The following is a 57,472-nucleotide window of genomic DNA, read 5'->3' on the forward strand; positions in this document are numbered from 1 at the left end:
CGGGCGATGGTGCCGCCGAAGCTCCACATAAGCGCCGAAAGGAAGACCAGGAGCATGCCGATCCGCTCCTCGCGCGGCGAGACGGCCGGCAAAGCGGCAGGCGACGAGGCGACAGGGGATGGGGCGGTATCGGTCATGGACATGGCTGTCAGCGAGTTGCGTTCGACACGATGCACCGAGGACCACACGGATTCTGTGTCTCAAACGACGGGACTGTGTCTCAATCGCGTAGCGCAAAGTAGAAAGCCATGCGTGATCCAGCATTCGCTCAAATGTAGGACAACCTCGCTGCGGTTTACCTTGACACAGTCAGACCCCATGCCGATGCGAGGGCTCGGGCGACGTATCATCCCTGAAAATCGAAGGCGCTGAGGCCCGTCACCATCTCGTCGAGGCCGAGCGGGCGCGTCACCGGCGGCTCGGCGCGCGCGAGGCAGCCGGCTCGCTCGCAAAGCCTGCAGGCAGGGCCTACCGGCGTGGCGAAGCCTTGCCCGGACTTGCCGGCGGCTCCGGCCGGCAGCGCCGCGCCGTAGACGATCTCGTCGCGGAAGCCGATATCGCAGCCGAGCAAGAGCGCGGTGCGACGCGGCCGTTCGGAGAAGGCGCCTTGCGGGCCCTCCAAGGTGCGGGCGATGCAAAGGAACTCGGCGCCATCAGGCATTTCCAGCGCCTCGACCAGGATCTGGCCCGGCTGCGAGAACGCCGCGTGGACGGGAAGCTTGGGGCAGCCGCCGCCGAAGCGGCTCTGAGGGTAGCCCTGGCTGCCGGCCTTACGAAAGCGGTTGCCGGCATTGTCGACTTCCAGCATGAAGAACGGCACGCCCGATGCGCCCTGCCGCTGCAGCATGGTCAATCGGTTGGCCGCCTGTTCGAAAGAGACGCCGAAACGGGAACGCAAGACGTCGATGTCGTAGCGGGCGCGAACGGCGGCGGCATGGAAAGCCTGATAGGGCATCATCAGCGCGTGCGCGGCATAGCGGCCGAGCTCAAAGCGGGCGAGCCGGCGCGCCTCGTCGGTGCCGAGCTTCAGCGCCTGGACCTCGCCCGCGATGGCCACCGACATGCGCATCAGGCTCGCCTCCATGGCGACTTCGCGCAGCTGATCGAAAGGCGACAGCCGCTCGGAGAGGAACAGGCGCTGCGAATGGCGGTCGTAACGGCGGCGCCAGTTGGGCATGGTGGCGACCGGCAGCACCTTGACGACGATGCCGTGCTCGCGCCGCAGCCATGCCTTCAGCGCGCCGGACAGATCGTCGCCAGGCTCGATGACCGATGTGAAAGCCTCCGCCTCCTCTTCCAGCGAAGCAAAGTGGTTCGGACGGCGTTCGAACACTTCGTGGACTTCATCGGCAGGCAGGCGTGTGCCGGACAGCGCGGTTGCCCTGCCCTCCCTGGCCAGAAGCTGGTTGAGGTCGGACAGGCGCTCGGCCTGTTCGCGGTAGGCGCGAAAGAGCTTTACCATCGCCGCCGAGGCATTCGGCGCCGTCTCGGCGAGATCGATCAGTTCTTGATCGCCGGGCAGTTCGCCGGCAAGAAGCGGATCGCTGAACGCCTCGCGTAGTGCCGCGATCGAGCCTTTCGTCTCTCCCTGCAATTCATGCGGATCGACCTTGTAGACGGAGGCGAGCTTGAGAATGAGTTGCACCGTCAGCGGTCGCTGGTTGCGCTCGATCAGGTTGAGGTAGGAAGGCGAGATGCCCAGCCCTTCGGCCATCGCCGTCTGGGTCAGGCTCCTGGCGTTGCGCAGCCGGCGCAGCCGCGGCCCGGCAAAGATCTTCTGGTCGGCCATCCCTGCCTTCCTTGACAAGAATTTACATGGATATCGAGTCCAACGGCCGCTTCGCCGCTTTTACAATCGTGACAAATTTACAGAGATAACCTGTCAATGACAACACAGCTTTTCCTTTATTTTCCGGGCTGAGCGGCGGTTTTTCTGGGCGTTTTTCGCGCTGCAATGTAAATGATGTCACACGCAGACATCGCAAGGCTATGCGCTTGCGAAGCAGCGCTGAAGCAGTTCCAAACGATCCGGAGTGACCAATGACCGATTTTTACAACCTCGTCCCCTCCGCGCCGGAAGGCCGTTTCGACGGCATCGAGCGTCCCTATTCACCGGAGGATGTGAAGCGGTTGCGCGGCTCCGTGCAGATTCGCCAGACGCTGGCCGAGATGGGCGCGAACCGGCTGTGGAAGCTCATCCATGAGGAGGATTTCGTCAACGCGCTGGGCGCCATGTCGGGCAATCAGGCCATGCAGCAGGTCCGGGCCGGGCTGAAGGCGATCTATCTCTCGGGCTGGCAGGTGGCCGCCGACGCCAACACCGCGTCGGCGATGTATCCGGACCAGTCGCTTTACCCGGCCAATGCGGCGCCGGAACTGGTCAAGCGCATCAATCGCACCTTGCAGCGCGCCGACCAGATCGAGACGTCCGAAGGCGACGGGCTGTCGGTCGAGACCTGGTTCGCGCCGATCGTCGCCGACGCAGAAGCCGGCTTCGGCGGCCCGCTCAATGCCTTCGAGATCATGAAGGCCTTCATCGAGGCGGGTGCTGCCGGCGTCCACTATGAGGACCAGCTGGCGTCGGAAAAGAAGTGCGGCCATCTCGGCGGCAAGGTGCTGATCCCGACGGCGGCGCATATCCGCAACCTCAATGCGGCGCGCCTTGCGGCCGACGTCATGGGCACGCCGACGCTGGTCGTGGCGCGCACCGACGCCGAGGCGGCGAAGCTTCTGACCTCCGATATCGACGAGCGCGACCGGACTTTTGTCGACTATGAGGCAGGCCGCACGGTCGAGGGCTTCTACAATGTGCGGAACGGCATCGAGCCCTGCATCGCGCGCGCCGTGGCCTATGCGCCGCACGCCGACCTGATCTGGTGCGAGACCTCGAAGCCGGATCTGGCGCAGGCCAGGAAGTTTGCCGAGGGCGTGCACAAGCATCATCCGGGCAAGCTGCTCGCCTACAACTGCTCGCCGTCCTTCAACTGGAAGAAGAATCTCGACGACGCGACGATCGCGAAGTTCCAGAAGGAGCTCGGCGCGATGGGCTACAAGTTCCAGTTCATCACGCTGGCCGGCTTCCATCAGCTCAACTTCGGCATGTTCGAGCTGGCGCGCGGCTACAAGGATCGCCAGATGGCGGCCTATTCGGAACTGCAGGAGGCCGAGTTCGCGGCGGAGGCCAACGGCTATACCGCGACCAAGCACCAGCGCGAGGTCGGCACCGGCTATTTCGACGCCGTGTCGATGGCGATCACCGGCGGTCAGTCTTCGACAACCGCCATGCATGAATCGACCGAGCACGCCCAGTTCAGGCCGGCGGCCGAGTAACGGATAACAACCAGAGGAAACGCCCGCAGGGCATTTACATCGAGGAGAAGAGCAATGGCATCGATAAGCCGCGTCAAGGAAAGGGCAGAAGAGCAATCGAGTGCGATGAGCGTCGACCAGCAGGCGACGATCCGCATGCTCGCCAACGATCTGCACAGGCTCAACCAGTCGGTCATGAAGGCAGTCGAGGCCGGCGTCTCGGTGGAGTTGGTGCGCTCGGCCAGGCACCATGGCGGCGACGGCAACTGGGGAGACCTTTTGATCCCGGTGATCGTTACCCAGCAGAGTCACACTTGACGTAACGTCAACAGTCTCGGCGATAGTCTCCCGTACGTTATACGTTCGGGAGACTATCGTATTTTTTCGGTTTGCCTTCATCGTCAAGGGGTACGACTTGCGCTGAATCTCGGAATTTCTTGCTATATTTTCGACCTCGACCGTTTCAGCTTGACACCGGCCGCGATCTCACCCAATTGTGCCTCAGGTTTCAACCCTGCATTGAACCAGAGTGCCTGCCCGCCGATGTGTCCCGCCGACCGTGACGACCACTGCGAAAAAGATCCGAAACCGGCGGCCCGGACTGGTGCGATCGCGGCGGACTTTTCCAAGGTGCTCGTCGTCGGAAAGTCGTCGATCAACCGCGTCGTGGTCTCGAAAATCGTCGAGAAATCGGGGCTGAAGCCGATTTCGGAACAGCCCGAGGCCGCCGAGAAGACGCTGGCCGGCCAGTTGCCCGGCGCCGTCATCCTTGACGGCGGCCCGGACAACAAGGATTGCGACCGGCTGATGTCGGCCATCGACGCGCTGCGGCGCGCCTCCGGCAAGCCGTTGCCCGCGGTGATCCTGCTTTCAACCAGGAATGGCACGCCGGAAAGCCTCGGCCTGTCGAGCGTGGTCGATGCGGTGGTTGCCAAGCCCATCACGCCCGAGAGGCTGCAACCGGTGGTCGATCGTCTGGTCGGGCGCGGCTAAGGCCCCCTAAACCTCGTCAGCCCGCTGCGGCGATGCTTTCGATCAGCGCGGGCAGTTCGCCGAGGTCGGCGATCTCGCGGAAACGCGGCGCCGCGACCGGCGCCTCGGCATGCTCGGCCGCCCAAGTCAATTCATGCGGGACATAGATGCCCCAGCCGCCGGCATCGATGGCCGGGACGACGTCCGACTTCAACGAATTGCCGACCATCATGCTCCTATGCGGTCCGTCGCCATGGCGGCTGAATATACGGGCATAGGTGGCGGCGCTCTTGTCGCTGACGATCTCGACGGCGTCGAAGAACTCGCCCAGTCCCGATTGCGCCAGCTTGCGCTCCTGGTCCATCAGGTCGCCCTTGGTGATCAGCACAAGGCGATAATTGCCGGCGAGCTTCTCGACCGTCTCACGCGCATGCGGCAGCGGCTCGATCGGATGGCTGAGCATGTCGCGGCCGGCAGCCAGGATTTCCGCGATGGTCGAGGCCGGAACGCGGCCTTCGGTAACCTCGATCGCCGTCTCGATCATCGACAGCGTGAAGCTCTTTATGCCGAAGCCGTAGAGGCCGAGATTGCGCCTGGCGGCAGCAAGCAAGTTCGCCGAAATCCGGCTTGCGTCGCCATGCTCGGCAAGCATGGCCAGGAAGCGCTGTTCGGTCATGCGGAAGAACTGCTCGTTCTGCCACAGCGTGTCGTCGGCATCGAAACCGATTGTGGTCAACCGGGAACCGGACATCAGCGCGCTCACTCTTTTCTGACAGGCACATCTAGACGTTGCAGCGCCGCCAGCAAGCGGAAACTGGCAGCGGCTGAGCGACTTTCCTCGGGCGCTCGCCTTGGCATGCCTGGCACCTCCCCTTCCCTTCCCCCGTGGCGCCCGGCTATACTTCGAAATCCGCAACACAATCTGGTGAATGATGCCGCCTGAAAAAAAGGAAGTCCGTCCGTCAAGCCGGGGGGGACGCGCCCGCACGCCTGCGTTCCTGAAAAACGAGCGTGGTGTGAAGAACTGGAAGGAAGCCAGCGCCTGGCTCGAATGGCGCGGCATCGAGGACATCGAGTGCATCACGCCCGACCAGGCGGGCGTCGCCCGCGGCAAGATGATGCCGTCGAAGAAATTCACCTCCAACACCTCGCTGGCGCTGCCTTCGGCCGTGTTCATGACGACGATCTCCGGCGGCTATCCCGAGGACGGCAACGGCTTCCACTATCCCGAGGATGACGGCGACCTGAAGCTTCTGCCCGATCTTTCGACGCTGACCGTCGTGCCCTGGGAAGAGGATCCGACGGCGGCGGTCATCTGCGATCTCGTTCACCAGGACGGCCGCTCGGTCGAGTTCACGCCGCGCAACGTGCTGAAGCGCGTGCTTGCCGCCTATGACGAGCGCGGGCTCAAACCGGTCGTGGCGCCCGAGATCGAATTCTATCTGGTGCGCAAGAACCCCGATCCGGACTATCCGCTGACGCCGCCCGTCGGGCGTTCGGGCCGTCCGATCGGCGGCGGCGCCGGCTATTCGATCGCCGGCGTCAACGAATTCGACGAACTGATCGACGACATCTACCATTTCTCGGAACGGCAGGGCCTGGAGATCGACACGCTGATCCATGAGGAAGGCGCCGGCCAGCTCGAGATCAACCTGCGCCACGGCAACCCGATCGAGCTCGCCGACCAGGTCTTCATGTTCAAGCGCACCATCCGCGAGGCGGCGCTGAAGCATGAGATCTATGCCACCTTCATGGCAAAGCCGATCCAGGGCCAGCCGGGCTCGGCCATGCACATCCACCAGTCGGTGCTCGACAAGAAGACCGGCAAGAACATCTTCTCGGCGGAAGACGGCTCGGAGACGGATGCGTTCTTCCACTTCATCGGCGGCATGCAGAAGCATGTGCCGAACGCGCTGGTGATGTTCGCGCCCTACGTCAATTCCTATCGCCGGCTGACGCAGCAGGCCTCGGCTCCGGTCAACAACAAATGGGGCTATGACAACCGCACCACCGCCTTCCGCGTGCCGCGCTCGGATCCGGCGGCGCGACGCGTCGAAAACCGCATCCCGTCCTCCGACGCCAATCCCTACCTGGCGCTGGCGGCATCGCTGGCCTGCGGGCTGGTCGGCATGAATAATAAGATCAAGGCGGAACCGCCGGTCCTGACGACCGCCAATGCGGATGAAATCGACCTGCCGCGCGGCCTGCTGGAGGCCGTCGGCCTGTTTGAGGACGACACGGAGCTCGGCGCCATCCTCGGCAAATCCTTCGCCGCCACCTATACCGCGATCAAGCGCGCCGAGTTCGAGACCTTCATGGAAGTGATCAGCCCGTGGGAGCGGGAGTATCTGCTGCTGAATGTGTGATCGGCGAATTCCTCGCGTGAATGGTAAATGGTGAATAGCGAATGGTGAGTAGTTTTATACTGGATGGATGAGGGCGGACGAAGCGGTCGCGTCTATTCACTATTCACTATTCACTATTCACTATTCACTAGTCACCATTCACTGTTCACCGTTGACTGGCGTTCCAATGCCTTACCAATCACCGATCTCCCCCGGACGCTCGTGGTACGAGGATACTGCCGGCTCACGGCCAGAATATCCGGCGCTAGACGGCGACCGCGGTTGCGACGTGGTCATCGTCGGCGGCGGGTTTACCGGCTTGTCTGCCGCTGCGCACTTGGCCAAGGCCGGCGTCAATGTCGTGCTGATCGAAGCCCATCGCTTCGGCGACGGCGCGTCGGGGCGCAATGGCGGCCAACTCGGCACCGGACAGCGCGCCTGGGCGGAGGAGTTGGAGGCAGAATACGGCCTTTTCCGCGCCAAGGCGCTGTTCGACATGGCGGAAGAAGCCAAGGCGCATCTTCTGGACTTCGCCGCCGCCAACGCGATCGACATCGACTATATGCCGGGCCAGCTTTCGGTGGCGCACAAGCGGCGCTATGTCGACGACTACAAGCGCCACGCCGAGATCATGACGAGCCGCTTCGGCTACCCGCATGTCAGCTTCATGGACGCGGCGGAGACGGCGGAACGGTTGGGCTCGACACGCTACTTCGGCGGGACCCGCGACACCGGCACGGGCCACATCCACCCGCTGAAGCTGGTGATCGGCACGGCGAGAGTGGCGGCGGCGGCCGGCGCGCATCTCTTCGAGCAGACGCCGTCCACCGGCATCGTTTCCAATGGCGGCAAGGTGACGGTCACAACGCCCAACGGCACGATCACGGCCGACAAATGCCTGATCGGGGTCAATGCCTATGGCGGCAATCTGGAGCCTGTGAGCGCGGCGCATATCATGCCGATCGGCTCCTTCATCGGCGCGACCGTGCCGCTCGGCGCCGCCTCCAAGGTGCTGCCCGGTGGCGAGTCGGTCGACGATTCCCGCTTCGTGGTGCGCTATTTCCGCAAGTCGAAGGACGGCCGGCTGTTGTTCGGCGGCCGCGAGGTCTACGCCGTCAACGATCCGAAGGATATCCATATCCACATCCGCAAGCAGATCGCCGAGCTCTACCCGGACCTGAAAGATGTCGAGATCACGCATGGCTGGGGCGGCTATGTCGGCATCACGGTGCCGAGAAAGCCGTTCGTGCGCGAGGTGATGCCGAAGGTGATCTCGATAGGCGGCTATTCCGGTCACGGCGTCATGCTGTCGAACTTCTTCGGCAAGCTCTATGCCGAGACCGTTGCCGGCAACCGCGACCGGCTGAAACTGATCGAGGACCTGAAAATCCCCGCCTTCCCGGGCGGTCGCCGCTTCCGCGCGCCGCTCCTGTTCCTGGCGCTCAACTGGTTCGCGCTGCGCGACAGGATTTGAAGCTGCCGCCAGTCCAAGCCATCGATTCGACGCGGGCGGCTTCCACGCGGCAGGTTGTGGAAGCCTTAACAAACGCGCAGAATTTCGCAAATTGGCTCACTCATGCCATAATCAGCAGTAAAAGATGCGATTATGGGCGAAAATCCGGGGATTTCGCGGGCCTTGTCCGCAAAGATTTCGGGACCGATGCCGATCAGGCCAATCGTTACGGCAATGATCGAAAGAACGTCGGCCCGCTTGTTGGAGGTGGTTTGAGTGAACGAGCCCTTCAGTTTCGGCATGCCGGAACGGCAGCGCTTCACAATGCAGTTCGGCTATAGCGTACGGCCATCCTTCTGGCAGAGGATGCAGTCGAACGCGCATCTGGTCATTGCTGCGGTCGGCACCGCCGCGCTGCTGGGCGTGGCCGCGGTGGCGCTATGGCTGATCGTCCCGGGCGATGATCGGCAAGTGGCCGCGGCAAGCGCCGAGCAGACCGTTCCGACAGTTCCGGTGAAGACCACGAAGATCGCTCCGGCGGCAGCCGCGGTCACCGTGGCAGCAGCGGCACCGCAGGCCGCGCCCAACGCGGATGCGGTTTCGCCGGCAATAGCGGTTCGCAAAGCCAGCATTCCAGCACTGGCGTCGAACAGCCCCCGCTGGACGGCTTCGGACTCCAAAACCTCGCCGGACCAGGCCGAGGATCAACCAGTTCCTTCCAAGCAGGCTGCCGACCCGAGCGCCGCGCAATCAACCGATACGGCCTTCGCCGAGCCCACCGCCGAGAACGACGCTTCGGACGCGCTGTCGCAGGTCGCCGCCCCCGCGGGCGAGACGCCGGCGGCCGCGAAGAAGCCGGGCGACAAGATGGACGGCGCCCAAACCGCCGCCATCCCCGAGGCCAAGCCTGAGGTTCCAGATGCGCAGGCGACAGCGACCGACGGCGTTGCGCAGCCCAAGCCGAACCCTCCAAAAGCCAGCGCGGCCGCAAACGGGCGCATTTTGAGGGCCGTGACCATGCGCTCCGGCCCGAAGAAGGGCGCATCCGCAATCACGACGGTGCCGGCCAAGGCATCGGTGCAAGTGATGAGCTGCAAGCAATGGTGCGAGATCGTCTATAACGGCAAGCACGGCTGGGTCTACAAAAGCTACGTCAAGACCGGCGCCTGAAGCTTAACCCGCCAAGCAGCCGTCCGAAGCGACTCCCCGCAGACCCGCCTTCATCGCGCTATGGCCCAGCCCCTTTCGTTATGCCCATCGCTGTGACATCGAGTCAATCGGAGCCAGGCGTGGCGCGGCTCAGCTTCACCGGGTCGCGAGTCCGCTCTTTGCATCGGGCACTGCACAATTTTATGCATCGAACCAGCCACACTCGATGAGCAGCTCAAATACAGCGGCCGCCATCGACCTCCAGCGCCACGCCGGTGATGAAGGCGGCTTCATCCGAGGCGAGCCACAGCGCCGCGTTGGCGATGTCGAGCGGCGTCGAAAGCCGGCCGAGTGGAATCGAGGCGCGGAATTTCTCGCGGATCTCGGGCGTGTCGGCGCCCATGAACTTCTCCAGCATGCCGGTCTCGCCGGCGACCGGGCAGAGGCAGTTGACGCGGATGTTCTTCGGCGCCAGCTCGACCGCCATCGACTTGGTGGCGGTGATCGCCCAGCCCTTGGAGGCGTTGTACCAGGTCAGGCCTGGCCGCGGCCGAAGCCCGGCCGTCGAGGCTGTGGTCAGGATGACGCCGCCTCCCTGCCGGTCCATGATCGGCACCACGGCAAGCGCAGCGTGATAGATTGCCTTCATGTTGACGGCGGTGATCAGGTCGAAGGTTTCCTCATCGATGCCGAGCATATCGCCGTTGCGATGGGTGAAGCCCGCATTGTTGACCATGATGTCGATGCGGCCGAAGGCGCTCTTGGCGGCATAGATCATCTCGTCGAATTCGGAGCGCAGGGAAACGTCGGTCTGGGTCCAGATCGCGCTCTCGCCGATCTCTTGCGCCACCCGCTCGGCGCCCTTGGCGTTGAGGTCGGCGACGACCACGCGCGCGCCCTCTTCGGCGAAGCGCTTGGCCATGCCTTCGCCGAAGCCCGACGCGGCACCGGTGATGATGGCGACCTTGTTTTCCAGACGCATGGCTTTCCCGCTCATTGGATTTCCGCAACCATCTCCCTTAGCTTTCGTCACATTCGCGTTCTATGGTGCGGCCGCGAACGTTGCCGAAAGCTGGCTTGCCGACAAGCCTGCCGGGCGCGCCGAGTGTCTGGAAACAGGTGGACCGATGCAAGTGCAAGCGATTGGTCCTAATATGTGACACCATGGCACTGGAAAATTTAAATCGATTAGAATATACCAACCAAGCCGCCGCCAACCGGCATCAAATCGGACTGACCATGACCAGCCAGATCATCCCTGTCGATCCCTTCGACTTTATCATCTTCGGCGGCACCGGCGACCTGTCGGAACGCAAGCTCCTGCCGTCGCTCTACTATCGCCAGTGCGGCCACCAGTTCTCCGAGCCGACGCGCATCATCGGCACGTCGCGCGCCAAGATGAGCGATGCCGAATTCCAAGCCTTCGCCAAGAAGGCGATATCGCAGCATGTGAAGCCGGCCGATATCGACGCCAAGGAGCTGGAGAGATTCCTGGCCAGGCTTTCCTATGTTTCGGCGGACGCGACCACCGGCACCGGCTTCGACAAACTCAAGAAGGCAATCGGCGACAGCGACCGCATCCGCGCCTTCTACCTCGCGGTGGCGCCGGCGCTGTTCGGCGACATCTCGCACCAGCTCAAAGAGCACAAGTTGATCACGCCGAATTCGCGCATCGTGCTGGAAAAGCCGATCGGTCGCGACCTCGCCTCGGCGCGTGCGCTCAACGACGCGGTGGGCGACGACTTCCATGAAAGCCAGATCTTCCGCATCGATCACTATCTCGGCAAGGAAACGGTGCAGAACCTGATGGCGCTGCGCTTTGCCAACGCGCTCTATGAGCCATTGTGGAATTCGGCCCAGATCGACCATGTCCAGATCACGGTCGCCGAAACAGTGGGGCTCGAGGATCGCGTGACCTACTACGACAAGGCGGGCGCGCTGCGCGACATGGTGCAGAACCACATGCTGCAGCTGCTCTGCCTGGTCGCCATGGAGACGCCGTCGTCGATGGACGCCGACGCCGTCCGCGACGAGAAGCTGAAGGTGCTGAGGGCGCTGAAGCGTATCAACGGCAATGAGGCGCCCAAGCACACGGTGCGCGGCCAGTATCGCGCCGGCGCCTCGGCGGGCGGTCCGGTCAAGGGCTATGTCGAGGAGCTCGGCAAGGACAGCAACACCGAGACCTTCGTCGCCATCAAGGCCGAGATCGGCAACTGGCGCTGGGCCGGGGTTCCGTTCTACCTGAGGACCGGCAAGCGGCTCGCCACCCGCGTCTCGGAAATCGTCATCGAGTTCAAGCCGATCCCCTATTCGATCTTCGGCGAGAGCGCCGGGCCGATCTTCGCCAACCAACTGGTGATCCGGCTGCAACCGGACGAGGGCGTCAAGCAGTATATCATGATCAAGGACCCGGGACCGGGCGGCATGCGGCTGCGCCAGATCTCGCTCGACATGAGCTTCGCGCAGTCCTTCCAAGGACGCGCGCCGGACGCCTATGAGCGGCTGATCATGGATGTGGTTCGCGGCAACCAGACGCTGTTCATGCGCCGCGACGAGGTCGAAGCGGCCTGGAAGTGGATCGACCCGATCCAGAACGCCTGGGAGAGCGCCCGCCAGGAAGCTCAGGGCTACACGGCCGGAACCTGGGGGCCGTCGGCCTCGATTGCCTTGATCGAACGTGACGGACGGACATGGCACGAGAGCAATTGAGCGAAGTCCGTTACGGCTGGAACGGCTTTGCCGACCGACAGGGCCTGGCGGCAGCACTTGCCGGACAGATTGCCGACCGGCTGAGCGGCGCCATCGCGCAACGCGGCGCCGCGCTGCTCGCGGTGTCCGGCGGCAGCACGCCGGCGAAGTTGTTCGCCGTGCTGTCGACCACGCCTATCGCCTGGGACAAGGTCACCGTGACGCTGGTCGACGAGCGCTTCGTGCCGCCATCCTCGCCACGCTCGAATGCCGGGCTGGTGGCGGCGAACCTGCTCCAGAACAAGGCAGCCGCGGCGCGCTTCGTGCCGCTCTACCATGAGGCGGCAAGCATCGAGGACGCGGCGGCGACGGACAGCGAAGCGCTGCGGGCGCTGCCCTGGCCGCTCGACGTGGTGATCCTCGGCATGGGCGGCGACGGCCACACGGCCTCGTTCTTTCCCGATGCCGGCAACCTCGACGAATTGCTCGACCCCGCCTCGCGGCGGATCGTCCTGCCGGTGCATGCGGCGAGCGGCGGCGAACCGCGGCTGACGCTGTCGATGGCGCGCATCGTCGCCGCCGGCTTCGTCGCGCTCCATATTGAAGGCGAGGACAAGCGCACCGCATTCAACGGCGCGATGGGGCCTGGCGCGAAGAAGCCTGTCCGCAAAGTGCTAGAGGCGGCGCCGAGACCGATAGAGGTGTTCTGGGCACCCTGATTTCAAATGAGGACAGCGCGGTGGCAGAGGGAGGACGCTGCCGGGCTCGAAAGGACGGACCATGACAGCCAGACGCGACATCGAAGCCATCACGGAACGCATCCGCCAACGCTCGAAAGCCGGCCGAGAAACCTATCTCGGCCGTATCGCGGAGGCTTCCAGCCGCACCGCCAACCGCGCGGTGCTGGGCTGCGGCAACCTTGCCCATGGCTTTGCCGTGTGCAGCCCATCCGAAAAGATCGCGCTCGGCGGCGACCGCGTGCCGAACCTCGGCATCATCACCTCCTACAACGACATGCTGTCGGCGCATCAGCCCTTTGAAACGTTCCCGGCGCTGATCAAGGAAGCCGCGCGCGAGGCCGGCGGCATCGCGCAGGTGGCCGGCGGCGTGCCGGCGATGTGCGACGGTGTCACCCAGGGACAGCCCGGCATGGAGCTGTCGCTGTTCTCGCGCGACGTGATCGCCATGGCGGCGGCGATCGGCCTGTCGCACAACATGTTCGACGCCGCGGTTTTCCTCGGCGTCTGCGACAAGATCGTGCCGGGACTGGTGATTGGAGCGCTCACCTTCGGGCATCTGCCTGCCGTCTTCATCCCGGCCGGGCCGATGACGACCGGTCTCGCGAATGACGAGAAAGCCAAGGTCCGCCAGCTTTATGCCGAAGGCAAGGTCGGCCGCGCCGAACTGCTCGAGGCGGAGTCCAAATCCTATCACGGGCCGGGCACCTGCACCTTCTACGGCACCGCCAATTCCAACCAGATGCTGATGGAGATCATGGGCCTGCACTCGCCAGGCGCCTCCTTCGTCAATCCCGGCACGCCGCTGCGCGACGCGCTGACCAGGGAAGCGGCGAAGCGGGCGCTGGCGATCACCGCGCTCGGCAATGCCTACACGCCGGTCGGACGCATGATCGACGAGCGATCGATCGTCAATGGCGTCGTCGGTCTGCACGCCACGGGCGGCTCGACCAACCATACGATCCACCTGATCGCGATGGCCGCCGCCGCCGGCATCGCACTGACCTGGCAGGATATTTCCGACCTGTCCGAGGCCGTGCCACTGCTCGCGCGCGTCTATCCGAACGGGCTTGCCGACGTGAACCATTTCCATGCCGCCGGCGGGCTTGGTTTTCTGATCCGCGAGCTGCTCGACGAAGGCCTGCTGCACGAGGACGTCCAGACGGTGTGGGGTGAAGGTTTGCGGCCCTACGCCGTCGAGGCGCGGCTTGGCGACGACGGCGGCGTGGTGCGCGAAGCAGCGCCGCTTGTGAGCGGCGACGAGAAGGTGCTGGCGCCGTTCAAGAAGGCATTCCAGCCGACGGGCGGCCTGAAAGTGCTCGGCGGCAATCTCGGCCACGCCGTCATCAAGACCTCTGCGGTCAAACCGGAACGCCGCGTCGTAGAGGCGCCGGCAAAGGTGTTCGACAGCCAGCAGGCGCTGAACGACGCCTTCAAGGCCGGTATGCTGGCCGGCGATTTCATCGCCGTCATCCGTTTCCAGGGCCCGAAGGCCAACGGCATGCCGGAACTGCACAAGCTGACCACCGTGCTCGGCATCCTGCAGGATCGCGGCCAGCGCGTGGCGCTGGTGACCGACGGGCGCATGTCGGGCGCCTCCGGCAAGGTGCCGGCGGCGATCCATGTGACGCCGGAAGCGGTCGAGGACGGACCGATCGCGAGGATCCATGACGGCGACATCATCCGGCTCGACGCCGATGCCGGCACGCTGGAAGTGCTGGTGCCGGGAACGGAATTCGCGCTGCGCCGCACGGCCGACGCCGATCTCATCGGCAACGAATTCGGCTTCGGCCGGGAATTGTTCGCGGGCTTCCGGCAACTGGTTGGCCGCGCCGACCACGGCGCCGCCGCCTTCGGCAACGCCTGATCTCGTTTCGAGTGAGAGGCTAGTTGCGCTGACTATACAAAATTTTGTATAATTGTCGGCCTGAAGATGCTTGACGTTGCGGCTACAGCGATCTCATGAGGGAGCTAATTCCTCTACACGGTGATTTGGAAAGATTGCAGGCTTGTCGGGCAAGGCTATCAACGTCCGCTGGGGTATTCAGGGCAAACGCTGGCGATGAGTTGAAGGCTCCGAACCTCGTCATTCTAGGGCGGAGCAAGGAGCGTAGCGACGCGCGCAGACCCTGGAATCCATGCCGTTACCTGGACCGAAGTGTGCAACGGTGCAGAATTTCTGGACCGCCGCGGCGCTTCCAAGTCACGGCATGGATCCTCGGGTCTGCGCGCGTCGCTTCGCTCCTTGCTCCGCACGTGGATGACGACCGCGATAGGCGTCTCGACCAATCGCCAAGGCATGGGATCCGCCAACGCACACTACCCAACCGGTCAAAACTTCTCTGTTAAGGTCTAGGCCAGTGAGCAACGAAACTTTTGCAAGTGTGTGGGACGCCATCGAAGACACTCCCGCCGAAACAGAGAACATGAAGCTCCGCTCCACGCTCATGATGGCGCTGGAGAAGCACATTCGAGCAAAGGGCTGGACGCAGGCGGAAGCCGCGCACCGGCTTGGCGTGACGCAACCGCGCGTATCCGACCTCCTGCGCGGGAAGATCAACTTGTTCGCCCTCGACACCCTCGTCAATATGGTGGTCGCGGCCGGGCTTCATGTCGAAGTGCGTGTCTCGGAAGCTGCCTGATCTGCGAAGCCAAGTGAACTGCGTTGCCGAGATGGCATTCCGCGACCCGTTCGCGGAATGCCCGGGCAGGCCGACCGGAAGGCAGGCAGGCTGCGGTTACTACTGGACGGTGAGCTCGTTGCGCTCGCCGGCCTTGACCGTGAAGGGCATTTCCTTGTCGGCCTTGTCGGCGGTGAAGTTGGTCACGAGCACGTAGTCGCCCGCGGCAAGCGTGGTCTGCATCTTCTCGCCATAGGCGTAGGTCACCTCTTTGCGCTCGCCCTGGATGCTCTTCTTGGCCTCATAGATCTTGAAGCCGTCCGCGCCTGGCGCGTCGACCGCCAGGACACCGGCATTCAGCGTCACGTTGACATCGGTCATCTGCCCGACCGTCACGCTGAAAGGCTGCTCGGTGGACACGGCCTGCACGTCGACGCCCATCACATAGTCGCCGGGCGGCAGGTCGAACTGGCTGTCGGGACCATAGGCGTAGGTCACCTGGTCGCGGGTGCCGTCGAGCTTCTTGGCGGCCTTATATACTTTCCAACCGACATCCGTTCCGGCCTTTTCACCTCCCTGGGTGTAGAAGGCGTTGGCCTTGGCCTTGCCGACGCCGACGATCATATCCTTGTCGACGACCTGGCCGGCGGCAAGCTGCAGCGTCTCGCTCGCCTCGCCGGCTCCCAGCTTCGCGGTGAGCTTGGTCTCGCCGGCCGGGACAACGAACTTGATCTCGCCATAGTTGGCGTCCGACGTGCCGCCGGGATAGGCGATGATGATCTGCGCGTTGCGGTCGACCTCGGCGCCGGGCGCCGGCCGCGCGTGGATGAAGAGCTCGGCGGCGTTCAGGTTCAGCGCCACCTCCGTTGCCTTTTCGGCCGTCAGCGAGACCTTCTGCTCGGCTCTGGCGCCGCCACTGGTGGCGACGACGATGTAGTTGCCGGCCGCAAGGTGGAACTTGACCGTGTTATAGCCATAGTCGACGTTCTTGCCGCCGGCCCCCTGGGCATCGTCCTTGAAGATTTCATAATAGACGTCGGACTTCGGCACCTCCCCGCCCTCCTTCAGGAAGGCCTGCGGGGTGAGATTGTAGTCGACCTCGGCTGCTTTCGGCGCGGGCTCGGGTGCCGGCGCTGGCGCGGGGGCCGGAGCAGGCGCCGGCGCCGCGACGGTTTCCACCAGGGCGTCCTGCAGCGCCTTCTCGTCGGAGGCCTGGATGTATTTGCCGCCGGTGTTTTCGGCGAGGCAGGCGATCTGCTTGCCTTCGTCGGCGGTCAGGCCGAAGCCGACGACATCGGCGGTGAAGTCGACGCCGGAAGCCTTGAGTTCCTTGCCGAGCGCGCAAGGATCGCCGCCGCAAGTTTCGAGGCCATCGGTGATCAGCACCACCGTTGCCTTGTCCTCGGTATATTTCAGCGCCTCGGCCGCCTGCTTGACGGCGGCCGTCAGCGGCGTCTTGCCCAAAAATTTCATGCTGTCGGCGGCGGCTGAGATCGCGCTGGCCGAACCCGCCTGCGGCGGCACGATCAGCTCGATGTCGTCGCAGCTGCCCTTGGTGCGATGGCCGTAGGCCATGAAGCCGATCTCGTCGTCGGCCGGAACCGACTGCAGCACCGTCCGCAGCGATTCACGCGCGATCTCCAGTTTCGGCTTGCCGTCGATCTGGGCCCACATCGAACCCGAAGCGTCCAGAATGATGATGACCTTGTTGGCGGCAAAGCCGAAACTGGTCATCGACAAAAAGATGGCCGCCGCAGCGACGCTCCGCATCAGTCCCGCCATGAATGTCTCCTGATTGATCCCTCGTCCGCGCCGGGAAAGCTATTTGACGCGGCGTCAGGATACAAGCCTGCAGGGCGCCCCTGCTCGGTACTCGCTTGCGGGCCTGAATATCAGTAGGTTGTGCGTCGCTCTTCCGATGGCGGGCGGCCGAACTGCAGCCGATAGCTCTGCGCGAAGTAGGAATGCGAGGTGAAGCCGGTGGCGATCGCCACGTCGAGGATCGGCATGTTGGTCTGGCGCAGCAATTCGCGCGCACGTTCCAGCCTGAGCCGCATATAATAGCGGCCGGGCGTGACGCTGAGGTGGCGCAGGAAGAGGCGCTCGACCTGGCGCACCGACAGGCCCGCCGACTTGGCGAGCTGCACCGCCGACAGCGGCTCGTCGAGATGGTCGGCCATCAATTCGACGATGCGCCTGAGCTTCTCCGACTTGCCGGTGAGGTCGCGCTCCGGTCCGACGCGCTGGCGGTCGCCGGCCGAGCGGATGCGCTCGTGCTGGAACTGGTTGGCGACGCCATTGGCAAGGTTGGAGCCGAAATCGCCGCGCACGATCTCGAGCATCAGGTCGATCGAGGTGGTGCCGCCGGCGCAGGTGTAGCGCTTGCGGTCGATCTCGAAGACGTTGCCGGTGCAGTTGATGTCGGGAAAGCGCTCCATGAAGCCGGCGCGGTTCTCCCAATGGATCGTGCAGCGATAGCCGTCGAGCTGTCCGGCCTCCGCCAAGAGATAGGAACCGACCGACAAGGCGCCCAGCGCGTTGCCGCGCCGGCCCCAGCTGCGCAGCGCCGCCAGCACCTTGCTCTTGCCCGGAAACTCGGTGGTGAGCCCGACCGAGACGAACAGGATGTCGACCGGGGGCATGTCGGCGACCGAATAGTCGATCTTCAGCGGCAGGCCGTTCGAGGCCATGACCGCGTCGCCGTCGGCCGAAATCGTCGTCCAGCCGTAGAAATCGCGGCCGAGCAGGCGGTTCGCCGAGCGGAAGCAGTCGATGGCCGCCGCCAGCGAGAACATCGAGAATTTGTCGACCAAGAGGAAGCCGAACTGACGGCCGCCCTGAACGGGATCGTTCGTGATCGGCCGTTCGACGGGAACAGTCAGGTTCGGCAATGCCAAGGCTTTCTCAAAATCAGAAGGACGGCCGCTTCAACCCGGCCGCGAGGTAGGCGGAAGCTACAGTGTTCGCCATCAGCATGGCAATGGTCATCGGCCCTACGCCGCCGGGGACCGGCGTGATGGCTCCGGCATTCTTGGCCGCTTCGGCATAGGCGACGTCGCCGACCAGGCGGCTCTTGCCTTCGCCCTTTTCGGGCGCGGGGATGCGGTTGATGCCGACGTCGACGACGGTCGCGCCGGGCTTCACCCAATCGCCCTTGACCATTTCCGGGCGGCCGACAGCGGCGACCAGGATATCGGCGGTGCGGGCCAGCGCCGACAGGTCTTTGGTGCGGCTGTGGGCAATGGTGACCGTGCAGTTGGCGGCGAGCAGCAGGTTGGCCATCGGCTTGCCGACGATGTTGGAGCGGCCGACTACGACGGCGTTCAGGCCGGAAAGGTCCTTGCCGCGCACCCGCTCGATCAACAGCATCGAGCCCGCCGGCGTGCAGGGCACGAAGGCCGTCTCGAGCTCGCCGGTGCCGAGCTTGCCGACATTGATGAAGTGGAAGCCGTCGACATCCTTTTCCGGGGCGATCGTCTGAATGACCTTGCCGGCATCGATATGGCCGGGAAGCGGCAGTTGCACCAGGATGCCGTGGATCGACTTATCGGCGTTGAGATCGCCGATGATCTTCAGCAGTTGCTCTTCAGTGGTGTCGGCCGGCAGCGTATGCTGGAGCGAGTGGAAACCGCATTCCTTGGCGGTGCGCGATTTCGAGGCGACATAGACCTGGCTTGCCGGGTCTTCACCGACAATCACCACCGCAAGGCCAGGCTTGGTGGCTCCCTTTGCCGATAGCTCCGCGGTCAGAGCCTTGACCTTCGAAACCACGTCCGCGGCGACACTCTTTCCATCAATCACTTCGGCCATCACCAACCCTCAGCTTCGCTTCGAGGCCCGCATCGATGCATGGCCTCATTCCTCGATCGGCATTGTCGATCCACCAAAGCGGGACGCTTGCGGCCGAAATGCAGCGCGGCATTTTCACGAAAATTCGACAGGGCAATCCCGTCAAAACGTCGTCGGATGCCGTAAACCCGAAACCGGCCGCTTTTATCCAACCGCGAGTGGCTTAGAAATACGGGCGCCTTAGAAATAGCGGCGGCGCGTGCGGCTTTCGGTCAGTTCGCGCACCGCCTCGCGGAATTCGCGCAGGCTGGCGCGGATATCGTCGATCTCACCCTGTTGGTCGGTGGGGGGCTGGTCGGTGGGGGGCTGGCCGGCGGAGAGCTGGCCGGCCTCGCCGGCGGCAGGCGAGCGCGGATGATATTGTGCCGCCGATGCCGAATGATGATCCTCGTAGGGATCGGTCCGGCCATGGTCCGGCCGGTACGAATACGAATAGCCCTGCTCGTATGGCGGCTGGAAGTTCTCCCGCGCCGATGTCTGAGCCCGGGGATAGCGTTCTTCCAGGGTAGGTGCGCGCCAGGCGCTTTCGGGCGGAACAGTGTCCATATCCACCGTCTCGGCCGGCTCGCGCCGCACGAAATAGCGAACCGCCGAGGCAAGCGAGCCGAAAAGCCCGGGACGGCCGGCATCGTTGGCGGGTTCCGGCGGTGGCGCCACGGGTTGGGCCGGAGCCGGCGCGGCCGCCGACACAGGCGGTGGGACCGGAGCAGGCGACGGTGTGAAGGACACAACTGCCGGGGGTGTGTGAGATGCGGCTGGGGGTGGTGTGAATGACTTGGCCGGAGGCGGCGTGAAAGATGGAGCCGGTGGCGGAGCGACAGGCGGGACCGGCGGCGGTGTTACCAGCGGCGGCGGCGCTGGCGGAGCGGCGCGGTTGGAAGTGTTCTCCACCAACGGAACACGCTCATCGACACTGCGGCGCGAGCGGCGATCGGCCGTCTCGCGCAGGCTGGCAAGGATGCCGCGCAGCCCGCCGAGGCCGATGCCGGCAAACAGGCCGGCGAGCAGGCCGACCAGTGCCATCACCGCGCGCGACGGCCCCTTGGCCTGCAGCGGCGCATAGGCATCCGAAATGACGCTGATGTTGGCGGTGTTGATGTCCTTCTGCTCGCCGGTTTCCTTGGCGCGCAGCAGGAACTGCTCGTAGACGGAACGCTTGGCGGCGGCTTCGCGCTCCAGCTCGCGCAGCGAGACCAGGTTGTTGTTGACGTCGCCGCTCTGCACCTTGGCCTGCGCCAGGCGCGAGGACAGGTCCTGCTCGAGCTGGACGGAGCGCTTCAGATCGACTTGCAGGGAGGACGCGATGCGCTGCAGCTCGGCGCTGATGCGCTCGCGCGCCCCGGCGAGCTGGGCGTTGAGCGCCTCGATCTCCGGATGGCGCGGGCCGAGCTTGACCTCGGCGCGATCGGCTTCCTGCTTCAGCGCCGCATATTGCGAGCGCAGCTCGCTCATCATGTTGGAGTTGATTTCCTCGGGCAAGGTGCCGCTGAGGACCGAATTGACGTTCAGCGAGCGCGCCGAAGCGGCGCGGGCGTTGAGTTCGAGCGTGCGGGCGCGGGCGACCGAGAGCTGCTCGTTGAGCTTCAGCATCTGGTCGTCGCTGATCAGGTGGCCCTGCGCGTCGACAAGGTCATGCGTCGCCCGATAGTCCTCGACGTTGCGCTCGGCCGTCTCGACGCCCTTGCGCAATTCGTCGAGCCTGCCGGTGAGCTCGTCGTTGGCGCGGCCCGCCGTGCTGGACTGGATGTCACTGGAGATCTGCTTGAAGGCCTTGACCATGGTGTTGGCGATCAGGGCTGATTTCTCGGCGTTCTGCGTTGTGGCGCTGACCGAGACCACGAAGGTCTTGCCGCCGCGCTCGACGTCGAGGCTGTCCGCCAGGTTGCCGACCGCCAGCGCGCGCTTGCGCGCTTCGTCGGCGGAGCTCGCATCCTGCCGCGACAGGATCGAGCGGAGCGTCGACATCAGGCCGAAGCCGCCCTTGCCCTGGCCGTTGAATTCAGGATCGTTGGTGAGGTTGAGGTCGGTGACGACCTTGTTGAGAACAGTGCCCGAAGTCAGGATGCGGACCTGGTTCTCGACGATGGCGAGCGTCGCATCCGAGGCGACCACGTTCTGCGTCAGGTCGCGATCGGTGAGCTTGAGGTCGCGCGGGTCGACAATGACGTCGGTGGTGGCCTCGTACTTCTTCGGCGTCGACAACGCGATGGCGACGCCAAGCGCGGCGCCCAGGATGGTCGTCGACAGGATCAGCGCCTTGGATCGCGTGATGCCGTAAACGACCTGCATCGGGTCGATCAGCGGTTTCCACTCGTCGGAAACGTCGCGGGCAGGCGGCCGGCTTGCATGGCGCGGTTCGGGAGCGGCCTGTGGCTGACTGGCTTCGGCAGGGGCCTCGTAGCCCTGCCCGAATGAAGCGCGCTGGTTTCCCGCAGCCCAGCGGTCCTCGGTTTCGGCCGGACCCGAATCCGATTGCGGCTGATCGTGGCCAGATGCGTGGGTATCGACGGGGCGCGGATTGAACTTCCCTTCGCGTTCGGAACGCGCGGCGCGATGGCGGGCGGCTGCGTCCTCGCGCCAGGAGGAATTGGCCCGGTCGCCGATCGAAACCGTGTTGTCGTCGCCACGCATGGCCTGGCCGAGCGCCAGCAGAGAACGCTCGCGCCTCCAGTCATCACGGTTATCCCTGTCGACCATTGTCCTGGAACTTGCTCTCTGGCGGCTTGGGCGCGGCGGATCGGCCAATCGTTAAGCCACGCTAAACAGGCATAGGAAACAAACGGTTAATTTTGCGCCTCGGCGGGCACGGTTTTTCGCCTTGTTCATGGCATTTCAGCGCCGCCGGGACGGGCGCCAGAACGCCGCGTTAAACTTTCCAGCCTATGTATCGCCCCCGACATGACCCAGGCCAGCGACATGCCGCAAAGGCGGAGCTTCGCGCGGATCGGCCACTTCGTGGCCAGCCGCCGCAAACTGGTGCTCGACTATTTCTCGGCGATCAGCGGCGCCGGCGGCCGGCTGGTGTTTTCGCTCGCCTATTTCATCGCCTTGGCCAACACGCTTTCGATCGCCGAGTTCGGCATGTTCGCGACCGCTTCGGCCGCCGGCATCATGCTGTCGCGCATCCTGGCCTTCGGATTCATTTCGGCGCTCTACCGCACCGCCACGATCCGCCCTAACCTGATCGGCACGTTCACCGCCGGTTTCCTGCTTCTCGGCGCCTTGTCGCTGCCGTTCCTCGCCGCCGCGTCCTACATCGTCTACCTGATCTTCTTTGCCGGCACCGTGCCGTTGCCGGCCTTCGCCGCGGTCGTCTTCGCCGAAGCGCTTCTGTGGCGGCCGGTCGAAGTGGCGCTGATCGTCAACAACGGGCTCGGCAAGTTCGGGCGGGCGGCCGTGCTGGCCATCCTGGCCACGGCGCTCAGAGCAGTCGGCGCGATCCTGTTCATGCTTGGCGCGCAGCACAGCATCGGCGTCTGGTCGCTGTTCTATATCGGCGCCAATGCCGCCTCGCTCATCGTCGCCTTCGTCTTCTTCTATCCGCGCCAGCGGCTGAGGTTGCGCGCCGAACTCTATTTCCGGCGGCTTCTCGATTCCGTCTATGTCGCCGGCTCCGAGGTGCTGTTCTATCTGCAGATGGAGTTCGACAAGCTTCTGGTGCTGTCGATCGGCGGACCGCATCTTGCCGGCATCTACGCCATCATCATGCGGCTGGTCGACCTCACCGCGATCCCGATCCGCACCTTCTCGATGATGCTGGTGCAGCGCATGATGCGGGCGCCGGAGCTTTTGTCGCGGCTGGCGGTGAAGAGCGGCATCGAAGGCGGGGTGTTCCTGGTCTCGACGCTGGCGCTCGTGTCGCTCGGCATCGTGCTGCACTTCTTCCCGAATGCGCTCGGCAAGAATGTCGCCGAGGCAGCGCCGCTGGTGGCGCTGGCGGTCTGCGTACCCGGCTTGCGCAACCTCGTCGAATACCAGGCCGAGCTGCTCTTCGCGCGCGGCCAGACGGCGGTGCGGGCGATCAATCTCGGCCTGCTCGCGGGATTGAAGGCGGTTCTGCTCACCTATGTGCTGACGACCATCCCCGACACGGCCAATCTGGTCCTGTCGCTCAACATCGTCTTCCTGCTGCTCTATCTCGCCTCGATGCTGCTGACCTACTCGGCCATGCGCCGACCGGCCAAGGCGATCTGAGCCTTACGCGGCAAGCCCGATCAGGCGGCGGATGCGGCCGATATCGGTGCCGATGAAGGACTGCATGCAGATCGCCACCTGTTCCGGCGCCATGGTGTCGACGAAGCGGCGGAACTCGTCATTCGACAGCGGCTTGCCGTTCCAGTGGACGCGGCAGAACTCCTCCGAACCATGGAAATGGCCGGCGCCTTCAAGCACGTCGTCGACATAGCGGCCATAGATCATGCATTCGGAGAACTGGCGCGCCGAGCCGACGACGCCGACCCAGTCGCGGCCATGCACCGTCTCGATGCGTTCACACATCGCGTTGACCGTCTCGCGGCGCCAGGCGATCAGCGTCGAGATGTAGTCGTGGCCCGATCGATCGGCGGGATCGATGCCAAGTGCCGTGCCGGCGTTGCGTGACCAGATGCGGTGCTCGTCATGACCTTCATTGGCAAGCACGCCGTCGCGCCGGAACAGCCGCGCCTTGCCGTCGCGCCAGAAGGCGCCGGTGTCGAACGGTTTTAGGAAGGCGACGTCGGAATCGCAGAAGACGAGCACGTCTTCCTTCGCCTGCCCGGCAATGGCGATGCGGCGCAGCTGCTGCACATGCCAGCCGCGCAACGGCTGCGTTTTCAGGCTCAACCAGACGCGGCGGCGGAAACCGCTCAGCGGATCGTCAATGACGCGCAGCCAGCGCGGCAACAGGTCCCGCTCGTCGATGACGCTGCGGCGGCTGCCTTCCAGTTGGCGAAACAACCCGACGTCGCGATGCTCGGTGAGGATGTAATGATGCGCCATGCCGGTGACGTGGCGGTCGATGGTTTCGCACAGAAGCCGGCAGCGTTCGAAATCGGGCGCGTAGCTCGCCGTGACGATCGCGGCCGAAGGCGCGCGCGGCAACGGTTCGACCGCGGCGGAGGTATCCGGCACGAAGCGGCTGTTCACCGGCGCGCCTCCGCCGGCGGCGGCCCGAGCGACAGCTTCTGCCTGACGACGCGCCACAGGAACAGCGGATTGCCGACAATGTAGCGGCGCCACAGGCGGCCGGGCTCGATCCACAGGCGGAACAGCCATTCGAGCCGCAGCCGGCGCAGCCACAGCGGCGCGCGCGGCACCGAGCCGCTCACGAAATCGAGCAGCGCGCCGACGGCGACCGGCAGCGTGCAATGGCGGCTGTCGATGTGGCGCTCGATCCACAATTCCTGGCGCGGAACGCCCATCGCGACGAGGAGCACGTCCGGCCGCAGCCTGGCGATGCGCTCGAGGATAGCCGGCTCCTCGGCGGCGGAGAAGAAGCCGTCATGGATGACGACGAATTTGTGCTGCATGGCGAGCGTCGAAAGCTTCGCGGACGCGGCTTCGGCATTGGCGCGCGTGGTGCCGAGCAGCGCCACCGTCAGCGGATGCGACGAAGCCTGCAGGAAGGCCGGAATGAAATCGGTGCCATTGAGATTGCTGGGGAAAGGCTCGCCGTAAAGCAGCTTTGCCGCCATGTCGACGCCGACGCCGTCCGGGAGGATGAGGAAGTTCTCCAACGCCTCGGCAAAGACCGGGTCGGTGCAGGCGAGGTTGGCATTGTGGGCGTTGAGGAAGCTCACCTTGGTGAAGCGACGCTCGTCGATCAGCCTGGTGAGCAAGGCGATGGCCTCGTCCCAGCGTATGGCTAGCACCGGAATGCCCAGAATGGTCTTGAGCGCGTCGAAGCCGAAGGCGGCGCGCGCGGTGTGCATGTTCATGCGGCGACCTCCTGCCTGACAGCGCCGAGCGTCTCCAGGCCAAGCCCGATCGCGGCGTCGAGCGCCTTGAGCTGGCGGCGATGGAAGGCGCTGCCATCCATGTCGTGGACGTTTGCCGCTGCCGCCTGGAGGGCGGCCGCGAAAGCGATCGGATCGTCGGTCACCACGCAATTGTCGGGACGATAGCCGATGCCGCGCAGCGAGCGGCTGGTGGCGACGGACGGCAGGCCAAGCTCGAAGGTCTCGATGGTCTTCAGCTGCACGCCGCTGCCGGCGGTGCTGATCAAGGGAATGACGGCGGCCCCGCGCACGAAGGCCTGCGCGTCAGGAACCCTGCCGGCGAAGGAAACGCCGGGATGCGGCGAGCTGATGCCCGAAGGCATGTTGCCCGCGATCCTGATGCGGAAATCCGGCTTCAGATGCGGCACGACCTTGCTGAGGAACCAGTCGAGCCCGATGCGGTTCGGCTGCCAGGTCCAGGTGCCGATCAGCGCGGCGTCGCAATCGATATGGCGCTTCGCCTTGCCTGCAGGCGCCTGCGTACGGGTCACCAGTGGCAGCACCGCCGAGCGTCTGTCGGAGGCGACGCCAAGTGCCGCGCGGTCTTCCTCGGCCAGCGTGAAGACAAAGCGCGCGGCGCCGCAGAGGCGCTCTTCCATAATCTTGAGGAGTCTCGCCTCGCGGCGGAACATCCAGCGCTGAAGCGCGCTGCCGGCCGCGGCGGCATTCTCCTCGGCTGAGCGATGCTCGACATTGTGGGCGACGAAGACGAATGGACGGTCGGCGAGCACCTTTTCGAAAGCGCCGGCGAACTGCACCGAATTCAGGACATAGCCATCGAAGGGACCGGCGCGCTCGATGGCAGCGCGCAGCCCGGCGTCCGGAACGACGCGCAGCTTGACGGAGGAGAAGGTAAGGCCGGAGACAACCGCCTTGCCCAGCCAGGCAAGCTTTTGCAGCGGCGAAGCGCTTTCGGTGCGGACCTCGACGGCGTCGAGCACGATGGTGTTTTGCGGATCGGACGGGGCCTTGCCCGGCCAGATGAAGCCGATCACCGTCACGCGCGCGCCGGCCCGCCGCAGCGCGTCGATGATCGCGGCGTTGGCAATCTCGTAGCCCGAGGCGAGAGCGCCATCGGGCACGATCGATGTGGCGAACAGCAGATGCATTTCACCTATCCTTGGCTGCAGCCGGTAGCAAAACGCGGTGAAGCCTTGATTAAATGGCACTGTCAAAGGCCAAAGATCCGAGTTTTCCGACAGGCGGACGAGAAGGTGATTAACGGGGCGTTATCACCGCGATGCTATCGAGGTTTCAAACCCACGCTGCTGGAAACGGATGATCCCTTTGCCGTCCGACGCTTCTGTATCGATCGCGGGGCGGTCGCCGGGGCTTGCCGCCGAGACCGTTGATGCGGTCGTGACGCTGCCGACCTTCAAGCGGCCGAAGCAGGTGCTGGAAACCCTGGCTTCGCTCAAGGCGCAGCGGACCGACCGACGCTTTGCCGTCATCGTCATGGAAAACGAGGCCGAGGCGCGCGAGGGCGCGGGCGCGGTGCTGCCGCTGTTCGAAAGCGGCGAGATGCCCGGTATTGTGATCATCGCGCATGAGCGCGGCAACTGCAGCGCCTACAATGCCGGTTGGCAGACGGCGATCCTGCAGTTTCCCAGCTTCAAGCACCTTTTGGTCATCGACGATGACGAGATCGCCGAGCCGGACTGGCTGGAGCGCATGTGCAAGGCCGCCGAGACCCTTGGCGCCGACATTGTCGGCGGCCCGCAAGTGCCGGTCTTTGCCGATCCGAGCCACGCCAGATGGGCAGAACACCCGGTCTTTGCGCCGCCCTATCGTGAAACGGGCCGCGTGCCGGCGCTTTATTCGTCCGGCAACCTTTTGGTCGGACGCAACGTGCTCAAGGCCATGGGACCGCCCTTCCTCGATCTCAGGTTCAATTTCATGGGGGGCGGTGATTCCGACTTCCTCAGCCGTTCCGCGCAGAAAGGCTTCGTGCTCGGCTGGTGCGCCGAGGCAAAGGTCAACGAGACGGTGCCGGCCCGGCGCGTCGAGGCCGACTGGATCCGCGCCCGATCCTTGCGCAACGGCGTGATCTCGACGCTTGTCGAAAAGAAGAGGCGGGCCGGCACGCCGTTTGCCGGCCTGAAAGTTCTCCTGAAGAGCCTGGCGCTGCTTGCGGCCTCGCCGTTGCGCGGCGCCGTCCGGCTGGCGCGCACCGGCTCGCTGACGACAGGTCTCTACCCGGTCTATGTCGCGCTCGGGCGCGTGCTCGCCGAATTCGGATATGCCAATGAGCAGTACCGACAGCCTGAGAAGAATTGAGCGCGCACCGCTCAGCGCCGCCTTCACCAGGCAAGGTGTGGCGACGGCTATCGCCGCGCTCTTGTTCACCGTCATCATCGTCTCGTTCCGGCCCTTCCAGCCGGCTGGCGCGGAACTGACCGGCGACGGCGGCGACATCGTCAACCAGCTCGGCTTCGGCTCGCTCGGCGCCGTCTCGATCTTCGCGCTGCTCGCCTTCGCCGATCCGCGCGTGCTGCGCTCGCTGGTCAGCCCCTCCTGGGCGCTGATGCTGGGCTTCTTCTTCCTGTCGGTGGTGCTCGCCACCGATCCGCCCGCGGCGATGCGCGCCGCCTCCTTCACCATGATCGGCATCATCACCATGGCGACGATCCTGGTGCTGCCGCGCGACGCCGAGTCCTTCGCCAGGGTGGTCATCTTCACCGCCGTCGTGGTGATCGGCCTTTCCTATATCGGCCTCATCGTCTTCCCGCATGAGGCGTTGCACACGGCCGACTCGCAGGAGCCGGAGCATGCCGGCCTGTGGCGCGGCGTCTTCACGCACAAGAACATCGCCGGTCCGGTGATGGCCTGCTTCAGCTTCGCCGGGCTCTATCTGTTCCGGCGTGGCCAGCGCTGGTGGGGCGCAGCCATCTTCTGCGCGGCGATGATCTTCATGCTGCACACCGGCTCCAAGACGACCGCCGGGCTCGTCCCGTTCTCGATCATGATCGTCGTTCTGCCGAGCCTCATCGGCATGCGGCTCGGCACACCGATCCTGTTCGCGCTGGCGATCATCGCCACGGCCGTCGGCACGCTCGGCATCGTCTTCATCGCGCCGGTGAAGCATCTGGCGGCGATCTATTTCCCGAACCTGACTTATACGGGACGTACGACGCTTTGGGAGTTCGCGGGCGAGATGCTGGCGAAGAGGCCATGGACCGGCTATGGCTACGAAAGCTTCTGGGGGACGCCGCTGCTGCTCAACCAGGACCAGCCCTTCGACCGGCCCTGGGATATCCGCACCATCGTGCATGGCCATGACGGATATCTCGACATCGCCGTGCTGATGGGCATCCCGGCGCTCTGCGTCGCCGTCTACACCTTCCTGATCGCCCCCTTGCGCGACTACATGCGCATCCCGGCGCGCAAGGAAAACATCTTCCTCGGCGACTTCTTCATGATGGTGGTGTTGTTCACGGCGCTGAACGGTTTCCTGGAAAGCTTCTTCTTCCACCGCGGCGATCCCGTCTGGCTGTTCTTCGTGCTCGGCGTGCTGGGCTTGAGACAGGTCTCGCTGCGGCCGATCCCGGTTCGCCTTTCAAACCAGATGGTTTGACGACTGCCCTTTTCCGTTGCGGCGCAACCGTCTAAGGAGAGCCTTCTTACGGAGGTTTCCATGACGATCAGGCTCGTTCTCGCCGGTTGCGGCAATATGGGTTACGCCATGCTTTCGGGCTGGCTGAAATCCGCGAAGCTCGAGCCGCAGGCGGTGTTCGTGGTCGAGCCCAACGCGGAACTGCGCCAGCGCGCCGAACATCTCGGCTGCCGCGCCGCCGCCGAGGCCACGGCTATTCCGGCCGACGCCGTGCCCGATCTCGTCGTCATCGCGGTGAAGCCGCAGGTGATCCGCGAAGTGACGGCGCACTACAAGCGCTTCGGCGACGGCAGGACCAGCTTTCTGTCCATCGCCGCCGGCACGCCGGTCGCCACCTTCGAGGACGTCCTGGGCGAGCTCGCGCCGGTCATCCGCTGCATGCCGAACACGCCGGCGGCGATCGGCAAGGGCATGATGGTGGTGTTCTCCAATCCGTTGGTCTCCGACGACGTCCGCCGTTTCGTCGTCGAACTGCTTTCGGCAAGCGGCGTGGTGACGACGATCGACGACGAGGGCCTCATGGACGCCGTGACGGCCGTCTCCGGCTCGGGCCCGGCCTATATCTTCCACTTCATCGAGGCGCTGACGATCGCGGCCGAGAAGGCCGGCCTCCCCGCCGAAACCGCCAAGCTGCTTGCCATGCAGACCGTGTTCGGCGCCGCCTCGCTCGCCGCGGAGGCAGACGAGGAGCCGGGCGTGCTGCGCCAGCAGGTGACCAGCCCCAACGGCACAACCGCCGCCGCGCTTGCCGTGCTGATGGGCGGCGACCGCCTGACGAAGCTGGTTACGGAAGCAGTTGAAGCTGCGCGCCTCAGATCTATAGAGCTGGGGAAGTGACCCTCGCCCCGTAGAGCATGTCGTCCTGCAGCCGGCGCAAGGCGTAGAGTTTCGTCGTCCGGTCCGGCGCGGCATTGTCCTGCGTCAACAGCTCGCCCTTCCTGACCGGCTTCAGCACCTTGCCGCCTTCCAGCAATCCGACCGGTAGGGCGCGGCTCGTCCGTGCGTCGGCAATCGTCATGGTCCAGGAACGGTAACAGGTCTCGCCGATGGCATCGAAAGTCTCCCCGGCGGCAAGGTCGCGCTTGGCGACCGCGCAGACTTCCGCCACCGGCTGCGGCAGGGGCACCATGTCTGGCTTGCCGTGGAGCATGATGCGGGCGGTGGTGAGCGGCACCTCCAGCGAGGTCAGGTGATAGGGCCGGAACAGGCCGTAGTAAGGGCCCTTGCCGACATGCAGATCATCCATGCGCTCGACGACACGCGGGTGCATCGCCTCGACGATGACGAAGACGCCGGGCGCCACGCCCTTGCCGATCGTGTAGTCGACGACGCCTTTCCTCGACAGGAGGCCGCCATCCTCTTTGGGGATCAGCACCTTGGCCAGCTGATCGCGATCGGCCTTGGGCCCGTGCATGCCTGGAACATCCGGGACCAGGCCGGTGGCGTTGGCGATGGCACACATCTCGACCATGGTTTTCGAGCCGTCGACGAACTCTACCAGCATGCGCGGGTTCATGTTGCGGCGCGCCGCCTCTTCCCGATAATCGTCCGGAACGGCGTCATGGTTGAGTGGATTGTTCTTGCCCTTGCCCGCCGCGACGATGCTCAGCCCGAGCGCCGAGGCGAACTCGATCAGTTCCATGCAGCTTGAGGGTTCGTCGCCCGCGCCGACCGAATAGACGACGCCCAGCCGGTCGGCCTGCTGCTTCAGGTAGCAACCGATGGTCACGTCGGCCTCGACATTCATCATCACCAGATGCTTGCCATGTTCCATGGCCATCAGGTCGAAATCGGCGGCGACGCCAGGTTTGCCCGTGGCATCGATGACGACGTCGATCAGCGGGTTGGTGACCAGCATTTCGTTCGAGGTGATGGCGATCCTGCCGCCCTCGATCGCCCGGGTGACCCCGGAGGCGGTTTCAGCCTCGACGGCCATCGCCTCGTCGCCATAGGCGATGCGGATCGCCTCGCGGGCGGTGTGCGGGCGCCGCGTGGAAATGGCCGCAATCGAAATGCCCGGCATCAGCATGCCCTGCGTCACCAGATCGGTACCCATCTCGCCGGAGCCGATGACGCCGATGCGGACCGGCCTGCCCTCGGCGGCGCGTCGGGCAAGGTCTCGGGCTAGCCCGGTCAGGGCGACATTGGTCATGCAAGAAGGTCCATGGCTTTTGCCTCCGGCCCGCAATACAGGGAACGATCCCGGTTTGCCAACCAAACCGACGGACATGGCGATTTCTTGCGCATGCTTTGTAAAGCCGCAGCAGATTTTCCCCAGAAACCCGCAAAATTCCGACTTGGGCGGCAAACAGCCAAGTTTCTGAAGAACTAATGCTGTGGAGCCTGCGCGCGACGACCGCACGATTCGCCATTTGTTTCCAGACCATTAACCATTGCAACCCGTCTTAAAGGCGACTGCGGCTCGGTCCGGACCGAAAAGCCCCGGCCCGCCGCACCGGCTTCTGTGCCATTTTTGCTACAGGTTTTGGCCCTAATGCCCGGAAACGTACTTTTGGAAGGTGTCTAATCCATTATATGCCCACAACCTCGAAAAATCTGATAGATACTGGCCGACAGCTCTGGTGGCAGGCTTGGGCAAATAAGCGCCAATAAAAAACAATGGCGCGGGGATAGTCACGGGGTAGAAATGACCAGGACGGGTAAAATTACCGTCGGCTGGCGGGTTGCGCTTGCCATTACGGTATCGATGCTGGCTTGTGGTAGCGCCAGCGCACTCACACTCAAAGAAGCCGTTGCCGTCGCAGTGGAATCCAATCCGGAGATTGGACAGGCGATCGAGAACCGCGAAGCGATCGAATTCGAGCTGCGCCAGGCGAAAGGCCTTTATCTTCCCAGCGTCGATCTGGAAGCATCGACCGGCGTTCGCCGCCTGGATAATGATACAAGGCGCGCGCTCGACGAGGATCACAAAGCCCTCTATCCGAACGAGGCCGATCTCACCGTCTCGCAGACGCTTTATGACAGCGGCGCAAGGCGGGCGGAACTCAACCGCCAGGCCTCGCGCGTCGATGGCGCTTCCTTCCGGGTTCTGGAACGGTCCGAGTTCATCGGGCTCGCGGTCGTCCAGGACTATTTGGAATACATGCTGCAGGCTTCGATCGTGGTCGAGGCCAAGAAGAACCTTGGCTTCCATCAGTCCATCCTCAGCGACATCAAGCAAGGCATCGCGGGCGGCGCGCTCAACGACGCCGACCGGCAGCAGGCCGAAGAACGCCTTTACGCCGCCAAGGCGCGGATGCAGGAAGCGACCGAGGAACTCGAGGCAGCCAAGATCCGCTTCTTCAAGAATGTCGGCAAGCCGCTGACCAACGCGTCGCGGCCGGCCGATGTCGCAGCCGCCCTGCCGCGGTCGCTGGACGATGCGATCGGGCTCGCCAGGCAGAACAATCCGCGCGTCCATATGGCCAACAGCGACATCGACGCGGCCGCTTCGCTGGTCGATGCGGCGCGGGCGAAATACGGCCCGACGGTCACCGCCGAGGGCGTCGCCCGGGGTGGATATAACATCGATGGCGCCGATGGCGACACCAGCGACCTGCAGGCCCGGGTGGTGCTGCGCTGGAACCTCTATCGCGGCGGTATCGACAAGGCCAACGAGCAGGAACAGATCCGCCGCACCAGCGAGCAGCGGCTTGCGCTGCACCAGGTGCTGCGCGAGATCGAGGAAGCCGTCCGCACTTCATGGGACCGCCGCTTCCGCCAGGCCGAGCTCGCAAAGACGCTGCGGCAGCAGGCAGCCACCAATGAAAAGCTGGTCGCCTCCTATCGCGAGCAGTTCAAGGTCGGGCAACGCTCGCTGCTCGACGTGCTCGACGCCCAGAACACGCGCTTCAACACCGCGACACTGGCCGACACGTCGTCCTATGCATCGCTGTTTGCCGAATACCGGCTGCTGGCCGCGACCGGGGAATTGCTGAAGACGCTCAACATCCAGCCGGCCAAGCAGTCCGCGGCCTACGCCCGTGAGGAATTCGGTGTGCCGGCCACGGCCGATACCGAGACCTATGCGCGGACGCCGTCGGAACAGAAGAACGATCTGCCGTTCGACATCCTCGCGCCGGTCAGGAAAAAGTAGCCGATGTAGCATCGATCTTCGGTCCCTCGGGGCGGATCGTGAACCAGCAACCCAACATCCTATCGCCCAAGGAGGCCTTCAAAGCCTGCTTCTGCGCTGTCGCGGCCTATCTCGGCAGGCCGAGCGCGGAAACCGTGCTGTTCGCCGGCGTGCCGATTTCGGAGACCCGCATCGAGCCGGACGAAATCCGCCATCTGGCCGAGCGGATCGGCCTGGAGGTCCAGGATTTCAGCCATCGCGATTTCCTGCGCGGCCGCTTCGATCTTCCGGCCATCGTCTTCCGCGTCAGCCAGTTGCCGGTCGCTCTCCTGGCGCAGATGGAGGGCGGGCAATATCTGACGGCGCCGCAGGAAGACGGCCGCACCACGATCGCCAGGTCGGAACTCGCCGAAAGCTATATCAGCGGCGGCACATCCTTCTCGATCACCTATGCCAACCAGGCCGAAGAGATGACGGTCGGCACAGCGGCGCGGATCGAACGGCGCCACTGGCTGACCGGCACCATGGGGGCGTTCTGGCGCACCTACTCCAAGGTGGTGCTGTCGGCGGTGTTCATCAATCTTCTGGCGATCGCCTCGCCGATCTTCACCATGAACGTCTACGACCGGATCCTGCCCAACAAGGCGATCTCGACGCTTTGGGTGCTGGCGCTCGGCATCGGCGCGGCGATCCTGTTCGACCTGCTTCTGAAGACGGCCAGGGCCTCGCTGATCGACTATGCCGGCCGCAAGGCGGATCTGCGGATTTCCTATCTGCTGTTCGAGAAAGTGCTGAACTCCTCGCTTTCGGCACGGCCCGGATCGACGGGCGAATATGCAAACCGCGTCACGCAATACGAGTTCGTGCGCGAGTTCTTCACCTCGAACACGATCAGCGTCTTCATCGATACGATCTTCGTCTTCGTCTTCCTGGCTGTCATCTACGCCATCGGCGGCTGGCTGGTGATCATACCGGCGCTGGCCTTCGTCATCTCCGTCATTGTCGGGCTGATCACGCAGCGGCGGATCGGCAAGCGGGTTGCCGCCTCGATGAACGAGGCGTCGCAGCGCCAGGCCCTGCTGGTCGAATCCATTTCGACGCTGGAGACGATCAAGTCGCTGCGCGCCGAAGCCTATCTCCTGCGCAAATGGGGCGAGCACTCGAAGAACGCGGCCAACACGTCGGAAAAGATCAAGGAGCTCTCGGCGGCGGCGGGCAACATCACCGGCGCCATCCAGCAATTCGTGACGGTCGCCCTGGTGGTGGCCGGCGCCTATGCGTTCTCGGAAGGCCAGGTCTCGACAGGCGCCATCATCGGCACCGTCATGCTTGCCGGCCGGGCCGTGGCGCCGCTCGGCCAGATCGCCATCACGCTTGCACGGTTCCGCCAGGCCATGCTGTCGCTCAGGATCATCAACACGATCATGTCGCAGCCGGAGGACCGCCCTGACACTGTCGGTTTCGTCAACCGGCCGATCCGCAGCGGCGCGCTGGTGTTCAGGAATGTCGGCTTCGCCTATCCGGGCACGGAAAACGAGGTTCTGAGCGGGCTCAACATCGCGGTCAGGCCCGGCGAGCGGGTCGGCATCATCGGCCGCATCGGCTCCGGCAAGACCACGATGGGCCGGCTGATCGGCCGGCTGTTCCTGCCGACGTCGGGGGAGCTGCTGCTCGACGGCATCGACATCCGGCAATACCATCCCTCGGAGGTCCGCGCCGCGGTCGGCATCGTCGCGCAGGCCGGCGACCTGTTTTCGGGAACCATCAAGGAGAACCTCCTGATGGCGGCGCCGGAAGCGACCGACGAGGAGATCATCGATGCGGCGAAGGCCGCCGGCGTCGACGACTTCGTCTCGCGGCATCCGCGCGGCTACGACATGAATGTCGGCGAGCGGGGCACCAATCTTTCGGGCGGACAAAGGCAAGCCGTGGCGATCGCACGGCTGCTTTTGACCAAGCCGAAGATCGTCTTCCTGGACGAGCCGTCGGGTTCGATGGATCTCGCTTCCGAACGGCAGTTGATCAAGCAGCTCAAGGTGGCGTTCGACCACAGCACGACGCTGATCGTGTCGACCCATCGCTACAGCATGCTGGAACTTGCCGACCGCCTCATCGTCATCGACCAGGGCCGCGTCGTCGCCGACGGGCCGAAGGAACAAGTCATCCAGGCATTGCAGAAGGCAAATGCCTGACCGGAACGTATAGACATGCTTGCAAGGGAAGATCGGCCACCTCTATTCGCCTCGGCCTCCGTCTACATCGTCGGGGCGCTGTTCGTGTGCTTCACGGCCTGGGCGTCCTTCGCCGAGGTCGACGAGATCGCGCGCGGCGACGGCAAGGTGATACCAGCATCGAAGACGCAGGTCATCCAGGCCAGCGAAGCCGGCGTGGTGCAGGAGATCGCCGTCCAGATCGGCCAGACCGTCAAGAAGAACGACCTCATCATCCGTCTCGACAACTCGGGCAATACGTCGAGCCTTGGCGAAGAGAAGGCCAAGGCGCGGGCGTTGCAGGCGCGTATCGCCAGGCTGCAGTTCGAGCAGAGCGGCAATGTGGAAGGGGCGTTCCCCTGCCCCGCGGACATCCAGAAGGTCGCGCCGGAAATCTGCGACAACGAGCAAAAGCTGCTCGTCGCGCGTCGCGACAATTTCGAAGTGAAGTTGTCTGTCCTCAAATCGCGCCTCGATCAGCGCGAGAAGGAACTGGACGAGGCCACCGCCAACGCCGATCGCCTGTCCAAGAGCCTGGCTGTCACCGACCAGGAAGCGGCGCTGGTCGAACCCATGGTCAAGAAAGGCCTGATGGCCAAGACCGAACAGCTCCGCGTCGAGCGGGAACAGACCGACCTTCACGGGCAGTTGGCCCTGGCCGGCGAAACCATCAAGAAGACCAAGTCGGCTATCACCGAGGCGCAGCTTCAGGTGAACGAATTGGGCCTGCAATTGCAGCAGGAAGCGTTGAGCGACCTGACGCAGGCGCTGGCCGATCTTTCCGTGGTCGACGAAACCATCCGCGGCGCCACGGACAAGGTCGCGCGCACCGACATCCGCTCGCCGGTCGACGGCATCGTCAACACGCTCGACGTCAATACGCTCGGCTCTTTCGTCCAGCCGGGCGCGGTCGTGGCCGGCATCGTGCCGACTTCCGAGACGCTTTTGGTCGAAGCCCGGGTTTCGCCGCGCGACGTCGCCTTCATCCAGCCGAACCAGGAGGCGCTGATCAAGGTCACGGCCTATGATTTCTCGATCTTCGGCGGCATCGAGGGCAAGGTCTCCAACATCACCGCCGACAGTCTTGTCGACCAGAAGACGGGCGAGCCCTACTACCAGGTGCGGGTCGCCACCGAGAAGTCGACGCTGACAAGGAACGGCAAGACCTATTCGATCATTCCCGGCATGATCTGCTCGGTCGATATCAAGACCGGACACAAGACGATCCTCAATTATCTTTTGAAGCCCATCAACAAGGCGCGTCAGGAGGCGATGAGTGAACGATAGCGCCGTCCACCACCCGGAGACCTCGCGCGAGCGGCTGCTGCCGGCGCTCGCGGCCGAGGATTTCGGCCCGGAATTCCGTGTCGTGGCGCGCGGCGGCGTGCGTCGCGGCATCCGGCTGGAGCGCGCCTTCTGGGCATCGCTGAAGCACCTGGCCGAAAGCCGCAAATGCACGATCGGCATGCTGGTCGAGGAGATCGCCGAACACCATCCCGACCAGGGCAACCTCACCTCGGCGATCCGCGTCGCCTGCATGCGCGGCCTCGCCGAGGAAAGCATGGAACTGCGCAAGCTCGCTTCGATCCGCACGATCAACGCGATCCTGGTCGCCTGCCCCTCGCCCGCCTTCGCGCTGTCTTCGTCGAAGAAGATCCTGGCCTTCAACACGCCGTTCCAGCAACTGGTCAGGCGTCAGTTGCCGAGCGCGCCCGGCGAGGATGGGCGCCAGGACCTGAAGCTGGCGCTCGACCTCAACGTTCCCGACATCTTCGCCCGCCTCGACGCCAATGGCGAAACGCCGGTCACCAGCGGCTTCGTCATCGGCGCCGGCGAGCGCCGCTATCGCGGCCAGCTCAGCGCCGTGCGCGCGCCCGTCACCGAGCCGGAACTGCTGATGGCCTTCGTCTTCAACGGGTAGAGTCGGCCGAGGCTACTGCCTGAGATTTGAAGCCACCGATGGTTCCGGCGAGCCTTCGCCAGGTGCGACCGTCGCGAAGCCGCCGGCGATGTCGGCGATCTGCGCGCCCGATTTCGACCCGTGGATCCAAGCTCGATCGGTGCTGAAGGAATAGAGCGGAACATAATCGGGCAGCTCGCTGTCGCGCAGGACGGCGTTGCCGAGGCTGTCGAGGATGAAGGCGCCGCTTCCCGTGCTGACCGACAGGACGGCGTGGAAGAACTTGCGGCGGCGATCCTGGAGCACCACGAGCGACATGCTCTGGGCCGGGATGCCGGCCCTGAGCAGGGCCGCCATCTTGAGTATGGCGAAATCCTCGCAGTCGCCGGCGCGATGTTCGAGGATTTCCGAAGGCTTCGCCCAATAGTCGAGCTTGCCGTAGACGACGCTGTCCTTGCGATAGGCGATCAGGCGGTTGATGCTTGAGTTGACGAAGGACAGCTTCTCGCGAAAGCCCTTGTCGGCGGCAATCTTGATGATCTCGGCGAAAGCGGGGCTCTCGCGGTCGCAGACGCTGCCGGCGGTGCAATCGACGACGGCCCTGTAGACGGGAGCCCAGCGCGCGGCGACCGGGAAGTTGCGCATCGACAAAGCGACCGAGCCGAAGACGCCGGGAATGATCGCGGCGGTCTGGATCGGGTCGATGCCGGGATCGGCCTTGGCGCTCGAAAGCGCTTCAGCCGCGTCAGCAGCTGCCGGCGCATAGCCTGCCGAAACATTCGCGATCCGATATGCTGCGGCCGGCTGCCAAGGCATCGGCCGGGCCAGCGAAACGCCGCCGAGGCTCGCCGGCGCAAGCACCGTTTGCAGGACCGGACCCGGTCCCGAATTCGCGCTGGCCCACGATGGATTCGCCAGCCCAACAAGGCCGACCGCCAGCAAGAAAACCTTGATCCCCGTTATCTCCGGGGCAGCTTTTTGTATTTTCATAACGCCCACCTTTGACTGTGGACGCTACCAATCTTGTCTCAAATTATCGGAAAGGAAGGTGGGTAAGTTTCCGCGAATCACACTATTCTGTTTTGCATCAAATTTTATTCAAATTTATACTTTCATTTACCAAGCCAATGCCGCGCGGCGCAGCCGACCCGGCATTCCTTAAGATCATGCATAGCCAGATATATCATCACGATTTACCAAGTGTAAAAAATGCGATTCTCTACATATCAGAGTATATGAAATAGATTGAAGGTCTGTTGCAAAGTCCGGGCCTGACATGTCTCTTTCCGGGAAATGCCGGAGGGGCTTTAGCTATGACGAACAATATCGAATTCGACGCCGTTTCAAATTCCTGGGACGAGCACACCAGCGCTGGTGAAAATCATATTTCGACGGGTGTCCAGGTCGCGCAGGCGACCACCGGCCAGGCGGCAAGCGAACCGGTGCCGGTCGATGTCGGCAGCGGCGCGCCGGCGCAGGGCGCGGCCAATGCGCCGGCGGCGAACCAGCCGGCGGCCGATGCGAACGCCCCTGCCAACGCTCCGGCTTCGAATGCCGCCCAAGGAAACGCGCCGGCCGCAAACGCCGCAGCTTCGAACGTTCCGCATGAATATCACGCCGATGCCGGCAATGTCGTGAAGCTGCCGGCCAATGTCTCGATCGACAACATCAAGGTCGACGGACACAATCTGGTGCTGGTGCAGCCCGACGGCTCCGAGATCGTCATCAAGGACGGCGCGCTGAACGTGCCGACCTTCATCCTCGGCGATGTCGAGGTGCCGCGCGTCGCCCTGATCGCCGCCCTCGAGGCCAGCCATGTCGATGTCGCCTTCGGCGCCGACGGCTCGATCTCGGCCGGCGGCAACGGCTCGCCGGGCAGCGCGGGCGGAAATTTCGAACATCCCGCCGGCGGCATCGGCGACGGCTTCGGCCTCTCCGCCCTGCTGCCGCCGACAGACCTGGCGTTCGGCCAGCCGGAGCACCGCGACCTGTTCCCGGGTCTCGTGCGTGAAAACTCCACGCCGACGATCCTCGACCTGACGCCTTCGGTCCAGGGCGGGGACACCACTGTCAACGAGAAGGGCCTGCCGGCAAGCTCCGGCTCGGAAGGTTCGGGCGAACAAGCGGCGCCAGGCCCCGACGGCGATCCCTCGGAACACAACACCGGGACCTTCACCATCAACTCACCGGACGGCATCGGCACGGTGAATATCAATGGCCAGGTGATTTCGGCCGCAGAACTCGCCAACAGCGAATCGACGCCGATCGAGATCACGACGCCGCTCGGCAACACGCTGACCATCAATGGCTACGACCCCGCCACCGGCCAGGTGAGCTACAGCTATACGCTGCTGCACGCCGAGCACCAGCCCAACCCGGGCACCGATTCCATCTTCGACAATATCACGGTAACGGTCACCGACGGCAACGGCGACGTCTCGCTTCCCGGCACGCTCTCGGTCCAGATCGTCGACGACGTGCCGACGGCGAACCCGGACGCCAACAGCGTCGCGGCGGGCAGTCACGCCGAGATCTCGGGCAATGTGATCACTGGCGCAAGCGAGACCGATCCGTCCACCAGCGCGGACGTCAAGGGCGCCGACGGCGCCAGCGTGACCTCGGCCTATGGCACGGGCGCCGCGCAGGATGTGACGTCCGCCGTCACCGGCACCACGATCGCGGGCCAGTACGGTACGCTCACGCTTTATTCCGACGGCCACTACACCTATGACCGCGCGGCGAACACGCCCGGCGGCGTGAGCGACGTGTTCCACTACACGCTGACCGACGGTGATGGCGACCAGTCGAGCACCACGCTGACGATCAATATCGGCAACGAGCCGCCGAAGCTGGGCGATATCCCGGCCGCGGGCGCCGACGGCGCGATCGTCTACGAGGCGGGACTGGCAAGCGGCACGCTGCATGACGGCTCGAACGCGGTGAGCGGAGCGATCGGCTTCACCTCGCAGGATGGAGTGAACTCCGTAACGCTGGGTGGCAATGCGCTGTCGAGCGATTCGGGCAATCCGACGACGTTCACGGATCCCACCACGGGTGGCGCGGTGAGCGCATGGTACGAGTACAATGGCGCCACCGGCGCCGGCACGATCCACTACAGCTACACGCTGACAACTGACTACCACAGCGCCACGGGCGGCGACGGCGCCAACACGGAAGCGGCACCCAGCTTCGAGATCGTCGTGACCGACCTGGACAGCCAGCCCGCCTCCGACAACCTGGTGATCAACGTCATCGACGACGTGCCGACGGCGAAGGCCGATACCGACGCGGCACAGTCCGGCGAGACGGTGACCGGCAATGTCGAGGCAGGCACGAGCACGCACGGCATCGGCGCCGGGGACACGGCCGGCGCGGACGGGATCGCGTCGATTGCCTGGACGGGTTCGGTAACGGCCAACAATGTGACGACCGTGGCGGGCACGTATGGCGTGCTCACGGTCTATGCCAATGGCGACTACAGCTATCAGGCCAAGGCGAATACGATAGCCGGCTCCGATACGTTCAACTACACGATCACCGACGGCGACGGCGACACCTCGCCGGCCACGCTGACGATCACGGTGACCAACGGCCAGCCGCTGGTGACGGCCGAGGTTGCGGCGGTGAACGAGGCGGGCCTGGACACGACGCCACCGGCAAGCGATCTAGCCCCCGGGACGGTGGACGGCTCGCATGCGGGCAACGGCTCGGAGACGACGACGGGCACGCTGACCTTCTCGGACACTGACGGCGCGACCGTGACAGGCGTTGCGGCCGGCGATGTCGGCGGCGACGTCAACGGCAATGTCGGCGCGAACATCGATGGCACATACGGCATCCTGCATGTCAACGCGAACGGTACCTACACATATACATTGACGAAACCCGAAGCGAATGCTCCGGCGGGCGATGATGGCCCCAATGTGCAGCCCGGGCAGGACGTCTTCACGTTCACGGTTACCGATGGCCTTGGCAATACGTCCACGTCGACCATCAAGATCAATATCACGGACGATGTTCCCTCGGTCTCACTGAGCGGCACGGCTGCGCCGACGCTGACGGTGGACGAGAGCTACCTGACGGCGGCGACCAACAACGGCGTCAACGGCTCGGGCACCGGCCCTGCCGGCTCGACGCATGCGGAAGGCTCCTTCAGCGGCGCCTTCACGGTGACGACAGGCGCCGACGGCGGCACGACCAGCTACGCCTTGAGCGTGACGGCCGGCCCCTCCAACCTGGTCGACACGGCGACCGGCCAGACGGTGGTGCTGTCGATGAACGGCAACGTGGTCGAAGGCCATGCCGGCGTCGGCGGCCCGCTGGTGTTCACCGCCAGCGTGGACGCCAACGGCAAGGTGTCGTTCGATCTCGACCGGGCGGTGCATGAGGACAATGCCTCCAACACCCCCGACGATGCCACCAGCCTGACGGCCAACCTGATCCAGTTGACGGCGACGGTGACCGACGGCGACGGCGACAAGGCCTCGCAGTCGCTCAACATCGGCAACGCGCTGAGCATCAAGGACGACGGCCCCTCGATTGTGACTACCGCCTCTGGGCTGCCTGTGCTTGCAGTTGACGAGAGCTTCATTCCGGGGGTCGGCTCCGGCGTCGGCTCGGCGGTCGGCGGTCCGACCTCGAACATCTCGACGGCGAACTTCAGCGGCGCCTTCACGGTGAACGGCGGCGCCGACGGCGGCACGACAGCCTATTCGCTAACGCTCAACGGCGGGGCCGCGAGCCTGGCCACGACGCTGGTCGATTCCAAGACCGGGGGGGCGGTGACGCTGTACCAGGTCTCGGCGACGGCGATCTACGCCAAGGACGCGGCCGGCGACATCGTGTTCAAGCTAACGGTCAACTCTGGTACCGGCGTGGTGCAGTTGGAAGAGCTGCGCGGCGTCAAGGAAGGCTCGGGCGAGAGCCCGGACCAGAGTGAGTTCCTCTCGCTGGCCTCCGGCCTGGTGTCGGTGACGGCGACGGTGACCGACAACGACGGCGACAAGGCGAGCGCCAGCATCGATCTCGGCGGCCAAGTCAAGATCTACGACGACGGTCCGATTTTTGTCTCCGCCATGGACGCTGTTGTGGCCAACCAGGCTGGCGCTAGCTTCACTGGACTCTACAACGCGGCCTTCGGCGCCGACGGGCTCGATCACCTGTCGCTCGCACTTCAGGCGAGCGGCATGTATGGCGGAAGCGCGGTCACTTTCGTCCAAACCGTCGATAACTCGACTCATGTGACGAAGGTCGACGTCCAAGACGCAGCGCACAATGTGATCTTCACTTTCTACTACACCGAGTCCCCTGAGCCAGACGGCGGCGTGGTGATGCACGCCTACTCGAACCCGAGCGACTCGTTGGGCAGCGCCTTCTTCATGCTCGATCTCAATCCCGATGGCACCTATGACTACACTTTGAATTCAACCTCCGTGATCACCACGATCACCGTGACCGGCGACTCCAAATTCTCCTCCTCCGGTGGCAGTCAACCTTCGCTCACCTCGCCAGATGGCCAGTTGGTGATCTCCGGCACTGACCTGAGTGGCGCGGCGGCTGTCAAGGCTTCCAACGTGGGCATTGCGGTGGGCAGCACTGGACAGCAGATGGACCCCGGCGAGACTCTGCATCTTAATTTTGTGCAGCACGATCAATCGGCAGTCAGCTTCTTATTGAACAAATGGGGCGGAAACGGCACTGCTGATGTCCAGTTCGATGTTCGGGAGAACAACACACTCATCAGCCACTTCGATATTTCGATTCCAAAGCCCGCATCGGGGGATATCTCGATAAAAGTGGTGGAGACTTCGGATCCTGCTCTTTTGGGGATCAACGGAAATGGCTGGGCTGTCAATGGCAATACCTACACGCTATATGTCAATCACGCGTTCAACGACGTAGATGTATCCTATAACCACGTTGTCAGTGGCGGACCGACTTTCGCCGTCAACAATATCACTTACGGCGAGGTGACGACGGTCCACGATCTCACGATGAACTTCGGGCTGTCGGCGACGGACCACGACGGGGACACCTCGATCCTCACAGACCCGCTGACCATCGCCACGACCTCGGGGCAAACGCTCGACGCGCATAGCTCCGCGTTTGCCCCTGTCGACGGAAATGACGGCGTCGTCATTGCCGGCGGCACCGGCAACGACACTCTGATCGGCGGTGACGGAAACGACATCCTCTACGGCGGCGGTGGGACGAACACGATGACCGGCGGCGCTGGCGCCGATACCTTCAAGATCGACCATCTCGACATCCATGATCTGATCACCGACTACAGCGGTGTCGGCGGAGACGGCGACAAGATCGATCTCACGGCGCTTTTCCAGACCGGCGGCGCCAGTATCACCGAGTTCGTGAAATACGATACGAGCACCGGCGCACTCAGCGTTGACACAGACGGTGCGGCTGGACCCGCCACTTTCGTGCAGGTTGCGGAGCTGACGCCCCATCCCGTGGCCGGCACTATCAACATCCTTTATGACGATGGAGTAAACGCGCAACAGCAAACGACGCATGTATAAGCATGGCGTCCAGCCACACTCCCATGCTATGCATAAGCAACACGTGAATTCGCAATTCGAAGAGGGGCTTACATGAGACATTCCGCAAGATTGCTGGCTTCGGCCGCGGCGCTGCTGCTCGCCGGGTCGACGGGCTTCGCCGCCGACATCATCGGCGAGCCGGCGGTGAATTACTGCCGCACCGTGGGCACCTCGGACCTGGTGCTGACCGACAACATGGTCGAGCTCAAGGACCATGTGGTGAAGCTGATGGACGAATCGGTCGCCGTCGCTAACAGCCCAGAATGGATCAACTCGTCGCGTCCCGCCTTCGTCTGGGCCTCGGAAGCCAAGGTCGCCTGCGGCATGGCCTATGGCTACCTCAAGACGAACTACAAGGACGAAGACACGCTCAACAAATGCGAGTGCTTCCACGACCGCATGGTCGAATATATGCATTGAGCTGACGTGCGAGCGAACACCGGCTGGCTGCGATGGTGGCCGACGGAAGATTGCCGAAGGCGATCGCGCTGGCGGTTGCCTTGCTCGGCCTGACCGAGACACCTGTTTACGCCAACTGGCCGGAGCCGTCGAGGGCGCGGACCGTGCGCTGCGATGCGGCGCCGGAGCGGTCCCGCGAGACATTCAAGGCATTCGCCTCTTGTCAGGCCTCGCGCTGCGGCCTCGAACCGATGCTGGCGCAGGCGGTGATGGAGATCGAAAGCGGCTTCGATCCCGGCGTACGCGGCGCCGAGGGCGAAGTCGGCCTGATGCAGGTCATGCCGGCAACGGCGCGGATGCTCGGCTTTCGCGGCTCGCTCGACGAGCTTGGCGAGCCCGCCACCAACATTGCGCTCGGCGTCAAATATCTGGCGCGGGCAAACAGGCTTGCCGCGGGCGATCCCTGCACCGCTGTGATGAAATACCGGGCCGGGCACGGGGAAACCCGCTTCTCGGTCCGCTCAGTCAACTACTGCCAGCGCGCACGCGCGATCCTGGCACGCGAAGGCCTCGAGGTGAGCGGCCCGTTGCCGGTGGCGACGATTGGCTTCTCCGACGTCTCGACGATCGGATTCTCCGATGCTTCTGTGGACGGCGCCCGCACCGTGAGAAACGCGTCTGCGTGCGCCGATCGTTCGTGCCCGGGCCGCGCTACATGAAATGCGCCGAGTATCGCAGCGCGGCGCAAGCGAGGCAGATACAGGCGCTGAGAGCGCGGCTCTTCGACGGTTAGCTATGATCCACGAATTGTGGGACGGCGGAGCAAGCAAACACGTTAAGATGAATGGAAGACAGACCAGGATAAAATACCTGGCGGCAGATGGGTGGAAGCATCATGAAACTTGAGCGGCACGATCCGCGTCTGAAGCGCGCCGCGTCGAAACGTATCCGTGCGGCGCGGGCGATCGCTCTCGGGCTCGTCGCGGCGCTCTCCGGATGCCAGTCCAAGAGCGGCGCGTCGGACGTGCTCGATCCATCGGCGATCGCGGCACCCGCCGGCCAGGCGGGCGCTCCCGCGGCGCCCGCCCAGCCAGCATTGGCCAGCGCGACATCGGATGGCCCGACCTCGGCCGCCGCCGCGAAGGCCAATCTGACGCTCGGCACGGGGCCGACCAAGGTGGCCATGCTGCTGCCGCTTTCGGCTCCCGGCAGCGCGGGCGAGAACGGCCGAAAGATGTATGACGGCGCGCGGCTGGCGATGGCCGATCTCGGCGACAAGCTCTTGACGCTGACGATCCAGGATACGCGCGGCGACAGCGCCAACGCCAAGGACCTCGCGGTGAAGGCGATCACCTCGGGCACGGCGAAGGTTGTCATCGGACCGTCCGAGCTTACGGCCGCGCAGCACCTTGCCAAGCTCTCCGGCTCCAAGCGGCCACCTGTGCTGGCGCTGGCCGACAATTTTGCCGGCGGCCCCGGGGTCTATTCCGTGCGGCTCAGCGAAGCCGACAGCGCCGCGGCGGGCGCGGCGGCGATCGCCAGCAAGGGCGCCAGGAAATTCGTGCTGATGGTGCCGGCGGGCGCGGATTCGAGCGCCGTCGAATCGCGGGTCGCCAACGCGCTCAGCATCTATGGCGCCACGCTTGCGGTGACGCTGCCCTATTCGGCGGCGGATGGCGGCGCGAAGGTGGTGTCCGACATGGGCTCGCTGGTCGAGGCGCCCGACGCCGTGGTCGTCTTCTGCGGCGACGGCAGCCCTATCGCCGTGCTCGCCGCGCTCAAGGCAAAGGGCATTCCAGGCAAGGCCGTGACGCTGATCGGCACCGACCGCTGGCTCGAGCGCCCTATGGATCCGCTCTATGAGGGCGCCTATATCGCGACGCTCGACGAGAGCGAGACCGGGCCGATCGCCGACCGCTTCAAGGCGACCTACAAGTACCAGCCCGACGTCAACGTGGCCTATGCCTACGACATGGTGGCGCTGAGCGCGGGCATAGCGAGCTCAGCCGGCCCCGACGGCTTCAACAAGCAGGTGCTGGAGAACACGACCGGCTTCCGCGGCTCGACCGGCCTCTTCCGCTTCCGCGCCGACGGCTCGAGCCAAAGGTCGATGCCGTTCTTCAAGGTGGAGAAGGGGGAGTTGAAGCTGGTGGAGAAGTCGACTTCGGGGTTTTAGCTGCAGATCAGCTATCGCGATAAGGCGCCGTTTTGGATGCGGAATAGAACCGCGGTACCAACATCGGCACCCGCCGCGCATATTCTTCATACTCGGGGAAGGTCTGCCGCAGGATCGATTCCTCGTGTCTGGCGCGGCGCAACTGCAGCGTGAACTGCAGTACACCCAAAGCAGCCATCAGAGCCGAAAAGTGGGAAATGATCATCCCAACAACGAAAACAGCTTCGCAAACATAGAGAGGGTGACGGACAATTGAGTATGGACCGGTGGCAACGAGGCGGCGGGCGGTGGCCATAATGGAGAAAGAGCGGCCGAGCCAATAAACGCAGAAAATGGAACCTGCATTGCCAATGAAGACGGCGCAAAGCGCCACCACCTGGGCCGATCGGTTATCGACAGGACGCGTAAAAATCATCGCGATGAGTATCAGAAACGTCCCGAGCACCGAAATCACTCTCGGTTCGATTCCCTTGGCGGTTCCTCGCGCCGGAATACGGACGATTGTCACAAGTAATTGCAGCAGCAGAAACACTGTCGATGCGAGTTGAGTCACGACCGCAAGCGTGTTCGCTGAAGCGCCGTGTCGGAAATACAAGAACAAAGGAATAGCGCTGGATGTCGCCAGAAACGTCGTGACAACGACGATGGCAAGGCGTCCAAAGAAATCCTCGGTCAACATATTCCTCGCCCTCTCCCAGAGGCCACTAAGGCAGTTTCCAAAGCGTTAGCGGCCGGCTGCATGAACCTCCGATTAACATCTTCTGCCTAACTTTAGCGGATGCCGAACGCTCTTGCTCTGCTCCGTGTCCTGGCTCCAACTGCTGCGACCTTTTCGTTTATCGCGGTACTCGCGCTCAACCCACATAGCGCCACGTTCGCGTTCTGGTTGGCGTTACCTGTAAATGCGGCTGGATGGACCCACCTCACGAGCGCAAGTCAGACAGCCATCCAGCAACTATCCAGATGAGTGGCGTGGCCAACATGGAAGCGTATCCGTCAACCGCGTAGTGCCAAGCGAGTTGGACGGCGGCCAGCTGAATTGCAATCAGGAACACGATACTAACCCAGCGCAGCAGATGGCCGAACCTCCAAAGGTAGATTGCATTTAGAGTCACCACAGCAACGTGCAGCGAAGGAAAGGCCGAGATGCCGCTACCCAAACGTGGGCCATCAAGCGCAGCATTGGCAAGAAGCATTCTTTGTGCGTCGAGAGCCCACACTGGATAGACAGCGTTTGTCGCTTGAAGATAATTCATCAATGGCGAGAACGTATCGTCGCCGTAGAAGGCCTTGATGAAGGCAGGCCCGACCGAAGCGAAAACGGTTGCTGCGGCGTTCCCCAAGAGCATCCAGGTCAGGACAAACGCGACCAAATATTGCGATCGAAGGCGCTTGTCGCCTGTCGAGAAGGTGACACAAAACAGCACGACGAGCATCACCACGAACCAAAGATTGTAGAGAAAGTTTAAGGCAAAGGTCAGCGATCCGGCTCCAAGCAGAGGATGCAAGATCCTCCAGGCATCCTGACCACCATGGATCGCCCTGTCGACGGCGATAATTGCCGAGTCGGCGTAAAAAGGCACTATCCTGCTGAGACCGCCCTTCATGCTGGTGAACAGGGAGAAGAAAACCGGCAAGACCAAGGCAACCGGCAAACCTATGACGAGCCGATTGGGGAGATCGTGCTCCAACAAGCGATGGACCAGAGTAGGAAACAACTGCTCCGGTCGTTGAAGCATGACGCGCGTCGCAATAACGGCAAACATGACAAGCGTAACTCCCGAGCCGAATAGCAAGAATGGTTCGCTGTAGATCTGAGGATCGAGTGGAATGCGCCAATAAATCGCAGCAAAGGCCACAGCCAGTGCGTACGCCGCCACCGTTAGAAAGAACGGCCGGTTGGCATGCCAGGCCGCTGAGCAGCCATATGCAAGGCCAATCATCCGCATCATGCAGCTTCGTCAGACTGCATGGCTGACGCTAGCTCGACGCAGCGGAGCGGCTGATTTCAGCCACAGGCGAAACACCTGCCGCGCGCATAGCGGCAATGGACACCGTAGCAATCGCCGCCCCGGCGAGCACATCTGCAAAATGGTGACCACCCTCCGGGATCGTAGCGAGGATCATGATGGCATTGATCGCGGTTACGGGCAGAAATAGGATCGAGCGCCGCAAATTGTAGGTGATTATGATGCCCAGCGCGGTATGGAAAGAAGGGAAGCTGGTAAGCCCAATTGTGTTGGCAATCACAAACGTGAACGGCGCCGAACTACGCAATTGAGCAAGGGTTGAGAGATGCGCCAGACCTCCGATCGCGGTAAAATGACTGAAAGCACTGCGATCAGGCATATGAAAGGAATAGGCACCCGCGGCGGGTACAGCCAACATCAGGATGCCCGTCATCAGCCCGGAGAGAGCATTCAAGGCCACGAATTCTAGCATCCGCTCACGTTGCCCCCCGATCGATTGCACCAGGAAGACCAATGGAACTTGGTAGGACAGTGCGGCGTAGCAACAGACCATAGCAGTCGCCACTAATGGGATTCTGTTGGCGAATGCGACAGCCCGGAGCCAATCGAAGCCAATTGCCGCGTCAAACGAGGCCAGGTAGGCGTCCATCAGCGGACGCGTGGTGTTCGCCGCGAGATACATGAACAGGAAGCTCGCCACCGAAAGCGGAACGAACAGCATCAGGAAGATGCCCACGTTCTTCATGGCGTCGACGGTGCCCGCCAAAAAAGCCTGTATTCCGCTCGGAAACCTAGATCGGCGCATCTCAATGAGCCGCGCCGCCGCAAAGAAGAATGCTACCAGGGGCACGGCTTTCATCAGATAGACCCAATTGGACGGGCTGAATGTTACATTTGATCCTGGGACCATAACGACATCGGCTGCTACAAAGATAGCGGTCACGAAAACAATGACTGTCACGTAGCGATGGGACACCGACCGTTTCACCGTCTGACTCAAGTAACGGACTTTAGGCAGAGTTAATTAAGCTGCTCCAAGATCCCCGAACTGGTCGCCACCATAATGGCGTGATACATCTGCAAGGCCATGGCGCAGATGGCGGCCCCAGAGATCGGCACGCCGAATGGCACCACCCCATTGCGGTCCATATGCTGCACATAATGACGGAACATGCCAGCCGGCAGCAGGAAGGGATTCTTGACCAAAGCAGCCGTGCCGATCGCGAAAACCAGCAGCAACACGGCAAACACCAAGAGGTTGCTTCCGCCAATCAGAAGCGGCGTAACGCTCATCAGCTTGACGTCGCCGGCGCCGATTTTGCGCAAAAGCCAGAATGGGAAAAGGGCAACGAACAGTGCAACTCCGCCGAACGCACTGATCCCCATCTCCAGCCAAGAGTGGGTTTGCAATGCCTGGAACTGCAAAACTCCGAGGCCAAGGCAGAGTAGCAGCAGCACGTTACCGTTGGATATTCTTTGCGTCGTAAAATCGGTCCACGCGATTCTTGCCAGCAGCAGCATTGCCAGCGCCTTGAACATAAGCGAGGCGGCCAGCAACAGGGTCATGACCGCTCTATGTTCCGCACGCTGGATGACAGCAGCTTCAAATTGTTGGCCACGGTCGGATCGTTGGGCGCCAACTCGTAGGCCTTGAGGAAGTTGGTGCGCGCCTCCTGCAGCTTGCCGCGCAGAAGGTAGGAATAGCCGAGATTGTTATAGTACTCTGGCGTCGCGCCGAGCAACCGGTAGGCCCTGCCGTACGCCATGTCAGCCAGATCGAAACGCCGGATGCGGTCGCAAGAGGCGGCGAGGCCGAGCCAGGCAACACCGTCATTGGGCGCGAGCCTGGTCGCCTTGTAGAACAGGGCGCCGGCATTGCCGTAATTTTCGGAGCGGAACTGCGTCTTTGCCTCGGCGACCGCCTGGTCGGAGGCATAGTAGTCGACATCGCTCACCGTCTTCAGCCCGTCGAAGGCGTCGCCAAAGGTGGTATAGTCGCCTTTGGCCGGCTCGTTGGTGCGCACGACGCCGCCGGTGGAGTCGTTCGTCTGGCAACCGCCCAGGAAGATCAGCAGCAGGCTGGTCGCGACTGCGAGGCGCTTTGTCATTGTGTGTCCCACGAGTCCCCGACTCTATTTTAGATTCTAATCATATGACGGACTAGAAGAAAATGCCCTTCATTCGGATAATCACCGGTAGCAGGATCACCATCATCACTACCGGAAAAATGCAAAGGCCAAGCGGTATTGTCATCTTAACGGGCAAGGCGTTGGCGCGTTCTTCCGCCTGCAGAATGCGCTGATCACGCATTTCGGCGCTGTAGACGCGCAGGGCATCGGTGAGGCTGGTACCCAGCTCTTCCGATTGACGGAACAGCACCGCCAATGCCTTGGCTTCTTCGAGACCGATACGGTCGGCGAGCCCACGCAGTGCCTCGCGCAATGGCTTGCCGGCCCGCAACTGCAGATTCATGATCGAGAGCTGAATGCCAAGCCATTTGTGGCTGCCGGCCAACTCGTGGCTCACTCGTTCGACTGCCGCCTCCAGGCTCATGCCGGCATCGGCGCAGGTGATCATCATGTCCATGAAATCGGGGAAGGCGCGACGATAGACCTGCTTCTGCTTGTTCTCGAAGCGATCGAGCATGATGCTCGGGATGACGATACAGCCTAGACCGATCAGACCCGCGCCCGCGAAGGCAAAGATGCCGGGCACCCGCGCCGGCAATATCTTCGACAAGAGGACGTACATGACCAGAAAGCCAATGGCGACAGCTCCTAGCCGGCAAAGCGTGTAGATGAGAGGAGCGCTCGCGTGATAAAAACCGGCGCGAAAGAGCTTGGCCTCGAGGGCGTCAGGCTCGTTGCGCTCCTTCTCCATCGTCTTGAAGTAGGCTTCGACCGGCCTTTGCGCCGCAGCCCTGACGAGATGGTCCTGTCCCAGGATCGAGCGGCGGTCGAGATGGCCATCACCGACGAGATTGCCCGTCACCAGCCGGCGTGTCTGCATCGCTGGCAGAAGCGTCAGGGCGGCGAATAGAAACAAGGCCACCGCCGCTGCGAAGACGGCGAGCGACACCAGTAAGGTCAGGTCGTTCATGTTCGAAAGCAGGCTCATGGTCGCTCCTAGAAATCGAAAGTGACCATGCGATACATGATGTAGTCGCCAAGCAGCGCCCAGAACCCGAATGCCGTAAATACCGGCGTGATCAACGGGTTGCCCCAGATCTTGCCATAATAGGCCGGCGCCACAAGCATCAAGATCAGAAACATGACGACAGGAAACAACGAGATAATCCATGCCGACATGCGGCCTTCGGCCGAGAGCGCCCTGATCTTCAATTTGAGCTTCTGCCTTTCGCGCAGCACGGATGAGAGGTTCGCGAGGATCTCGGTGAGGTTACCGCCCGTCTTGGCCTGAATCGAGAGCGACACCGACAGCAGGTGCAGGCCATCAAAGCCGACCCGCTCCGAGAGTTTCCGCACCGCCTGCTCCATGCTAAGCCCGAAGGTGATTTCGTCAGCGACGATGCCGAATTCCGTCCCGAGGGGATCGGGCATCTCGCGGGCGACGAGACCTATCGCGACCGAGGCCGGGTGGCCGGCGCGGAGGGAGCGCACGATCATGTCAAGCGCGTCGGGCAATTGCTTGGCGAACCTAAGAACCCGCTTTTTGCAGGCCCGTCGCAGGATCAATAGCGGCAATACGAACCCTACCCCGAGGAAGATGAGGGCAGCCGCGGGCGCAGAGAGACCAACCAGGACCCAAATAAGCAATGCCAGTCCTAAACCGGCGAGAAGGAACGACGCCGCGAAAGTCATCGGGTTTCCAGTGACGCCGGATTGTGTGTAAAGCCGGTTCAACCAGATAAAGCTAGACGCGAAGTCTCCCGAACCAGTCAGGCCACGTTCGCGCAGCAGGCTTTGCAGGGTCTGCTCCGCAGGCGCCTCGTCGGTGAGACGGCGAAGCCGGTGGTTAACCGCGGCCCGCTGCGAGCGCCGGCGGGTGAGAGAGAGGTAGAATGCCTCACCGGCAAGGATGACGGAGGCGGCCGCAACTACGTAGATGAAATAGAGAAGCGTCTGTCCCGTCAGCATTACAGCGCCACCTGCGGATTGAACGCATCCTTGGCGAAATGAAGGCCAAGCGTCGCCGCCTCGGTGGCGAAGCGCGGGCGCACGCCGGTCGCCCGGAATTCGCCGAGGATAGCGCCGTCGGCGGCAACGTCGCGCCTGACATAATGATAGATCTCTTGGAGCTGGACGACATTGCCTTCCATGCCGGTGATCTCCGAAATCGAGATCACACGCCGGCCGCCGTCGGAAAGACGCTGCGTCTGCACGATGATATCGATGGCGGAAGCGATCTGTGCGCGAATGGAATCGTGCGACATAGGCATTCCCGCCATGCCGACCATCTGTTCCAGGCGCGATATGGCATCACGGGGGGTGTTGGCGTGGATAGTGGTCATCGAGCCTTCGTGGCCGGTATTCATGGCCTGCAGCATGTCGAAGGCTTCCTCGCCGCGCACTTCGCCGACGATGATGCGGTCGGGGCGCATGCGCAGCGCGTTCTTCACCAGTTCCCGCTGACGGATCTCGCCCTTGCCTTCGACATTGGGCGGGCGCGTCTCCAGCCGGCCGACATGCGGCTGCTGCAATTGCAGTTCCGCCGCATCCTCGATCGTGACCAGACGCTCCCTTGACGGGATGTAGCTGGACAATGCGTTGAGCAGTGTCGTCTTGCCGCTGCCGGTGCCGCCCGAAACCAGGATCGACTTGCGCGCCTGCACCGCAATCTTAAGCATGTCGATCATCGGCTGGCGAATCGAGTTGAACGCCATCAGGCGTTCCAGCGAATAGGGATTCTTCGAGAATTTGCGGATCGAGACCAGCGGGCCGTCGATCGAAACCGGCCGCACCGCTATGTTGACGCGCGAGCCGTCATCCAGGCGCGCATCCGCCATTGGCGATGACTCGTCCACCCGACGGCCGATATTCGAGACGATCTTGTTGATGATCCGCAGCAGATGCGCCTCGTCGCGGAAGCGGATCGCGGTTTGCTCTATGATGCCACGACGTTCGATGAAGACGCGCTCATGAGTGTTGATCATGATGTCGGTGATCGAGTCGTCCTTGAGCAGCGGCTCGATGGGGCCAAGACCCAGCATCTCGTCGGCGGTATCGCTGGTCAGTTGATCGAGCTCGCGAGCGTTCAAAGGCACGTTCCGGCCGCGCACGAATTCGCGCACGATCGGCCGAATCTCATTCAGGATCTCGTCCTTCGAAGCGTTTTCCAGTGCCGTCAGATTAAAACGGTCGATAAGATGGCGATGCAGTTCGACCTTGAGAGTCAGAAAGTCGTCACCCTGCGGTTCGGCATCCGTCGGGGCAGCCGAAGCAATTCCGTTTACAGCCGCGACAACGGTTGCGGGCTGAATCGCTCGCTGATCGCCCTGTCCTTTTATGAAGCGACCTAACATGCCGCCGAACCCCTGCTGATTTCCCCAAGGTCGAAACTAAGCGTTAACCACGGGAGGCACAAGCGGCCTGCAGGCCACAGTCCAGTATTACTTTCTACATAGTTAAGAACGGCGCCGGTTTTCGAAGGAACTATTTCGACCTTGCTCCACTCTCGCAGACCAAAGTCCTAGGACCTTTGCCGCAGCCAGGTTACTAAGGTCGCTAAACCATTAGATATAAATAATTATGTAGGATTTCTAATGCGACCACAACGAGACGCAGCCGTGGCCGAATTGTGAATGAATGGTTAAAATGACTTGAAAAATGAGGCGAATCAAGCCCTTGTCGAAATTGAGCGAGCTTCAAATCGAGTATTGAAAGGTTAACCTTCCGTTAATCCGTTTGACACTGCTTTTTCGCACGACCTAGGATTGAACGTGACGGGGGATGCTTGGGTATGGGGTTCATCCTTAGCTCTGTCTCGTCGGGTTCAAACCTCCAAAGGGAGAAATTGGCATGAAGAAGCTCATGACGATGGCCCGGCAGTTCCGCGACGATGAAAACGGCGCTGCTATGGTCGAATATTCGGTTCTGATCGGCATCATCACGGCGGCAGCTATCGCAATTATCCTTGCAGTTGCCACCTTCGTGCAGGGTGCATGGAGCACGCTCTGCAGCGCGCTGGCCAACTCGACGCCCGGCTGCACGATGCCGAGCTGATCTGCGAATACTAGCCAGGTCCGGGGATTCCCGGACTTGGCTCCCCAAAAGAAGAATTTTCGGGGCAGTAAGACTGCAGTGGGGTAGATGGATGCGCGCTAACACACTCGTTATGATCGTGCTCGCTGGTATATTCGGCGTTCTGGCAGTTGTACTTGTCAACATCTGGCTTGCGGGCCAGCGCAATGCCTTGGCACAATCCAACGGCGTGCAGGCTAGTTCAGTCGTGGTCGCGGCGGTGCCATTGAAATTCGGCGACGCGTTGAGTGCGGACAAGCTGCGCGAAATTGCGTGGCCGGCGGGAGCCGTGCCAGCGGGCGCCTTTAAGACGGTCAAGGATGCCTTAGCCGGCAATGGCGCAAGGCAGGCTTTGCAGACGATCAGCGTAAACGAGCCTATCCTGGCGACCAAAATTACCGGTGCGGGCCAGCGCGCCACACTTTCTGCCGTGCTCGACGAGGGCATGAAAGCGGTTTCCATCCGGGTCAACGACGTGCTTGGGGTGGCGGGCTTCGTCTTTCCCGGTGACCGTGTCGATGTACTGCTGAGCCGATCGGTTCGGGACAGTGACGGCGCCGATAAGAGTTTCGTCGACGTGTTGCTGCAGAGCGTCAAGGTGCTCGCCGTCGACCAGGTCGCGGACGCGACCAAGGACAACCCGACCGTCGTCAAAGCGGTGACTGTGGAGGTGAGCACGAAGGACGCCCAGAAGCTCACGCTGGCCGCAGGCGCCGGGCAATTGTCCTTGGCGTTGCGCCAGGCCGCAGGCAGCAAGGGCGAGATGAATGAAAGGGTCACGCTGGCGGATCTGACCGGCGACACGCCGGACGATGTCGCCAAGCGCCAGGCCGAGCTCGACAGGCAGGCTGCCGAGGAGGCGGCGCGCAAGCAAGCCGACGAGAAGATCGACGGCCTCGCCAAGGCGGTGGATCGGGTCGGCAGCCAGCTTGACCAGATGAGTAAGGCAAAACCCGTTTCGGTCGTGGCCGCCGCTCCCCAGGCTCAGCCGCAGGTTAAGGAAGTTATCAAATACGTCCAGCCGGAACCGCCAAAGCAAGCGACTGTCGGCGTGTTCCGTGGTATCAAGCTGGAGACATATGACGTGCCGCGACAAGACTGACGAGGGTCGGCGCGGCGGGCTGCCACAGGCAGCAAATTGGGGAGACGCGGAATGCAGGGGTTTTGGGTGAGGATAGCGGCGGCCGCGCTATCCGTTCTGGGTGTATCGGCGATCTCTGGCCATCCGGCTACCGCGGCTGACCGCTTCATCGACGTATCGAGCCCGTCGCTGCATCGCGTGTTCGTGCCCGTTTCCCAATCCGCCACGATCCAGGTGAACGCCACGCTGGGCGACATCGTCGTCGGCGACGAGAAGATCGCCGACGCGCAGCCGATGACCGACAAGACGCTTTACATCATCGGCAAGACCATCGGCACCACCACCGTCAATCTGTTCTCCGAGGACAAGCGCTCGCTTGGCACCATCCAAATCGAGGTCGGCCAGGATGTCAGTGACATGGCGGCCGCGATTCGCCAGGTGGCGCCAAGGGCCCGGATCGAGATCGGCTCGATCAACGGCAAGGTGCGCCTGAGCGGTCACGTCAAGGATGCCGCAACCCTGGCGCAAATCGTCGAGGTGACGCAGCAATATGGGCCTGACGCCATCATCAACGCCGTTACGATCGATGAGAGCGAGCAGGTTAATCTGTCGGTACGCATCCTTGAGGCCAAGCGCAATGCCGGCCGCGATCTTGGGGTGTCGTTCAAAAGTACGAACAGCAGGGGCACTACCCGGGTCGGGACAGGCATTGGCACCGTAGACAAGGACGGAGCCGAGTTGGGCGCGGGCGACTTGGTCACGGGCCTTCTGTCCAAAACCAACCCGTTCGCGGCGCTCATCACGCGCATTATCGATAGCAACATCAAGGTTGACCTGATCATCGAGGCGCTGGAGGCGAAAGGCGTCGTTCGTACGCTGGCCGAACCGAACCTCACCACGGTTTCCGGTGAAACGGCCAGCTTTAATGCCGGCGGCGAAGTGCCGGTGCGCAGCGTCAATGCGCAAGGCGAAGTCGAGATCGTCTTCAAGCAGTTCGGCGTCAATTTGAACTTCACGCCGATCGTGCTGGACGACGGCAAGATCCACATCAAGCTGGCTCCAGAAGTCAGCGACCTGACAGGCTTCACCGCCGCCGGCGACCCGATTTTCACCAACCGCAAGCTATCGACGGTGGTCGACCTGCGCGACGGCCAAAGCTTTGCGGTCGGCGGTCTGCTCTCCAGCAAGAACACCATACAGCAAGACCAGGTGCCGTGGCTCGGCCAGGTCCCGATCATCGGCGCGCTTTTCAAGAATTCGAGCACGGCGAAGGAAGAGACCGAGCTGGTCGTCATCGTGACGCCGCACCTGGTGCGGCCGGTGAAGCCTGGCGAGCAACTGGCGACGCCTTTCGACAAGACCAAGCCTGCCAACGACCCGGAGCTTATGCTGCTCGGCCAGCTCGAAGTCAACAAGGACATGATCCGCATGTACGAGCATGGCGACGGCGTCACCGGCCCTTATGGCCACATGCTGGATGTGAAATCGAAGGACAAGCTGGTCTATGTCAAGAAGTAAGCTCCTGCTCATCCTTCTCGGCACCAGCCTGCTCGCAGGCTGCGCGGCTGACTATCTGAACAATTACGACACGATAACGCTGGCTGCCGGCGACTCGCAGAAGGCCAATCAGCTGCTGCAGACTGTCGACCCGTACAACCCTGCTTCGAACAATACAAAGATCGAGGGCGACGGAGCGCGCTCCGTCGGAGTCGTGCAGAAATACAAGCTTCCGCCAAGTCGGTCGGCGCCGGCAACCAACATGACAGTCAATGTCGGGCCATCGGGCACGCCCAGCGGAGCGAACTAGAAAGAAGGATGCGGCGCGTCGGGCGCGCGAGGACGTCCGGCACGAATGGAGAGTAGGGTCATGTTGGGGACCATTCGTGAATTCTGGAACGATCAGCGCGGCATAGCGATGATCCTCGTTTCCATTATGCTGCCGGTGCTCATCGGTTTCGCATTGCTGGCTGTCGACATGAGCCGGGCTAACGGACTGCATAATGATCTCCAGAAAGGGGTCGACGCGCTGGCGCTTGCGGCTGCCGCGGAACTCGACGGCAATCCGGACGCAATCACTCGGGCCAACCGGGCCGTCGGAAATCTTATTGCCAACAGGACGCGGTTTTCGACACTAGGCGATCATAAGATCGCGTTGGCCGACGTGACTGTGGCGTATCTGACTGGCATCCCGGC

General features: G+C 63.2%; 49 protein-coding genes (2 of these 49 only partly in view). 27 read left to right on the forward strand and 22 right to left on the reverse strand.

From position 1 onward, the window contains the following. Both AC0YKC_RS16425 and AC0YKC_RS16430 read right to left on the reverse strand, forming a co-directional pair. Nucleotides 1-137 carry the beginning of a DMT family transporter gene (locus AC0YKC_RS16425; RefSeq protein WP_320298476.1) on the reverse strand. It extends 829 nt beyond the left edge of the window, so only the first 137 of its 966 coding nucleotides appear in the window; the start codon lies at nt 135-137; the stop codon falls past the left edge of the window. 209 nt (nt 138-346) lie between these two features. Continuing rightward, nucleotides 347-1,789 (reverse strand): helix-turn-helix domain-containing protein, encoded by a 1,443-nt coding sequence (locus tag AC0YKC_RS16430; RefSeq protein ID WP_488511785.1) that lies wholly within the window; start codon nt 1,787-1,789, stop codon nt 347-349. Nucleotides 1,790-2,040: 251 nt separating this feature from the next. Here AC0YKC_RS16430 and aceA point away from each other — a divergent pair, with 251 nt between their 5' ends. The 3 genes from aceA to AC0YKC_RS16445 all read left to right on the forward strand — a co-directional run bounded on the left by aceA (nt 2,041) and on the right by AC0YKC_RS16445 (nt 4,302). Continuing rightward, nucleotides 2,041-3,330: an isocitrate lyase gene (gene aceA, locus AC0YKC_RS16435; protein WP_488511786.1), complete on the forward strand. Its 1,290-nt coding sequence runs from the start codon at nt 2,041-2,043 to the stop codon at nt 3,328-3,330. Between the two features lie 54 nt (nt 3,331-3,384). After that, nucleotides 3,385-3,627 carry an SMc00767 family acetate metabolism repressor gene (locus AC0YKC_RS16440; protein WP_027168360.1) on the forward strand — a complete coding sequence of 81 codons (243 nt, stop codon included), beginning with the start codon at nt 3,385-3,387 and terminating at the stop codon, nt 3,625-3,627. A 225-nt stretch (nt 3,628-3,852) separates the two neighbouring features. After that, a complete protein-coding gene (locus AC0YKC_RS16445) occupies nt 3,853-4,302 on the forward strand; it encodes a response regulator (protein WP_488511916.1) in 450 nt (149 codons plus the stop codon). 16 nt (nt 4,303-4,318) lie between these two features. Here AC0YKC_RS16445 and AC0YKC_RS16450 read toward each other — a convergent pair whose 3' ends face one another. After that, a complete protein-coding gene (locus tag AC0YKC_RS16450; RefSeq protein ID WP_488511787.1) occupies nt 4,319-5,032 on the reverse strand; it encodes an HAD family hydrolase in 714 nt (237 codons plus the stop codon). A 178-nt stretch (nt 5,033-5,210) separates the two neighbouring features. On the opposite strand from AC0YKC_RS16450, the gene AC0YKC_RS16455 reads away from it, so the two are divergent. Together AC0YKC_RS16455 and AC0YKC_RS16460 are read left to right on the forward strand one after the other, a co-directional pair. Then, on the forward strand, nt 5,211-6,647 hold the full coding sequence (locus AC0YKC_RS16455; RefSeq protein WP_430699304.1) for a glutamine synthetase family protein: 1,437 nt from the start codon (nt 5,211-5,213) through the stop codon (nt 6,645-6,647). A gap of 166 nt (nt 6,648-6,813) precedes the next feature. After that, nucleotides 6,814-8,100: an NAD(P)/FAD-dependent oxidoreductase gene (locus AC0YKC_RS16460; protein ID WP_488511788.1), complete on the forward strand. Its 1,287-nt coding sequence runs from the start codon at nt 6,814-6,816 to the stop codon at nt 8,098-8,100. A gap of 65 nt (nt 8,101-8,165) precedes the next feature. Here AC0YKC_RS16460 and AC0YKC_RS16465 read toward each other — a convergent pair whose 3' ends face one another. Further along, a complete protein-coding gene (locus AC0YKC_RS16465; RefSeq protein ID WP_320298472.1) occupies nt 8,166-8,381 on the reverse strand; it encodes a hypothetical protein in 216 nt (71 codons plus the stop codon). Between AC0YKC_RS16465 and AC0YKC_RS16470 the strand changes: the two genes are divergently transcribed. Then, nucleotides 8,356-9,249, forward strand: coding sequence for an SH3 domain-containing protein (locus AC0YKC_RS16470; RefSeq protein ID WP_488511789.1), 894 nt, complete (start codon nt 8,356-8,358; stop codon nt 9,247-9,249). The two genes, AC0YKC_RS16465 and AC0YKC_RS16470, sit on opposite strands and share 26 nt — an antisense overlap. Nucleotides 9,250-9,463: 214 nt before the next feature. Here the strand turns inward: AC0YKC_RS16470 and AC0YKC_RS16475 are convergent, their stop codons facing one another. Continuing rightward, on the reverse strand, nt 9,464-10,210 hold the full coding sequence (locus tag AC0YKC_RS16475; protein ID WP_434725652.1) for an SDR family oxidoreductase: 747 nt from the start codon (nt 10,208-10,210) through the stop codon (nt 9,464-9,466). A 257-nt stretch (nt 10,211-10,467) separates the two neighbouring features. On the opposite strand from AC0YKC_RS16475, the gene zwf reads away from it, so the two are divergent. From zwf to AC0YKC_RS16495, 4 genes are all read left to right on the forward strand, one after another. Then, complete coding sequence (zwf, locus tag AC0YKC_RS16480) at nt 10,468-11,937, forward strand: glucose-6-phosphate dehydrogenase (RefSeq protein WP_488511790.1); 1,470 nt, start codon at nt 10,468-10,470, stop codon at nt 11,935-11,937. Next, the gene (gene pgl / locus AC0YKC_RS16485; RefSeq protein WP_320298469.1) at nt 11,919-12,635 is read left to right on the forward strand and encodes a 6-phosphogluconolactonase; all 717 of its coding nucleotides are present in this window, start codon (nt 11,919-11,921) and stop codon (nt 12,633-12,635) included. The genes zwf and pgl overlap by 19 nt, the downstream gene beginning before the upstream one ends. Before the next feature lie 61 nt (nt 12,636-12,696). Further along, complete coding sequence (edd, locus tag AC0YKC_RS16490) at nt 12,697-14,520, forward strand: phosphogluconate dehydratase (protein WP_488511791.1); 1,824 nt, start codon at nt 12,697-12,699, stop codon at nt 14,518-14,520. A 493-nt stretch (nt 14,521-15,013) separates the two neighbouring features. After that, nucleotides 15,014-15,295 (forward strand): helix-turn-helix domain-containing protein, encoded by a 282-nt coding sequence (locus AC0YKC_RS16495; RefSeq protein ID WP_488511792.1) that lies wholly within the window; start codon nt 15,014-15,016, stop codon nt 15,293-15,295. 99 nt (nt 15,296-15,394) lie between these two features. Here AC0YKC_RS16495 and AC0YKC_RS16500 read toward each other — a convergent pair whose 3' ends face one another. The 4 genes from AC0YKC_RS16500 to AC0YKC_RS16515 form a co-directional block, all read right to left on the reverse strand. Then, nucleotides 15,395-17,056: a vWA domain-containing protein gene (locus tag AC0YKC_RS16500; protein ID WP_488511793.1), complete on the reverse strand. Its 1,662-nt coding sequence runs from the start codon at nt 17,054-17,056 to the stop codon at nt 15,395-15,397. A 110-nt stretch (nt 17,057-17,166) separates the two neighbouring features. After that, on the reverse strand, nt 17,167-18,165 hold the full coding sequence (locus AC0YKC_RS16505) for a GlxA family transcriptional regulator (protein WP_042640922.1): 999 nt from the start codon (nt 18,163-18,165) through the stop codon (nt 17,167-17,169). Nucleotides 18,166-18,184: 19 nt separating this feature from the next. Further along, nucleotides 18,185-19,084 carry a bifunctional methylenetetrahydrofolate dehydrogenase/methenyltetrahydrofolate cyclohydrolase FolD gene (folD, locus tag AC0YKC_RS16510; protein WP_488511794.1) on the reverse strand — a complete coding sequence of 300 codons (900 nt, stop codon included), beginning with the start codon at nt 19,082-19,084 and terminating at the stop codon, nt 18,185-18,187. Nucleotides 19,085-19,303: 219 nt separating this feature from the next. Beyond that, complete coding sequence (locus tag AC0YKC_RS16515) at nt 19,304-21,820, reverse strand: GumC family protein (RefSeq protein WP_488511795.1); 2,517 nt, start codon at nt 21,818-21,820, stop codon at nt 19,304-19,306. Between the two features lie 201 nt (nt 21,821-22,021). Between AC0YKC_RS16515 and AC0YKC_RS16520 the strand changes: the two genes are divergently transcribed. Beyond that, a complete protein-coding gene (locus AC0YKC_RS16520; protein WP_488511796.1) occupies nt 22,022-23,317 on the forward strand; it encodes a lipopolysaccharide biosynthesis protein in 1,296 nt (431 codons plus the stop codon). A gap of 3 nt (nt 23,318-23,320) precedes the next feature. On the opposite strand, the gene AC0YKC_RS16525 is transcribed toward AC0YKC_RS16520, so the two are convergent. Genes AC0YKC_RS16525 through AC0YKC_RS16535 form a run of 3 tightly spaced genes read right to left on the reverse strand, consistent with a single transcriptional unit; the run spans nt 23,321 to nt 26,207 of the window. Further along, nucleotides 23,321-24,247, reverse strand: coding sequence for a DUF6492 family protein (locus tag AC0YKC_RS16525; RefSeq protein WP_488511797.1), 927 nt, complete (start codon nt 24,245-24,247; stop codon nt 23,321-23,323). Next, complete coding sequence (locus AC0YKC_RS16530; protein ID WP_488511798.1) at nt 24,244-25,038, reverse strand: WecB/TagA/CpsF family glycosyltransferase; 795 nt, start codon at nt 25,036-25,038, stop codon at nt 24,244-24,246. The genes AC0YKC_RS16525 and AC0YKC_RS16530 overlap by 4 nt, the downstream gene beginning before the upstream one ends. Further along, the gene (locus tag AC0YKC_RS16535; protein WP_488511799.1) at nt 25,035-26,207 is read right to left on the reverse strand and encodes a glycosyltransferase; all 1,173 of its coding nucleotides are present in this window, start codon (nt 26,205-26,207) and stop codon (nt 25,035-25,037) included. The genes AC0YKC_RS16530 and AC0YKC_RS16535 overlap by 4 nt, the downstream gene beginning before the upstream one ends. 169 nt (nt 26,208-26,376) lie before the next feature. Between AC0YKC_RS16535 and AC0YKC_RS16540 the strand changes: the two genes are divergently transcribed. Genes AC0YKC_RS16540 through proC form a run of 3 tightly spaced genes read left to right on the forward strand, consistent with a single transcriptional unit; the run spans nt 26,377 to nt 29,548 of the window. After that, nucleotides 26,377-27,375 carry a glycosyltransferase family 2 protein gene (locus tag AC0YKC_RS16540; RefSeq protein WP_488511800.1) on the forward strand — a complete coding sequence of 333 codons (999 nt, stop codon included), beginning with the start codon at nt 26,377-26,379 and terminating at the stop codon, nt 27,373-27,375. Further along, nucleotides 27,344-28,672 carry an O-antigen ligase family protein gene (locus tag AC0YKC_RS16545; protein WP_488511801.1) on the forward strand — a complete coding sequence of 443 codons (1,329 nt, stop codon included), beginning with the start codon at nt 27,344-27,346 and terminating at the stop codon, nt 28,670-28,672. Before AC0YKC_RS16540 ends, AC0YKC_RS16545 begins: the two co-directional genes overlap by 32 nt. 60 nt (nt 28,673-28,732) lie before the next feature. Next, a complete protein-coding gene (gene proC / locus AC0YKC_RS16550) occupies nt 28,733-29,548 on the forward strand; it encodes a pyrroline-5-carboxylate reductase (protein WP_320298457.1) in 816 nt (271 codons plus the stop codon). Here proC and AC0YKC_RS16555 read toward each other — a convergent pair. After that, nucleotides 29,529-30,863 carry an NAD(P)H-dependent oxidoreductase gene (locus AC0YKC_RS16555; RefSeq protein ID WP_488511802.1) on the reverse strand — a complete coding sequence of 445 codons (1,335 nt, stop codon included), beginning with the start codon at nt 30,861-30,863 and terminating at the stop codon, nt 29,529-29,531. The two genes, proC and AC0YKC_RS16555, sit on opposite strands and share 20 nt — an antisense overlap. 495 nt (nt 30,864-31,358) lie before the next feature. On the opposite strand from AC0YKC_RS16555, the gene AC0YKC_RS16560 reads away from it, so the two are divergent. The 4 genes from AC0YKC_RS16560 to AC0YKC_RS16575 are packed head-to-tail and all read left to right on the forward strand — an operon-like array spanning nt 31,359 to nt 36,917. After that, entirely contained in the window at nt 31,359-32,807 is a 1,449-nt protein-coding gene (locus tag AC0YKC_RS16560) for a TolC family protein (RefSeq protein WP_488511803.1), read from the forward strand. Nucleotides 32,808-32,845: 38 nt separating this feature from the next. Beyond that, entirely contained in the window at nt 32,846-34,978 is a 2,133-nt protein-coding gene (locus AC0YKC_RS16565; protein WP_320298454.1) for a type I secretion system permease/ATPase, read from the forward strand. Nucleotides 34,979-34,993: 15 nt separating this feature from the next. Beyond that, complete coding sequence (locus tag AC0YKC_RS16570) at nt 34,994-36,283, forward strand: HlyD family type I secretion periplasmic adaptor subunit (RefSeq protein ID WP_488511804.1); 1,290 nt, start codon at nt 34,994-34,996, stop codon at nt 36,281-36,283. Beyond that, nucleotides 36,273-36,917, forward strand: a complete 645-nt coding sequence (locus tag AC0YKC_RS16575) for a ribbon-helix-helix domain-containing protein (protein ID WP_320298452.1) — start codon at nt 36,273-36,275, stop codon at nt 36,915-36,917. The genes AC0YKC_RS16570 and AC0YKC_RS16575 overlap by 11 nt, the downstream gene beginning before the upstream one ends. 12 nt (nt 36,918-36,929) lie before the next feature. Here the strand turns inward: AC0YKC_RS16575 and AC0YKC_RS16580 are convergent, their stop codons facing one another. Further along, nucleotides 36,930-37,886: a transglutaminase-like cysteine peptidase gene (locus AC0YKC_RS16580; RefSeq protein ID WP_488511805.1), complete on the reverse strand. Its 957-nt coding sequence runs from the start codon at nt 37,884-37,886 to the stop codon at nt 36,930-36,932. 323 nt (nt 37,887-38,209) lie between these two features. Between AC0YKC_RS16580 and AC0YKC_RS16585 the strand changes: the two genes are divergently transcribed. From AC0YKC_RS16585 to AC0YKC_RS16600, 4 genes are all read left to right on the forward strand, one after another. Beyond that, a complete protein-coding gene (locus AC0YKC_RS16585) occupies nt 38,210-43,432 on the forward strand; it encodes a DUF5801 repeats-in-toxin domain-containing protein (RefSeq protein WP_488511806.1) in 5,223 nt (1,740 codons plus the stop codon). A 72-nt stretch (nt 43,433-43,504) separates the two neighbouring features. Next, the gene (locus AC0YKC_RS16590; protein WP_040989379.1) at nt 43,505-43,873 is read left to right on the forward strand and encodes a hypothetical protein; all 369 of its coding nucleotides are present in this window, start codon (nt 43,505-43,507) and stop codon (nt 43,871-43,873) included. 50 nt (nt 43,874-43,923) lie between these two features. Beyond that, nucleotides 43,924-44,571, forward strand: a complete 648-nt coding sequence (locus AC0YKC_RS16595) for a lytic transglycosylase domain-containing protein (protein WP_488511807.1) — start codon at nt 43,924-43,926, stop codon at nt 44,569-44,571. Between the two features lie 176 nt (nt 44,572-44,747). After that, complete coding sequence (locus AC0YKC_RS16600) at nt 44,748-46,028, forward strand: penicillin-binding protein activator (RefSeq protein ID WP_488511808.1); 1,281 nt, start codon at nt 44,748-44,750, stop codon at nt 46,026-46,028. Nucleotides 46,029-46,035: 7 nt separating this feature from the next. Here the strand turns inward: AC0YKC_RS16600 and AC0YKC_RS16605 are convergent, their stop codons facing one another. From AC0YKC_RS16605 to AC0YKC_RS16640, 8 genes are all read right to left on the reverse strand, one after another. Continuing rightward, entirely contained in the window at nt 46,036-46,707 is a 672-nt protein-coding gene (locus AC0YKC_RS16605) for a methyltransferase family protein (RefSeq protein ID WP_488511809.1), read from the reverse strand. Nucleotides 46,708-46,951: 244 nt separating this feature from the next. Continuing rightward, complete coding sequence (locus tag AC0YKC_RS16610) at nt 46,952-47,980, reverse strand: phosphatase PAP2 family protein (RefSeq protein WP_488511810.1); 1,029 nt, start codon at nt 47,978-47,980, stop codon at nt 46,952-46,954. A 28-nt stretch (nt 47,981-48,008) separates the two neighbouring features. Further along, a complete protein-coding gene (locus tag AC0YKC_RS16615; protein WP_488511811.1) occupies nt 48,009-48,974 on the reverse strand; it encodes a phosphatase PAP2 family protein in 966 nt (321 codons plus the stop codon). Between the two features lie 44 nt (nt 48,975-49,018). After that, nucleotides 49,019-49,564 carry a prepilin peptidase gene (locus AC0YKC_RS16620; RefSeq protein WP_488511812.1) on the reverse strand — a complete coding sequence of 182 codons (546 nt, stop codon included), beginning with the start codon at nt 49,562-49,564 and terminating at the stop codon, nt 49,019-49,021. After that, complete coding sequence (locus AC0YKC_RS16625) at nt 49,561-50,106, reverse strand: tetratricopeptide repeat protein (protein ID WP_488511813.1); 546 nt, start codon at nt 50,104-50,106, stop codon at nt 49,561-49,563. The genes AC0YKC_RS16620 and AC0YKC_RS16625 overlap by 4 nt, the downstream gene beginning before the upstream one ends. 52 nt (nt 50,107-50,158) lie before the next feature. Next, nucleotides 50,159-51,115 (reverse strand): type II secretion system F family protein, encoded by a 957-nt coding sequence (locus AC0YKC_RS16630; RefSeq protein WP_488511814.1) that lies wholly within the window; start codon nt 51,113-51,115, stop codon nt 50,159-50,161. An 8-nt stretch (nt 51,116-51,123) separates the two neighbouring features. Next, nucleotides 51,124-52,095: a type II secretion system F family protein gene (locus tag AC0YKC_RS16635; protein ID WP_488511815.1), complete on the reverse strand. Its 972-nt coding sequence runs from the start codon at nt 52,093-52,095 to the stop codon at nt 51,124-51,126. Continuing rightward, nucleotides 52,095-53,480, reverse strand: coding sequence for a TadA family conjugal transfer-associated ATPase (locus tag AC0YKC_RS16640; protein ID WP_488511816.1), 1,386 nt, complete (start codon nt 53,478-53,480; stop codon nt 52,095-52,097). Before AC0YKC_RS16640 ends, AC0YKC_RS16635 begins: the two co-directional genes overlap by 1 nt. Nucleotides 53,481-53,976: 496 nt before the next feature. Here AC0YKC_RS16640 and AC0YKC_RS16645 point away from each other — a divergent pair, with 496 nt between their 5' ends. The 5 genes from AC0YKC_RS16645 to AC0YKC_RS16665 form a co-directional block, all read left to right on the forward strand. Continuing rightward, nucleotides 53,977-54,180 (forward strand): Flp family type IVb pilin, encoded by a 204-nt coding sequence (locus tag AC0YKC_RS16645; protein WP_488511817.1) that lies wholly within the window; start codon nt 53,977-53,979, stop codon nt 54,178-54,180. A gap of 91 nt (nt 54,181-54,271) precedes the next feature. Further along, entirely contained in the window at nt 54,272-55,300 is a 1,029-nt protein-coding gene (gene cpaB, locus AC0YKC_RS16650; RefSeq protein WP_488511818.1) for a Flp pilus assembly protein CpaB, read from the forward strand. A 51-nt stretch (nt 55,301-55,351) separates the two neighbouring features. Next, complete coding sequence (locus tag AC0YKC_RS16655; protein WP_488511819.1) at nt 55,352-56,797, forward strand: type II and III secretion system protein family protein; 1,446 nt, start codon at nt 55,352-55,354, stop codon at nt 56,795-56,797. After that, on the forward strand, nt 56,784-57,086 hold the full coding sequence (locus tag AC0YKC_RS16660) for a hypothetical protein (RefSeq protein ID WP_488511820.1): 303 nt from the start codon (nt 56,784-56,786) through the stop codon (nt 57,084-57,086). The genes AC0YKC_RS16655 and AC0YKC_RS16660 overlap by 14 nt, the downstream gene beginning before the upstream one ends. 60 nt (nt 57,087-57,146) lie before the next feature. After that, a protein-coding gene (locus tag AC0YKC_RS16665) for a TadE/TadG family type IV pilus assembly protein (protein WP_488511821.1) crosses the window boundary here: on the forward strand, nt 57,147-57,472 show its start. 1,132 nt of this gene lie beyond the right edge of the window; 326 of the gene's 1,458 nt are visible here — the first part of the coding sequence; the start codon lies at nt 57,147-57,149; the stop codon falls past the right edge of the window.

The organism is Mesorhizobium sp. CNPSo 4661, from assembly GCF_057784215.1.

Excerpts from the sequence above, each read along its gene's own strand:
- AC0YKC_RS16440 (WP_027168360.1), top strand. The coding sequence starts at position 3,385 with ATGGCATCGATAAGCCGCGTCAAGGAAAGGGCAGAAGAGCAATCGAGT.
- AC0YKC_RS16500 (WP_488511793.1), bottom strand. The coding sequence starts at position 17,056 with ATGGCGGGACTGATGCGGAGCGTCGCTGCGGCGGCCATCTTTTTGTCG.
- AC0YKC_RS16655 (WP_488511819.1), top strand. The coding sequence starts at position 55,352 with ATGCAGGGGTTTTGGGTGAGGATAGCGGCGGCCGCGCTATCCGTTCTG.
- AC0YKC_RS16545 (WP_488511801.1), top strand. The coding sequence starts at position 27,344 with ATGAGCAGTACCGACAGCCTGAGAAGAATTGAGCGCGCACCGCTCAGC.
- AC0YKC_RS16660 (WP_488511820.1), top strand. The coding sequence starts at position 56,784 with ATGTCAAGAAGTAAGCTCCTGCTCATCCTTCTCGGCACCAGCCTGCTC.
- AC0YKC_RS16590 (WP_040989379.1), top strand. The coding sequence starts at position 43,505 with ATGAGACATTCCGCAAGATTGCTGGCTTCGGCCGCGGCGCTGCTGCTC.
- AC0YKC_RS16570 (WP_488511804.1), top strand. The coding sequence starts at position 34,994 with ATGCTTGCAAGGGAAGATCGGCCACCTCTATTCGCCTCGGCCTCCGTC.
- AC0YKC_RS16475 (WP_434725652.1), bottom strand. The coding sequence starts at position 10,210 with ATGCGTCTGGAAAACAAGGTCGCCATCATCACCGGTGCCGCGTCGGGC.
- AC0YKC_RS16540 (WP_488511800.1), top strand. The coding sequence starts at position 26,377 with ATGATCCCTTTGCCGTCCGACGCTTCTGTATCGATCGCGGGGCGGTCG.
- AC0YKC_RS16460 (WP_488511788.1), top strand. The coding sequence starts at position 6,814 with ATGCCTTACCAATCACCGATCTCCCCCGGACGCTCGTGGTACGAGGAT.
- AC0YKC_RS16625 (WP_488511813.1), bottom strand. The coding sequence starts at position 50,106 with ATGACAAAGCGCCTCGCAGTCGCGACCAGCCTGCTGCTGATCTTCCTG.
- AC0YKC_RS16580 (WP_488511805.1), bottom strand. The coding sequence starts at position 37,886 with ATGAAAATACAAAAAGCTGCCCCGGAGATAACGGGGATCAAGGTTTTC.
- AC0YKC_RS16605 (WP_488511809.1), bottom strand. The coding sequence starts at position 46,707 with ATGTTGACCGAGGATTTCTTTGGACGCCTTGCCATCGTCGTTGTCACG.
- folD (WP_488511794.1), bottom strand. The coding sequence starts at position 19,084 with ATGGCCGAAGTGATTGATGGAAAGAGTGTCGCCGCGGACGTGGTTTCG.
- AC0YKC_RS16630 (WP_488511814.1), bottom strand. The coding sequence starts at position 51,115 with ATGAGCCTGCTTTCGAACATGAACGACCTGACCTTACTGGTGTCGCTC.
- AC0YKC_RS16520 (WP_488511796.1), top strand. The coding sequence starts at position 22,022 with ATGACCCAGGCCAGCGACATGCCGCAAAGGCGGAGCTTCGCGCGGATC.
- AC0YKC_RS16645 (WP_488511817.1), top strand. The coding sequence starts at position 53,977 with ATGAAGAAGCTCATGACGATGGCCCGGCAGTTCCGCGACGATGAAAAC.
- aceA (WP_488511786.1), top strand. The coding sequence starts at position 2,041 with ATGACCGATTTTTACAACCTCGTCCCCTCCGCGCCGGAAGGCCGTTTC.
- AC0YKC_RS16530 (WP_488511798.1), bottom strand. The coding sequence starts at position 25,038 with ATGAACATGCACACCGCGCGCGCCGCCTTCGGCTTCGACGCGCTCAAG.
- proC (WP_320298457.1), top strand. The coding sequence starts at position 28,733 with ATGACGATCAGGCTCGTTCTCGCCGGTTGCGGCAATATGGGTTACGCC.
- AC0YKC_RS16585 (WP_488511806.1), top strand. The coding sequence starts at position 38,210 with ATGACGAACAATATCGAATTCGACGCCGTTTCAAATTCCTGGGACGAG.
- AC0YKC_RS16560 (WP_488511803.1), top strand. The coding sequence starts at position 31,359 with ATGACCAGGACGGGTAAAATTACCGTCGGCTGGCGGGTTGCGCTTGCC.
- AC0YKC_RS16620 (WP_488511812.1), bottom strand. The coding sequence starts at position 49,564 with ATGACCCTGTTGCTGGCCGCCTCGCTTATGTTCAAGGCGCTGGCAATG.
- AC0YKC_RS16450 (WP_488511787.1), bottom strand. The coding sequence starts at position 5,032 with ATGTCCGGTTCCCGGTTGACCACAATCGGTTTCGATGCCGACGACACG.
- AC0YKC_RS16455 (WP_430699304.1), top strand. The coding sequence starts at position 5,211 with ATGATGCCGCCTGAAAAAAAGGAAGTCCGTCCGTCAAGCCGGGGGGGA.
- AC0YKC_RS16445 (WP_488511916.1), top strand. The coding sequence starts at position 3,853 with ATGTGTCCCGCCGACCGTGACGACCACTGCGAAAAAGATCCGAAACCG.
- AC0YKC_RS16430 (WP_488511785.1), bottom strand. The coding sequence starts at position 1,789 with ATGGCCGACCAGAAGATCTTTGCCGGGCCGCGGCTGCGCCGGCTGCGC.
- pgl (WP_320298469.1), top strand. The coding sequence starts at position 11,919 with ATGGCACGAGAGCAATTGAGCGAAGTCCGTTACGGCTGGAACGGCTTT.
- AC0YKC_RS16610 (WP_488511810.1), bottom strand. The coding sequence starts at position 47,980 with ATGATGCGGATGATTGGCCTTGCATATGGCTGCTCAGCGGCCTGGCAT.
- AC0YKC_RS16635 (WP_488511815.1), bottom strand. The coding sequence starts at position 52,095 with ATGCTGACGGGACAGACGCTTCTCTATTTCATCTACGTAGTTGCGGCC.
- AC0YKC_RS16515 (WP_488511795.1), bottom strand. The coding sequence starts at position 21,820 with ATGGTCGACAGGGATAACCGTGATGACTGGAGGCGCGAGCGTTCTCTG.
- AC0YKC_RS16555 (WP_488511802.1), bottom strand. The coding sequence starts at position 30,863 with ATGACCAATGTCGCCCTGACCGGGCTAGCCCGAGACCTTGCCCGACGC.
- zwf (WP_488511790.1), top strand. The coding sequence starts at position 10,468 with ATGACCAGCCAGATCATCCCTGTCGATCCCTTCGACTTTATCATCTTC.
- AC0YKC_RS16600 (WP_488511808.1), top strand. The coding sequence starts at position 44,748 with ATGAAACTTGAGCGGCACGATCCGCGTCTGAAGCGCGCCGCGTCGAAA.
- AC0YKC_RS16535 (WP_488511799.1), bottom strand. The coding sequence starts at position 26,207 with ATGCATCTGCTGTTCGCCACATCGATCGTGCCCGATGGCGCTCTCGCC.
- AC0YKC_RS16640 (WP_488511816.1), bottom strand. The coding sequence starts at position 53,480 with ATGTTAGGTCGCTTCATAAAAGGACAGGGCGATCAGCGAGCGATTCAG.
- AC0YKC_RS16465 (WP_320298472.1), bottom strand. The coding sequence starts at position 8,381 with ATGCCGAAACTGAAGGGCTCGTTCACTCAAACCACCTCCAACAAGCGG.
- cpaB (WP_488511818.1), top strand. The coding sequence starts at position 54,272 with ATGCGCGCTAACACACTCGTTATGATCGTGCTCGCTGGTATATTCGGC.
- edd (WP_488511791.1), top strand. The coding sequence starts at position 12,697 with ATGACAGCCAGACGCGACATCGAAGCCATCACGGAACGCATCCGCCAA.